The sequence below is a fragment of the Acinetobacter sp. ANC 4173 genome (assembly GCF_004331255.1).
Classification (GTDB): Bacteria; Pseudomonadota; Gammaproteobacteria; order Pseudomonadales; family Moraxellaceae; genus Acinetobacter.
Map to the genome: position 1 here is coordinate 115,343 of NZ_SJOF01000002.1, position 57,671 is coordinate 173,013.

Below are 57,671 nucleotides of genomic sequence, written 5' to 3' on the forward strand. Positions count from 1 at the left end.
AAACTTGGCGCAGTACAAGACGGACTGCAAATCATTAACAGTGGTTTACAAGCCGGCGATCGTGTGGTCGTCAATGGTTTACAGCGGATTCGACCAGGGGATCCTGTTACCCCGCATCGTGTACCAATGCCGAACAGCCAAGTTTCAACCGTTCTACAACCTCAGCCAACTGACAATACTCCAAATTCGGCAAAAGGTTAATCGTGTATGAATATCTCTAAATTTTTCATTGATCGCCCCATATTTGCAGGCGTACTGTCCGTGCTCATCGTGTTGGCAGGTGTATTGTCCGTCTTTAAACTGCCTATTTCTGAATATCCTGAAGTCGTACCGCCCTCTGTGGTCGTTCGTGCTCAATACCCAGGCGCTAACCCGAAAGTCATTGCCGAAACTGTCGCTTCACCACTTGAAGAATCAATCAATGGTGTAGAAGACATGTTGTATATGCAGTCTCAAGCCAACAGTGACGGTAATCTAACGGTCACTGTGAACTTTAAACTTGGGGTTGATCCAGATAAAGCTCAACAACTGGTACAAAACCGAGTCTCACAAGCCTTACCGCGTTTACCTGAAGATGTACAGCGTTTAGGGGTGACAACACTTAAAAGCTCTTCGAACTTGACTATGGTGGTGCATTTAACATCACCAGATAGTCGTTATGACATGACCTACTTACGTAACTATGCGGTGCTCAATGTCAAAGACCGTTTAGCACGTTTGCAAGGTGTCGGTGAAGTTGGTCTATTTGGCTCAGGTGATTATTCCATGCGGATTTGGCTAGATCCGCAGAAAATCTCCGCAAGAAATTTAACAGCTAGTGAAATTGTCAGTGCAATCCGCGAGCAGAATATTCAAGTAGCTGCAGGGACGATTGGTGCATCTCCAAGTAATGCACCTATACAACTTTCAGTTAATGCCCAAGGTCGTTTAAGTACCGAACAAGAATTTGCCGATATTATTCTAAAAACAGATTCAAATGGTGCAGTCACTCGCTTAGGAGATGTTGCTCGTGTAGAACTTGCTGCTTCAGAATATGGTTTACGCTCGTTATTGGACAATAAACAAGCTGTTGCCATTCCTATTTTCCAAGCTCCGGGTGCAAATGCTTTGCAAGTGTCTGAGCAAGTGCGTGACACCATGCAGGAACTGTCAAAAGATTTTCCGTCTTCAATTCAGTATGAAATTGTTTACGATCCGACGCAGTTTGTTCGTGCCAGTATTGAAGCTGTAGTCCATACCTTACTTGAAGCAATTGCACTGGTCGTTGTAGTGGTGATTTTATTCCTGCAAACATGGCGTGCATCTATTATTCCTTTACTTGCTGTACCTGTATCTATTATTGGTACATTTGCATTGATGCTAGCATTTGGCTATTCCATCAATGCGCTATCCCTATTTGGAATGGTCCTTGCCATCGGCATTGTCGTCGATGATGCAATTGTCGTCGTGGAAAATGTCGAACGGAATATTGAAGCAGGATTAAACCCGAGAGATGCAACTTATCGTGCCATGCGTGAAGTCAGTGGTCCGATTATTGCCATTGCCCTGACGCTATGTGCCGTGTTTGTACCGCTTGCTTTTATGACAGGTTTAACGGGGCAATTTTATAAACAATTTGCCATGACCATCGCGATTTCAACGGTGATTTCTGCGTTTAATTCACTCACCCTCTCCCCTGCTTTAGCCGCGATTTTACTCAAAGGTCATGATGCCAAACCTGATGCGTTGACGCGTGGTATGAACCGCGTATTTGGACGATTTTTCAAAGCATTTAACCGTATATTCTCACGTGCATCTGATCGTTATAGTCAAGGCGTGAGTCGTGTTATTTCACACAAAACTTCAGCTATGGGTGTTTATGCAGTATTGCTTGGTTTAACTATTGGTATTTCTTATATTGTGCCTGGTGGATTCGTTCCAGCTCAGGACAAACAGTATCTGATTAGTTTTGCACAATTACCCAATGGTGCTTCTTTAAATCGAACAGAAGACGTTATTCGTAAAATGAGTGATGCAGCACTGAAACAGCCGGGTGTCGAAAGTGCGATTGCCTTCCCTGGTTTATCTATTAATGGTTTTACCAACAGCTCAAGTGCGGGCATTGTTTTTGTAACCCTGAAACCGTTTGATGAACGCAAAAGCAATGAGCTTTCATCTAGTGCCATTGCAAGTGCGCTCAACCAAAAATATGCAGCCATTCAAGAAGCCTATATTGCGGTTTTCCCTCCTCCGCCAGTTATGGGTTTAGGAACTGTCGGTGGTTTCAAAATGCAGCTTGAAGACCGTGGTGCATTGGGTTATTCCGCTTTAAATGATGCGACACAAAACTTTATCAAAGCGGCTCAATCAGCGCCAGAACTTGGTCCAATGTTTTCAAGCTATCAAATTAATGTACCTCAACTCAATGTCGATTTGGATCGTGTAAAAGCCAAGCAACAAGGTGTGGCTGTTACAGATGTGTTTAGCACGATGCAAATTTACTTGGGCTCTCAGTATGTCAATGACTTTAACCGTTTTGGCCGTGTTTATCAGGTACGAGCGCAAGCTGATGCACCCTATCGAGCCAATCCTGAAGATATTTTGCAACTGAAAACCCGCAATAGCGCTGGGCAGATGGTGCCATTGTCTTCATTGGTCAATGTGACACAAACCTATGGTCCCGAAATGGCCGTGCGTTATAACGGATATAGTGCAGCCGATATTAATGGTGGCCCTGCACCAGGCTATTCATCGAGTCAAGCTGAGGCTGCTGCGGAACGTATTGCTGCACAAACCTTACCACGTGGCATCAAATTTGAATGGACCGATTTAACCTATCAAAAAATTCTGGCAGGAAATGCTGGACTGTGGGTATTTCCGATTAGCGTCTTGTTGGTCTTTCTCGTCTTAGCGGCGCAATATGAAAGTTTAACCCTACCCTTAGCCGTAATTTTAATTGTACCGATGGGAATTTTAGCTGCACTCACAGGAGTATGGCTGACCAATGGTGACAACAATATTTTCACTCAAATTGGTTTAATGGTACTGGTTGGGCTGGCCTGTAAGAATGCGATTTTGATTGTTGAGTTTGCTCGTGAGCTTGAAATGCAAGGGATGACCGCCTTTAAAGCGGCCGTTGAAGCCAGCCGTCTACGTTTACGTCCAATTTTAATGACTTCATTCGCTTTCATTATGGGGGTTGTACCGTTAGTTCTTTCTACAGGTGCTGGCTCAGAAATGCGTCATGCAATGGGCGTTGCCGTCTTCTCTGGCATGTTGGGTGTAACTTTCTTCGGTTTATTCCTTACACCTGCTTTCTATGTGCTCATTCGAACCTTGAATCGTGGACATAAACTGCATTCAGCTAGCCCACACGAAGCTCCTATCAATCCACATCACTAAAATGGACGGTATGATCATGCCTAAAAAACAGATCTGGTTATTGTCCTCGCTTATGGGAAGCCTGCTACTTGCAGGCTGCTCATTGGCGCCACAATATGAACCAGCAAACGTAGCGACTCCACTTAAATTTAAAGAAGCAACATCCCTTCCAGAAGATGAAAACTGGAAGGTTGCCCAACCCAACGATATACAATCTAGAGGCGAATGGTGGCATGTTTTCAATAATGCTGAGTTGAATGAGCTAGAACAACAAGCCATTGCAGGCAATCAAAACCTAAAATCTGTTGCTGCCAATATTCAAGCATCTCGTGCTTTAAAGTCAGCAGCACAAGCCGAACGTATGCCAAGTATTGGCGTGGGTTTCGGCCCTACACGACAAAGGCTTTCTCCTGCTTCTCAAGGATTAGATACGAATGCGCAGACTTCAACACAAACTTTGTGGCGTGCACAAACAAATGTGGCGTATGAGCTAGACTTATTTGGTCGTATAGCCAGTAGTGTGAATGCAGCAACAGCCGATGTACAGCAACAAGAAATTTTATATCAATCTGCACTTTTGGCATTACAAGCCGATGTTGCACAAAGTTATTTTCAAATTAGGCAGTTAGACACAGAACAAGTCATTTATGAGCGAATGATTAAACTGCTGACTGAATCACATCATTTAATGCAAGCTCGCTTTAAAAATGGAGCAGTCAGTGAACTTGATGTGTTTCGTGCACAAACTGAATTGTCCACAGCGCAAACCAATTTACTCAGTATTGAACGTAGTCGAGCAAATGCTGAACATGCTCTTGCGGTGCTACTGGGTAAACCTCCAGCTGATTTCGGTCTGCCTAAGCAAGTACTAACTAAAACTACTATTCGAATACCTGCGGGTTTACCATCAAGTCTACTTGAAAGACGCCCTGATATTGCTGCTGCCGAACGTGCTATGGCCGCAGATAATGCACGAATAGGGATTGCTCGTGCGGCATTTTTCCCACGGCTGAGCCTTACGGGGGCTTTGGGTTATGAGTCATCAACACTTGGGGATTTAACACAATGGTCTAGCCGAACATTCTTATTGGGTCCTGTCGCAGGTACAATTTTGTCTTTACCTTTATTTGACGGTGGACAGCGTAAAGCTGGTGTTGCACAAGCAAGAGCGGCTTATGAAGAAAGTATTGCCAATTATCGACAAACCGTGCTGAATGCATTCCGTGAAGTTGAAAATGGGTTGTCTGATCAACGCATTCTAGAGCAACAAATAAATGCACAAGCTCAAGCACTTTCATCTTCTCAGCATGCAAACAAACTTTCACATTTGCGCTATCGTGAAGGCGTTATCAGTTATCTAGATGTGATTGATTCTGATCGTAATATACTTCAACAAGAGCAATTAGCTGCACAGCTTCATGGCAGTCGTATGATAGCCAGTGTGGACTTAATTCGTGCTTTAGGTGGTGGATGGACGATGAATCAGACACAAGCTTTCGCTCAATAAAAGATCAAACCTTTTAGTATGAATTGGCTACATGTCAATTCATACTCAATGCTGAAAATCTTTCTGAATAACTTATACGTGGGTCATGGTTTAGTTGATATTACTCTGATTTCACCTCAGAACTGGAATATCATAACCCTGTCGTATCACATGATCTAAATTTTTTAATAGCACTAAAAATCAAATTCTTAACGTATCTATCACCAGCTTCAAAGCAGAAGACTGTTGTCTGCGATGGGGGTAATAAAGGTGATACCCTGAAAACTGGATACTAAATTCTTCCAAGACCTGAATTAAATCACCCTGCTCGATTTCCTTTTCCACCATATCTTTGGGAATGTAAGCTAGTCCCATACCCAACTTAACAGCTCGGGCAATATCAAAACTTTCATTAAACACCCATTGCGGGTTAATCTTAACTTTAAATTCCTGTCTTTCTTTTTCAAACTCCCATGCATAGATTCCTCCTTGAGTCATTAACCTAAAACCAATACATTGATGCTGATCTAAGTCATTGGGAGTTTGAGGAATACTATAACGCTGGAAATAATCAGGCGTTGCAACCACAGCCATTCTGACATCCTCTCCAATTCTCACGGCAACCATACCATCAGCCACCCGACTGCCAAACCTAACACCTGCATCAAAATGCTCAGCAACAATATCCACCATGCCACTATTGGCACTAAACTCTACTTCAACATCAGGATAAAGATGAGCAATTTTTACCAGTTTGGGAATCAGGATATGTTGTATGGCATGGCTGCTGGCATTTATTCTAACTCTACCTGCTGGTGTATCCCGAAAGGTATTCAATAATGTCAGTTCATTATCAATCTGGTCAAAACTAGCACTAATGGTTTGTCTTAAACGCTCACCCGCTTCGGTGGGCGATACGCTACGAGTAGTTCGATTTAACAATAAAATACCTAACCGCTCTTCAAGACCACGAATGCTATGGCTGAGCGCTGATTGTGAAACACCAAGTTTACCTGCTGCCTTGGTAAAACTGCCCTCTCGTGTCACCATCAGAAAAGCATGTAGGTCGTTATAGTTCTCTCTACTAATCAAGGCGTAAACTCCTGTTGCTCAATATCAGCCATTATCTTTATTACACGTTGGGCATTGTATCGTGTCTACTATTAATGAAATAAAGTGTATTCATAATTCTATTTTAGATCCTTATTTATAATGAATTACCGAAAGCATTTAATGAATGGAACAAACGGATGATAGATACACCTTAGGTGGTTAATCGTGAAACCCAAATTGTTAAAGCGGCAGAAATAATTAAAAGAATTGCACTGACAGCAAAGGTCATCTGATAGCCACTATGGTCAAACAACAAACCGCCAACCGTTGAGCCCAATGCGATACATAGCTGAACAATTGCGACAAATAAGCCCCCACCTGCTTCAGCATTGTTCGGAAAAGTCTGAGTAATCCAGCTCCACCATCCTACAGGTGCAGCTGTTCCGATTAAGCCCCAAAAACCCAGCATCACAATTACTAAAACAGACCATGTCCCAAAGCCAATCAGTGTGATGGCAATTGCTGCCATGAGAAGCGGAATAGCAATTAAAGTCCCGTAAAAATGACGTTTGAATATGAAGCCAACAGATAGTGTTCCCACAAAGCCCATAATGCCAATCACGAATAAAGTGAAAGATAATGTTGATATATTGACCTTTGCCACTGTTTCAAGAAATGGACGAATATAAGTATAAAGAGAGAACTGTCCCATAAATAGTAGACCCGTTGCCAACATACCAATCAGCACAATCCGATGATTTAATAATTTAAATATCCCATCTGATGAGTTAGATGCAGATGTTTGATTTTTTAAAGAAGGTAGACTAATCCATTGCCAAATAAAGGCTAAAATTGCAATCGGCACCAAACAAAAAGATGCTCCACGCCAACCAATCATTGTGCCTAAATAGCTCCCTAGAGGTGGTGCAACCACAGTCGCTAAAGCATTGCCACTATTAAAAATAGCTAAGGCTTTAGGAACAGATGTTGTAGGTACAAGACGAATTGCGATTGCTGCGGACATTGACCAAAAACCACCGACAACTACACCAATTAAAGCCCGACCAAACATATAAACCCAGTAATTTTGGGCAAGCGCCACCACCGTTCCTGAAACCACCATTAATGCGGTCAAGGAAAGCAGCAAAGTTTTACGGTTGATGCTGCCTGCCAGACGTGAAATCGATAGACTGGTAATAACCGCAAATGCACCTGAAATAGCAATACCATATCCAGCCAAACCTTCCGTGACACTTAAATCTTTGGCAATCGGTGTTAGTAAACTGACAGGCATAAATTCGGAGGCGATCAATGCAAATACACACAAGGTCATGGCAAATACGCCACTCCAGTATGCCGGCTGCTGTTCTATCTCGGAAGATTGCTGTGCAGGTGTCATAGACTTTCTCTATAAAAATGAGAAAACCATGATAAAGATACCCCACATCATGAATAAGTACCTTTTCATGAATAGAGTTATGAGACTGATTCATTAATCAGGATTCAATAAAGCAATTCCCTCAAAATAAAAATTATTTTAGCTCTAAATTCATGAATTAAATTCATATGATCATACCGTTTTTAGGGGCTAATCCTTAGCCACCTTCACCTTTATACTGATTATCAAATCATCTCAGCAGACGAGTGTGGTTCATGCTGACGTTTAAAACGTTAACTGCCCACCTAATCGGGGAGAACAACATGATGCAAGAAATTAAACCTGACTTTTCGGTTGTCGGTGGCATTGCTCTACTTGTCCTGATACTTGGGATCAGTGCTTGTACAGAAGCAAAGACCAATGCAGAACAACCTGCTGCAAAAAAAAAGGTTTCCAGTATGAATATTCGTTTTGATATTGAGGGTTCAGTCGAACCTGTGTTTGTTCGTTTAAAAGATTCACCTACTACACAGGATTTTATCAAGCAGCTTCCTCTTACTTTAGAACTGACCGATTATGCGGTAACAGAAAAAATTGCCTATCTGCCTAAAAAACTGACTTCACAGGGAGCACCAAATGGGCACTCAGCCAAAGCGGGTGATATTGCCTACTATGCGCCTTGGGGAAATCTCGCCATCTTTTACAAAGACTTTGATGGTATTGCCAACAGCCTCATTTATCTAGGCAAATTCGATACTTTACCAAAAGCATTTTCAGGCAATAAGCCCTTTAAGGTCACGATCTCAATCGATTCAAAATAACAGGAATGAACTCTATGTCTCATTACACACCAGCAACATCACACCGTTTTCTTAAAAAAACTTTTGCTATTCTTAGCCTGAGTATTGGAGCATTAGGTATGAACCAAGTCACATTGGCTAATCAGGATTTAAAACTCATCACTAAATGGGACAAGACCTTTGTGCAAAGTAACAAAGTCGAGCATCAAAAAGTGACGTTTAAAAACCGATATGGCATTACCCTAGCTGCCGATTTGTATATCCCTAAAAATGCTAAAGGCAAACTTCCAGCTATCGTGGTTGGCGGACCGTTTGGTGCAGTAAAAGAGCAATCATCTGGACTCTATGCGCAAACTATGGCAGAACGAGGTTTTGTCACTTTAGCATTTGATCCATCTTATACAGGTGAAAGTGGTGGTGAACCCCGTAATATTGCTTCGCCAGATATTAATACCGAAGATTTTAGTGCTGCTGTAGACTTTATCGGACTGCAACCCAACATTGATCAAACCCGTATTGGAATGATCGGAATCTGTGGTTGGGGCGGTATGGCACTCAATGCGACGGCCGTAGATAAGCGAGTAAAAGCTGTTGTCACAAGCACGATGTACGATATGACCCGAGTAATGTCTAAAGGGTATAATGATAGTGTTACACCAGAACAGCGTAACAAAACGCTGGAACAGCTCAGTGCTCAACGTTGGATCGATGCAAAAAATGGAAAGCCTGCCTATCAACCAGCTTACAATAAATTAAGTGGCGGTGAAGCACAGTTCTTAGTTGACTATCATGACTACTACATGACGCCTCGTGGCTATCATCCTCGTGCAGTCAACTCAGGCAATGCTTGGTCAATGACGACACCAATTTCATTTATGAATATGCCAATTTTGACGTACATTAAAGAAATTTCACCTCGCCCTATTCTTTTTATTCATGGTGAAAAAGCACATTCACGCTATTTTAGTGAAACAGCTTATGAGGCGGCAGCCCAACCAAAAGAACTCTATATTGTTCCTAATGCCAATCATGTTGATCTGTATGACCGTGTTGACATCATTCCGTTTGATAAGATGACCAACTTCTTTAATCAATACTTAAAGTAAAGCTTATTTTAACTAAGTTGAGCGAACTCACTCAACTTGGTTTTTTAGCAATGTATTTAGGTGATTCCCTAGTCATGATGAAAACACGATATAAAGTTATCCTTATTCTGATTGTAGTAGGTATAACCACATTGAAGAACATAAAGATTTGATGGCTGACTGGGCGCAGTTGTGTCATGAATGAAGTATTTTATAATTTAAAAGGGCTTTGTTGCACAAACCTATCTCTAAAGGCTTATTCAGCAATATAATTTTCAAATGAATAAGCCTTCCCATAAAATTTATCGTACTCTCAATTGGTCTTCATACAACCGAGCTCTCATTAATCGTGGAAATATTGCCATTTGGTTTGACCCTAAAACACAGTGGTATGCTCAACCAAAAGGCAGACAAGGTCGAAATCAAACTTACTCAGACATAGCAATCCAATGTTGCTTAATGATTAAATCTCTATTTCGACTTTCTTTACGCATGGTTTGAATAGTTACCAATTTTATAGACACCTTTAAGTTAGATAATATGGCTAATAAACTCAGTGCGCGAAACTTTCACAGCCAAGTCAATCAGATTGATGCACGTGTGGCCGTATTAAATAAATTTATGGATTTAGGCAGACCTCATACCCGAGTTGTATCTTAAATTTAGATAACTTAGGTGAACTTTAATTTTAAATCTTTGTGCAACAAAGCCCATCTTAAATATTATCTTAATAAAACTCTCCTGCTTGATAAGCATATTAGCTATTCAGTTTCGATTTGAGTCGTTTTACTACTCGAATAGATAAAATAAAGTGCAATCGCTAAACAGATGAGTGCGCCTAATCGATATGTTGAAAAAGGCAGAATTTCATTGCCAAACCAACCAAAATTATCAATCAACATACTCATTAAGAGTTGCCCAAAAATCACCGCAACCGTAGCAACAGCTGCCCCTATTCTTTGTACAGCTAAGACCATAATCACAATATAGGGAACGCCACACATTGCTCCAAGCAGTTGCCATTTAGGTACATCTAGCAGGGTTAATGTTTGTTTTGGTTCAAAATAAAAAATAAGCAATGCCGTAATTAAAGCGCCTACCGAAAACGTTAAAAATGCACTACGGAATACGCCAACTTTACTGCCAAGCTGTCCATTAATAGCGGCTTGAACACTTAAAAGAGCACCGCCGATGACAGCCAATAAAATCATGAATATTGTCATATTACCCTCCTATGCTTTTGCAACTAATGAAAGTGCAACCACAATAAAAACAAGCGCAAGCACACGTTTACGATCTACTTTTCTATGCGGAGTTCCGAGTAGTCCATAGTGATCAATAATAAGACTTTTAAAAACTTGACCCGCCAAAATCCCAATCATGGTCATGGCAATACCAATAATCGGCGCGGTAATGGTGAGAATAATAACGTAGATCGGACCAATAACGCCTCCCAACAACTGCCAAGATGGAAGGGTAAAAAATGAAGGGCTGTTCCGTGGGCTAAAGAACAACATTAATAAAAAAGTAAGGGCTGCCCCTACGCCAAAAATACTAAAAGTAGCCCACAACTCCCCAACTTCTGTACCTAATGGGCCTAAAAGCCCTGCTTCTACGGATAACCCCATTCCACCCAAAATGGTGAGGAGCAGTAATAGAATTTGCATAAAAAATTGCCTCATCTGTATCTAGGCAACGAATACTAAAGTAGCTAATTCATCAGAAAAACAGCATAATTCATGAATCACTTTTGCATAAATTTCACAGATGAATTTAACTAATTCGATTGATATTCGTACTCTTCGTTTTTTTATCAGTGTATATAATGCTCAAAACTTCTCTGTGGTGGCGAGAAAAGAAGATGTGTCGGCATCGATGATTTCTCGGACCATTCAACAGTTAGAAAATGCGTTGGGGCAACAACTTTTCTATCGAAATACACGAGCCATCACTCCGACCGAATCGGGCAAATTATTTTTTGAATATGCCAAAAGAATTACAGAGCAATTTGATGAAGCTCAAAAGGCATTGCAAGATAAAACAATAGAACCCTCTGGACTGGTCCGAATTAATGCACCCGTATTTTTTGGTCAACGGCATATTGCGCCTTGGTTAGCGGGTTTATCAGAACGTTATCCAAGGCTTTTAATAGAGCTCATTCAGACAGACGAATTTATAGATCCGCTTAGGGATAGTACCGATTTAATTTTTCGTATTGGAACCCTGACAGATTCATCGTTTCATGCACGTATTTTCGGCACACAAAAATATCATTTAGCAGCCTCGCCTAGCTACATTGCTAAATACGGTGCGCTTGATCACCCCAAAGAACTTAATGACCATAAATGCTTAGTCTATAAAGGATTTGAAGGTCCTAATCGTTGGTTGGTTAGAAAACCCAATGAGGAATGGATACATTATCCAATTGTGCCGCTACTTGCTTCAAATAATGCTGAGAGCTTAATGACGGCTGCACTCCATGGGATGGGAATTGTTTTGTTCCCTGACTGGTTAATTGGTGAGGCTTTAAAGGTTGGCAAATTAATAAAACTTTTACCGCAATATCAAGCCTCAATTAAATCGCAGCCTCAGCACATCGCCGCAATTTATCCGAATGTGCGTCATCCGCCTTTAAATATTCGGGTAATTATTGATTATTTTGCTGAAGTCTACGGTGAAACGCCTTACTGGCAGAATTAAATCTATATTGAAGTACACAGTTTTTTTAACTAAAACCTATCCATCGGCATTACGAGTGTAATAGCTTATTTAGTGGAATTGTGTTAGTATTTTTTTAGTAGTTACTATTGGGTTTATTAATTCGATATGAGTAAAAATAGCAATCTTGAAGTCTGCCCAATCGCTAGAAGTCTTTCTGTTCTCGGTGATGCGTGGAGTATGTTGATTTTACGTGATGCTCATGCGGGTTTTACACGTTTTGATCAGTTCCGTAAAAGTTTGGGTATTGCACCAACCATGCTAACTAAACGTTTGTCTGTTTTAGTAGAGGAAGGCTTACTCGAAAAAAGACAATATTCTGAACATCCGCCACGTGAAGAGTACCTATTAACTGAAGCGGGTAAAGATTTTTTACCAGCTTTATTTGTGATTGGTGCATGGGGTAGAAAACATAAACCCTTTGAACAACCCGAAAAAATGGTGACTTTTCTTGATGCAGAACAAGGCACTGAAATTAAGCCAATTGTGATTGATCAAATCACTGGTGCCGAAATTGGTACTCGCCCTATTCGCCAAAAAACCGAATAAGATTTTAATTAAAAAGCACTCAATTGGAGTGCTTTTTATTGGGCTCATATAAATTAAATCGGTTATTTTGCCCGTACTCGTTGGGTGGCATACGTTCCCCAACCACTGCTTAAAACCAATTTAATAAATGCCCATAAACCACTTTCATGAGGTTTTGGCTCTTGACCTTTACCTATGCGTTTTAATTGTTGGGTGTACCAAAATACTTCCATAATACCTAGACTATCGACCTTCTTAATGCCTGTTTTAATTGGATGCACTGACTGAAGACCATTTTTTCCAGCTAGTAAAAGTTTGGGTACATCAGGTTCAATCGCCATAATTCTCGCAATCCCAATAACATCACACGCTTGAGACTGCAAAGCTTGATTCATGCCTTCTACGGTCCGAAAACCACCTGTAACCATGAGTGGAGTTTTTACAAGTTTTCTTACCTTTTCTGCGAAATCAATAAAGAAAGCTTCACGTGCAATGGTCGATGCTTTTTGTGGTGCTTTGGCTACGCCAGATTCATAAGTACCGCCTGATATTTCTATAAGGTCAATGCCCGCATTGGCTAAAGCCTGAATAGTTTCTAACGAGTCTTGTTCGGTAAAGCCGCCTTTTTGAAAGTCTGCCGAGTTAAGCTTAATCGCAATAGGAAACTCTTTACCGACCTGTTTACGGATCTCTGCATAAACTTCCATTAAAAAACGACGGCGTTTTTCAGGTGTACCGCCCCACTCATCATTTCTTAAATTATGCAAAGGCGATAAGAACTGATTAATCAGATAACCATGTGCAGCATGAATCTCAACGCCACTAAATCCTGCTTTTTTACAAATTGCTGCGCTACGACCAAAACGCTGAATAATATCGATAATCTCTGCATGTGTGGCTTCATCAGGCGTCGCAAATAAAGATTGCATTTCTGGCCTAAACGGCACTGCCGATGCAGAAATATTACGTACATTTAGTCCTTTCGGTGATTGTTTCCCAGGATGATTCAACTGTGCCCACAATTGAGAACCTTGTTCAGTCACGGATTTTGCCCATTTCTGTAAAATTGTAAAATCACGTTCATCCTCAACTACTACATTACCCGCCTCACCCAAGGCACGTCGGTCAATCATGATGTTGCCAGTTATGATCATTCCAATACCTGAGGCAGCCCAGCGCTCATATAGCCGAACATGCTTTTCGTTTGGGTTATTTGAATAGGTGGCTAAGGTTTCACTGGTTGAAGCCTTTGCTAAACGGTTTGGAACGATAATGCCATTCGGCAAAGTTAAAGGCTGATTCAAAAGATTGGTTTTTAATTGCAAATGAGTCATGGCCTTATCTCACACAGTTAAAGTGGGTTTTGAATGAGGTTGAATAAAGTCCACTAAACTTTGAAACCACATCACATCTACAAAATTTCCGCTAATGACAAGGTCTTGTGTTTTAAGCGCAGTTAAAAAAGTATTCACACTGTCTTTAGCAGACAATACAGCGAATCCTTTACTCGCAGTCTTAAATGTAAAGATAAAACTAGGTGACTTGGTTAGCCCAGAGTAAGAGTTAATCTTGCCATTCTTGACTTCAAAATAGCGCCCTTCACCACTTGCCGTCTGAATCTGAAAGGTGACATTTTTGTCATTCACATAGGCCGCACATTTCGGATTCTTTTTTACCGCACGCTGCATGAGCTTGGTGAGCATCCACAGCAATAATTTAAATTTCATCATTTTTTGTCTTCTTGATTCATCAAATTAACTGGACAGAACTCACAAGCATTTATTCATCTAAAAACTGTATTGCATGTTTTACAAAGCGTTCAGGGTATTGAAATTGGGCGCCATGTCCTGCATCTGGATAGATAAATAACTGAGCGTTTGGAATGTTAAGTGCCATGTGATATGCGTTGATAGTCGGAATCATCACATCATCAACACCATTTAAAATGAAAGTAGGTTGTTTAATCTCACGTAAATGTGCAAATGGATCTTGTTCATCAAGTTTAGGTAAGAAATGCATATTGGCTTCTATCTGTGCCTGCATTGCCTCAACTGAGCTTGGTGTATCTTGATTTTTACGCTCATGTCGACGTTGCCAAAATTCACGGCCCGCTTGAATAGCAGCTTCAGATCGGCCAAAAAATAAAAAGAGAAAGTCTTCTTCAGATGGCACAGCAGTTGTTGCATGTTTCAATACCAACGTAGCTACTTCTGGGTCATCACCGCGTGGTTTACCGCCTCTTGATCCTGTACCTAAAAGCATCAGCTTTCTTACAAGTTCCGAATGACGGCGTACTAAATCTTGTGCCTGAAAGCCGCCGAGTGAAAAGCCTAATACATCAACTTGTTTTAAGCCCAATGTACGAATGACTGCGGCTGCATCATCTGCCATATCTTCAATACGGGTACGAGGCTGACCTGTAGATGAAGCAATGCCTCGACCATTAAATAAAATGACTTCACGCCCTTGTGCCAAACCATTGGTAATGATTGGGTCCCAGTTGTCTAAACCGCCTCGAAAGTGTTGAAGAAAAAATAGCGGTGGTTGCCCTGTGTTTGAGTTACCCCATCGACGATAGGCAAATTTTGCTCCATCTACTTCAATGAATTGAGTCTCGGCTGTTTGGTGTATAATTGTTGTCATCGTCATTGTCCTAAATTTAAGTTCTTATTTCGCTAAGAATGTAAGTGATTGTTTTACAAAATCTTCATGAAACTGAAAAATTCCGCCATGGCCAGCATCGGGGTAAATAACAACAGAGCTATTCGGCAAACGTTTTGCCAAATCATAGGTGTTCACGGTTGGGACCATTCGGTCATGATCACCATTAGCAACTAAGACAGGTTGTTGAATCACAGAAAGGTCGGAAGGTTTCTTACTGCCCCATTTTTTGAGTGCTTTAAGCTGAGCACGATAGGCAGAAATGGTGATTTCTTTATCGCGGTTTTTGGTACGTTCGTTAATACGTTGAATAAACTGTTTTGCAGCAGCTTTACCATTTTCTGTACGTGTGAAGAAAAGATAAACCTTAGGATCTTGACCGGTAGCCATTCCACGGACTAAATCCCAATTAGAAATTCGCCCTACGGTACTAATGCCTGTACCTCCCGCAGGGCCAGTTCCCGACAAAATCATTTTTCGAACTAAATTCGGCTGCTTCAAAGCAATCTCTTGTGAAATCATGCCGCCCATCGAGAAGCCAAATAAATCAACTTGCTTAAAGCCTTTTGCTTGAATGAAAGCAATCGCATCGCCTGCCATTTGCTCAATTGACTGGGCTGGTTTACCTGTAGAAGCACCGACCCCACGATTATCAAACACCACCACATGATGTTTAGCGGCAATTCCATCAATAATTCGTGGGTCCCAATTATCTAGAACAGCCGCCAAGTGATTTAAGAAAATGACAGGCGTTCCACCATTTTGTTGACCATATTCTCGGTAAGCGAAGTTAACGCCGCCTGCACGAATAAATTGAGTGGGTACATTCTTCCAATTTGTATCTTGCTCGGCGTGTTGCCCTGCTTGCAGATTGCTAACGGCACTTGATAACACTTTATGTGCCTGAATTGATGGTTCATTAAAAGAAACCGATGGCACAACCTCTGCCTGAGTTAAAGGAACACTAAAAATAGATATCGCCGTCAAACTCATAGCCACTGTATTTAATAAAAACTTCATTTCTCTGATCCTAAAATTTAATTCATTGATCTGATTCATCTGTTTTTTATGAGTGATCTTTCAAAAGGAGAAAAGATAAAAAACAGAGTAAGTATCGATTTAATACCAACTATACACAGGCAAAAACATATTGTAACTATCTTTTTAGTAGTAACTATTTTATTTTTAGATTATGATGAAAAAATCAAGCCGGAATTGATTGGTTCAGGCGACAAAGTTTAAGTAAGGAACATGATATGACCAGCAAAGTAGTTCTCATTACAGGTGCATCTTCGGGTATTGGGTTAGCAACCGCAGACCTTTTACATGAGGCTGGATTTATTGTTTATGGCACAAGCAGACAAGCAAAAAATTCATCAAACTATAAATTTCATCTGATTGAGTTAGATGTAAATCAAGATGACTCGGCCACTCAAGCTATTGAAAAAGTAATAGCAAATGAAGGCCGAATTGATGTCTTAATTAACAATGCTGGATTTGCAATATCACCCGCTGGTGCTGAAGAAAGCTCAATGCAGCAAGCACAGGCTATTTTTGATACTAACTTTTTCGGTGCCGTTCGAATGACTCGTGCAGTTATTCCGCACATGCGTCAGAAAAACTCAGGACTTATTTTAAATATCAGTTCAATTCTTGGACTTGTGCCGATGCCTTTTGGCGCTCTTTATTCTGCGTCTAAACATGCACTTGAAGGTTATTCTGAATCTTTAGATCACGAGTTAAGATCACAAGGCATTCGTGTGTCTTTGATTGAACCTGCTTATACCAATACTTCTTTAGGATTAAACTTACTTGAAGCAGACAATAAAGTTTCTTTTTACGATCAAATGCGTAAAAAGTTACATCGACAAATGATTAGCTCTATAAACAAGTCAGATGACCCAAGTGTGGTTGCCCATACCATTTTAAATGTCATTGAGAGTCAAAACATATTGCCCCGCTATACCTCAGGCAAGGCAGCAAAACATTTGAAGAATTTACGAAAATTTACCCCAGTGAAGATCTTCGATAAATTAATTCAACGCAGCTTGAAAGTTTAATGATGCTTATAAAACGTTAAAACAAAATTCAAAAAATAGAGGTCTTAATATGAAAGCAGCCTACATTAACCGCTACGGCAATATCAATGATGTACTACTGGATGAACAATCCACACCAGTTCTAACAGAAAATGATGTACTCATTAAAGTTCATGCAGCAAGTATTAACCCACTCGACTTAAGAGTTTTAGAAGGTGAATTCAAGGCAATTCTGCCCGTTCAATTTCCTTTTATTTTAGGCAATGATTTCGCTGGTACAGTTGTTCAAATTGGATCAAATGTTACTCAGTTCAAAATTGATGATGAAGTGTATGCCAAGACAGATTCGAATGGTGCCTTTGCAGAATATACAGTGGCTCAGCAATCTTCACTTGCACTAAAACCTCAAAATATCTCTATGGAACTGGCTGCGTCTCTACCGCTTGTATCCTTAACTGCATGGCAAGCCTTAGTCGAAATTGCGAAAGTTCAAGCAGGACAAAAAGTATTGATTCATGCCGGTTCAGGCGGTGTTGGATCAATTGCTATTCAGCTTGCCAAACATTTAGGCGCAACCGTCGCGACCACGACAAGTGGAAAAAATATTCTCTGGGTCAAAGAGTTAGGTGCAGACACGATCATTGACTACAAAACGACAGATTTTGGGCAAGTGCTTAAAGACTATGACGTGGTTTTAGATACACAAGGTGGAAAAACTTTAGAGAAGTCTATGAATATTCTTAAACGTGGTGGTCGTATTATCAGTATTTCTGGTCCGCCTGATCGTGCTTTTGCTGAGGCAATCAAAGCCAACTGGTTATTGAGAGGTATTATCCCTCTTTTAAGTTGGTCGATTCGTCATAAAGCAAAAAAACGGGACATTACATATTCATTTTTGTTTATGCAGCCGAATGGTCAACAGTTATCTGAAATTTCCAAATTAGTCGAGTCCGGGAAAATAAATCCAGTAGTCGATAAGACTTATGAGTTTAGTGAGATTAAAAATGCTTTCCAATATGTAAATACTGGACGAGCAAAAGGTAAAGTCGTCTTAAAAGTTTCTGAATAAGATCGGAGATAAATATGAATTATCAATTGTTTGGTCAAACAGGTTTAAATGTTTCACAAATTGCTTTAGGTACTGGCAACTTCGGTACAGGCTGGGGTTATGGTTCCTCACCTGAAGAAGCTAAATTAATACTGGATGCATATCTGAATGCAGGTGGCAATTTCATAGACACAGCCGATGTTTATCAATTTGGACAATCTGAGCAAATTCTTGGTGACTTATTACAAGGCATTCGTAATGAGGTTATCTTAGCCACTAAATTTTCTAATGGTGCTTCACCTGATGCAAACCAACTACATAAAGGAAATAGTCGCAAAGCAATGCTTTATTCTATTGAGCAAAGTTTGCGCAGATTAAAAACGGATTATATTGATCTTTACTGGGTTCACCATCCTGACGATGTTACTCCAAGTGAAGAGCTCTTAAGAGGTTTAGAAGATTTGGCACGTGCAGGAAAAATTCTCTATGCAGGACTATCAAACTTTCCAGCATGGCGACTATCTCGTGCAGCAACTATCGCAGAACTTAAAAATACAGTCCCTATTGCAGCAGCGCAATTCCAGCATAGTTTGGTCAATCGGGAACCTGAAGCAGATTTAATTCCCGCTTCTCAAGCACTAGGGTTAGGGATGGTGACATGGTCACCTTTAGGTGGTGGAATGCTCACAGGTAAATATCGTAAGGGTGAAAAAGGACGTGAAGAGGGTTTTGGCGGTAAGGTTTTTCAGCAAGAAAACTCGATTCAACGTACAGCAATTTTAGATGCGGTGCTTTCAATTGCTAGTGAATTAAGTGTATCTGCTGATCAGGTGGCAATTGCTTGGGCAGGTACACATGGACCTATTCCTATTATCGGACCAAAATCTTTACAGCAAGCAGAAAGTAATCTACATGCAATCGATGTTGTTTTGTCACCTGATCAAATCCAACTGTTAGATTCTGTTAGTCGAATTACAACTTCAGATCAAAACCGAATACCGATATTAAGCAGTGGTGTAAAGCATCAAACCATTATTGCTTAGATCACAAATAGTTAACATTCTCAGACAAACTCAGATTTAAGTAATTAAAAATAGGATCTTAGACATGGACATAACGGATGTTATCAAGCAATGGGAAGAAACTGAACAAGAAATTCGTCTGCGCTTAGGTGTACCTGATGCTGTACATTTATCTGAGTTAACAAAACGCTCAGGATTAGAGGTTTTTGATGCTATTTTTTCTGGTGAGCTTCCTTCACCTCCAATCGGAGAAACGCTCGACTATATTCCTGTGCATATGGAGTATGGAGTTGCTGTCTTTCAAGGCCGACCTCAACGCAAACATTACAATCCGTTAGGGAGTGTGCATGGGGGCTGGTTTTGTACTTTACTTGATTCTGCTGTTGCTTGCGCTATTCATACCACGCTCCCTGCTGGGAAGGCTTATACCACTCTCGAACTCAAAGTGAATATAGTACGGGCACTGACAGATGCAACACCTCTTGTACGAGCAGAGGGGAAAATCGTCCATGTCGGACGCCAAACAGCGACTGCTGAAGGACGAATAATAGGCCCTGATGGAAAATTATATGCACATGCGACAACGACATGCCTTATTTTCGATGCTCCTGAAAAAACATCATAGCAAATTTTAAAAATGTAGATTTTTTGATTCAACATCATTATTAAATTTAGAGGTGTAACATGACAAGTAAAACTCTTTTTAGTTCTTATCAATTAGGCAACATTGAACTCAACAATCGTATTGTAATGGCTCCACTCACACGTAACCGCGCAGGGAAAGGACTTGTGCCAAGTGAGTTTGCTGCTGATTATTATGCTCAGCGTGCTAGCGCAGGTCTTATTATTACGGAAGCGACTCAAATTTCTCCACAGGCTCAAGGATATCAAGATACACCGGGGTTATATACGTCTGAACAAATTGACACTTGGCGAAAAGTAACAAATGCTATACATGCAAAGGGTGGAAAAATCTTTGTTCAATTATGGCATGTTGGCCGAATTTCTCATGTTGATTTGCAACCTAATGGGGCAAGTCCTGTCGCCCCTTCAGCGATTCGGGCAGATACAAAGACTTTTGTAAATAATACATTTACTGAAGTATCTGAACCCCGAGCATTAGAATTATATGAAATTCCCGCCATTATTTCAGATTTCCGCCAAGCGGCAGCAAATGCCATTACTGCTGGATTTGATGGAGTTGAGATTCATGCTGCGAATGGATATTTACTAGAACAATTTATAAAAGATGGTGCCAACCAACGTACTGATATATATGGTGGATCTATCGAAAATCGAGCACGATTATTACTTGAAGTGGTTGAAGCTATAGTCAGTGAAATTGGTGCTAATCGAACAGGTGTTCGTATATCTCCTGTATCTCCTGCCAATGGTATAAGCTGTAGTGACCCTCAACCTCAGTACAATTACATTACTGAACAACTCAATCAACTCGGTATCGTCTATTTGCATGTCGTTGAAGGTGCTACAGGCGGACCACGTAACATAGCACCTTTCGATTACTCTGCTATACGCAACCGTTTTGAGCAGACCTATTTAGCCAATAATGGTTATGATTTAGAACTTGCGAATGCTCACCTTGAATCTGACGAAGCTGACCTATTTGCTTTCGGAAAATTATTTATTAGTAATCCAGATTTAGTTGAACGTTTAAAACACGGCCTTCCATTGGCTGAGTTAAATCCGGCAACATTGTACGGTGGAGGGGCTGAAGGTTATACCGACTATTCCAGCTATATAGGTTAATGCATATAACGACTAACAGTGAATATTGTCTCGATGTAGTTATTCATTATTAATAAATGACTTGTATTGAGGTTTTCTTAGCATTTGTATAAATAATTGATATGATCTTTGGCAAAAAATAAAGGAGGTAAATTACCTCCTTTTGCTAATTCAAAGCTTGAACCGACTGTTGCTAAATATCCTCAATAAAAACATTATATTGTTTAAATCCATCGATTTTTAGCCTCTAACTGACTTAGAATTTAAATAAAAATCATCGACTGTATCCAATCCCTCCTCAGAGTTTAGCTCAAACCCCTGATTGCCATAACCCTGTAAGGCCACTTGATCTAAAGCAGATTGGTTAAAACCACACAGTTTACTCTTCTGATAGATCTGATTTATTGAAATAATAAATTAAAATTTAACTCAAACCAAAAGTCTTTCTAATGCTTTTATCAACTGGGCCACTCGGCATAAATCAACGCAACTTACTTAACAAAGATGCTTGCCCAAATGGTGTACGGCGCATTTGCCAATCACTGAGTGCCGCGGTAACAATTGTATCAGCCACACTATCTGGCTGAGGTGCTTGATCAATCTGCTTTAATACGGCTTGAGTAGCGAGATCACGCTCATTGTCATATTCAGGAATTTTAGAACTTGCTACAGGTGCATTCTTATCTAAATTGGTTTTAGTAAATGAAGGTTGAACAATCGATACACGAATTCCAAATTGGCGAAGCTCATGATCTAAAGACTCAGACAACCCTTCAACCGCATGTTTAGTAGCCGAATATAACCCCATATACGGTGAAGGTAAGAAACCCAATACTGAACTAACATTTATAATTCTTCCATAATGCTGTATTCGCATATAAGGCAATACTGCTTGTGTGGTACGAAGTATGCTAAACACATTGGTGTTAAATAAAAATTCTGCTTCTTTTATCGTGGTCTCCTCTACTGCACCAATTAAGCTTGCTCCAGCATTATTAACCAAAATATCAATATGCCCAGCTTTATCAATAATAGAATGAATCCCGAGCTGGACAGAATCTTCATCTGACACATCCATCTCAATAAGCTCAACACCTTCTATAGCTTGAGCTTTGACTTTATTTCTGACTGTACCGAAAACTTTATGGCCGAGTTTAGCAAATTTTTCTGCCGTAACTTGCCCAATGCCGGATGAAACACCTGTAATTACAACCACTTTTGAGTTTAACATATGAACTCCAATAACTTTTAATTTTGAAAATTTGATCATTAAACCGCTGGTTTAGTCCCGATCTTGAACCAGATCGAATACATTGCTGGCAGGAAAACCAAAGTCAAAATGGTTCCCGCAAGCGTTCCGCCAATGAGTGTGTAAGCAAGCGTTCCCCAAAACACAGAGTGAGTCAGAGGAATGAAAGCTAAAATAGCTGCTAAAGCTGTCAAAATTACAGGTCTGGCACGTTGTACTGTGGCCTCAACCACTGCATTCAACGGATCAAGCCCAGCTTCTTTGTTTTGCTGAATCTGTCCAATTAAGATGAGCGTGTTACGCATCAAGATTCCAGACAATGCAATCAACCCAACTAATGCATTAATACCAAAGGGCTGCTGAAATAACAGAAGCGTTGGTACCACACCTATTAATCCCAACGGGCTGGTTAAAAACACCATAATCATTGCAGCAATAGACCTCACTTGAAGAATGATAATGAGTAGAGTCATGGCTAACATGATCGGAAAAATAGGAAGCATGGCTTTAGTGGCTTTACCAGACTCTTCAATGGAACCCGCCTCTACAATCTGATAACCCTTTGGTAAATCTTTAATGACTGGTTGAAGCTGTTTGCTAATTGCAGTTGATACATCTGGTGGTTGTAATCCTTCAGCAATATCTCCACGAACGGTCATTGTTGGCACCCGATCTCGACGGCGGATAACGGGTTCTTCCATCCGTACTTCAATTTTGCCAATTTGTGCTAAAGGAATACGTTGCCCATTTGCACCAGTCAGTGTGAAATCACCAATTTTTGCAGGGTCTAGTCTTATATCGCCTGCTGAACGAGCAATCACTTGTACGGTACGAATATCTTCACGTACAGATGTAATTGGAATACCCGTTAACAAAAACTGTAATTGCTGTGCAACTGAACTTGATGTAAGACCAACTGCTTGTAGACGGTCTTGTTCCAATGTGAAATGTAGAGCTGGCACACGAGTTCCCCAGTCCGTATTTACAGTTCTCATCATTGGGCTAGCGTTCATAACTTGCTGAACCTGAGCTGCAATCGCACGTAATTTTTCTGGATCTGGGCCTGAAACTCGGTAAGCTACTGGATATGGCGAATAGGGTCCAAACACAAGTTGTGTTACACGTAGCTGTGCCTCCGTCGCAAGTCCATTTGAAATAGCTTGTCTTAAGCGGTGTTTTAACGCTTCACGTTCTTCTTGATTGTCAGTTCGTACCACAATCTTGGCAAAGGCTGGATCTGGTAACTCAGGCCCCATCGAAAAATAAAAACGAGGTGCGCCTTGACCAATATACGATGTCACAATCTTTGCTTCATGTTGCTTAGATAACCAAGCTTCAACCTTTACTGTCGCGGCACTTGTTTGTGTAATCGATGTACCATAAGGCATCTGTACTTCAACAAGCACTTCAGGTCGGTCCGAGATTGGGAAAAATTGTTTTTTCACCAATGCCATTCCGCCTACGGCTAAAACAAATAACCCGATAACACTGCCTGCAACAAGCCATTTACGTGCAATCACACGTTCAAGAATTTGACGGAAACGGTTATATCGTGGTGTGTCATAAATTGCAGTATGGCCGCCTTTGATCTTTTTAAAATCAGGCAACATTTTCACACCCAAGTAAGGAGTGAAAACTACAGCCACAATCCATGAAGCAATAAGCGCAATACCAACAATCCAAAACATATTGCTGGTATATTCACCCGCTGAAGAGCGAGCAAAACCATTTGGCATAAACCCAACAGCGGTGACTAATGTTCCAGAAAGCATTGGTGCTGCTGTATGACTCCATGCGTAGGCGGAGGCTGCAACACGACTAAATCCCTCTTCCATTTTTACGACCATCATTTCAATCGCAATAATGGCATCGTCAACTAAAAGACCTAAAGCAAGAATAAGAGAGCCAAGTGTAATTCGGTCAAAGTTTTTACCCGTTGCTAACATCACTACAAAAACAATGGCTAATGTAAGCGGCACAGCCATAGCAACCACAACACCAACGCGCCATCCCATACTAATAAAGCTTACAAACATAACCACAAGTAATGCTGCAAAGAACTTAATCATGAACTCATCTACCGATGAGCTAATATTGACCGCTTGATCAGTTACTTTGTTTAAACTGATGCCCAAAGGTAAATCTTCGTTGATGGAACTGACTTCTTTCTCTAATGATTTACCTAGATCTAATCCATTCCATCCTTCGCGCATCACCACGCCCAACAGTAAGGTCGGCTCCCCACCATTACGAATCATGAATGTTGCAGGATCTTCAGTTCCACGTTTAACCGTCGCAATATCTGACAATTTCAAGGTGCGACCTTGAGCCGTTATCGGGGTGTCACGAATTTTTTGTAACTTGTCAAAAGCGCCATCTAATCTGACAAAAACTTGAGGGCCTTTGGTTTCAATAGAACCCGCTGGAGTAAGCACATTCTGATTATTCAGTGCAGCAAATACATCTTGTGGATTTACACCTAATGTTGCCAAACGCTCATGCGAAAATTCAATATAGATACGTTCAGATTGCTCACCAATAATGTTGACTTTTTTTACGCCCGGCACATGAAGTAACTGCTGTCGAATTGTTTCTGCATCACGGACTAATAATCTTTGCGCTTCATTTTTTGCCTTTAATGAATATAAAGCAAAAGTTACATCTGCATATTCATCATTAACGAGTGGTCCAATTACACCAGCAGGTAAGTTACCCATCTCATCATTTACTTTTTTCCTCGCCTGATAAAATTCCTCCTGAACCTGTGATGGTGGCGTACTATCAAGCAAAGTCAGTGTCGTAAAAGCCAAGCCGGGTCTGGTATAGGTTTCTGTTCGATCGTACCAACGTAGCTCCTGCATCCGTTTTTCGATTTTTTCAGCAACTTGATCTTGCATCTCTTGAGCAGTTGCCCCTGGCCAAGCCGTCACAATGGTCATCACCTTCACTGTAAAAGCTGGATCTTCGGCTCGACCTAATTTAAAAAAAGCAACGATGCCTGCAATTGAAATCAAAAAAATTAGAAATAGCGTGATACCGCGCTCCCGCACAGCAAGGGCCGATAAGTTAAAACCTTTCTCACTCATGAATGGTCCCCTTCATTTCCAACTGAAGGATGACTTGCTTGTGATGCAATACGTACCAATTCACCCTCTCGAAGCAAATGCGCACCTAAAGCAACAATTCGATCTCCACTTTGAATATTGCCAGTGACATACGCATATTCATCATCAAGCTGTTTAACAACAACGGGACGCCACGTTACTTTCTGAGTTTTTCCATTAATTACCCAGACTCCAGCGCCCTTACCCTTATCAAGTAAGGAACCAACTGGCACTTGTAAAAAATGTTGTGAACTCTCATTTTGATTGGCAATACGTACAGTAACCGTTGAACCTAAAGGAGCGTTTGCTAAATCGCCATCTAAGACGAAACGAGCCTCAAAAGTACGCGTGAGTTGATCTGCTGTATTAGATAACTGTCTAAGTTTAGCTGGGACACTTATATTTTCTTTACCAAAGAGTGTGGCTTGACCAATAGTCCCTATTGCGGGACGTAATGTCTCTGGAAGCTGAATGATTGCTTCTCTTTGACCAGAATGAGCTAAGCGAATGACTGTTTGACCCGCACTGACAACCTGACCTGGTTCGACCAGTGTTTCCATAATCGTACCATCACCATCCGCAATTAAATCGGCATAGTGACTCGCGTTTATTGCCACCCTAGCTTGAGCTTGAGTTGAATTTAGCTGCGCTCTTGCCGCATCCGCTGCCGCTTTAATTTGGTCATAGGCAGAAGCAGATATAGCCCCGCTTCCTCGTAAATCACGATATCGGGCTTCATCTTTCTCTGCTTGTTCTGCACGGGCTCTGGCTGCACCCACAGCTTCTTGTTGGGCTTTGGCTGCAAGTTCTAAATCGACCGGATCAATACGCATCAGTAACTGACCACGCTTTACTGCCTGGCCTGCTTCAACAAATCGTTTGATGACTTTGCCAGAGACACGAAAGCCAAGATCACTTTCTACCCGCGCCCCTATCGTGCCTGTGAATGCTCTTGAATCAGAAGTAATTTCATTTTGTACAGTTGCGACTCGTACTAACGGCGCCGAAGTACGGGGGTCAGATTGCGTATTTTCAGCACAACCGAGCAAGAAAAAAGGAAATATACATATTGCTGTAAACGGAATAAGGCGACGATAAAGCATATTTGAGCCCCCCTTAAGAAATTAATCAGGAGACTCATTTTTAATCAAGTGACCAATTTAGTCAATAGTCACAAATCTATTATGGCGATAAACTTCTCAGTACAAGACTAGAAAGCAAGACTGGAGCATCCGTGTTATATGAAATACTATGTTGTAAAAGTAGTGGGTGTAGATAAGGTCTCATGACTAAATAAATAGCCTTAACTGCTTCATCAATTGGAGTTTTTCTTTCAAAATCACCTGATTGGCGACCTTCTTGAATAATGTTTTGTACTACTTTAAGAATTCGATTTTCATAAGCGATTGTAGCGTCCCATTTCTCAGAAGCAGCAGAAACAGCAATTTCATAAAGCTTACGTTCTTGAGAAAATAAACGAAGGCTTGCTTCAACAATTACTTTAAATAACACTCTTAATTTTTCAGCTGGATATTCAGCTTCATTAATAGCTGTATTAACTTCATCTTCGATTTCACGTAAACAATTGGCACATATCATTTCGCCAATTGCCTGTTTAGATTCAAAAAATTTATAAATATAAGCTTTAGAGAAACCTATAGATTTTGCAAGATCAGAAACTGTAGTTTTCTCATAACCATAGCGGCTGAAATGCTCTGTAGCGGCACTCAGGATTTGATCTCTTACATCATGATCTTCTGGTCCTCGCTTCGAAACAGGATAACTACTTTTTTCTTTACTCATATTTTTCAATTTAAACCTTTATCTGGAAGTGGCAGTTTAACTCTTGCGAAATGATATTGACAACTAGTGACCAATTTGTATTATAGTCACAATTAAATTATTGTTCAAAATCTCGTCTCGGGGGAAATATGTTATCTAGATCTATCGTTCTCCTACCCATCATCGTAAGTGCTCTTACTGCGTGTACCGTAGGTCCTAATTATAAACGCCCGAATATATCTCTACCCGAGCAATACCTTGGCACACCCTTAAACTCATCAAATGACCATAGCAAAGCAGATATTGCCGTATGGTGGCAAAGTTTTAACGATCCTCAACTTACTCGATATGTCACATTAGCATTAAAACAAAATCTTGATCTGACCCAAGCATATACTCGAGTGACTCAAGCTCAGGCCGGATTATCGGCAGCTAATGCCTCTTTACGCCCAATAGGTACTGTTGGTGCACAAGCAGCAAAAGTTTACCAATCTGTTGAAACACCGTTGGGGCAAGTTTTAAATTCAATGCCAGATTTTGACCGACATGGTAATTCTTATGACGCAAATTTAAGTGCAACTTGGGAGTTAGATATTTTTGGAGGCCTTCGCAGAGATCGTGAAACTGCTCTTGCAAATTACCAATCTTCAAACGCAGGAGCCTCAGCCGTCCGTTTAATGGTCGCAGCTCAAACTGCCAATATCTACATTAATATTCGCGGCTTGCAATCTCGATTAGACATTGCCCATCAACAATTACAAACCCAACAGCAACTCCTTTCAACGATTAATCTTTTATACAGCAAAGGATTAGCTTCCGAATTTCAGGTCAAACAAGCTAAAGCGAATGTCGCCCAAGTTCAAGCTGTTGTTCCTGCTCTTGGAATGAATCTAGACATTGCCATGAATGCTCTCGATGTCATGCTTGGAACCGTACCAGGAACTCACCGAGCAGAACTAGCAGAAGTAAAACCAATTCCGGTTATTCCTCAGATTACAGAAACTGGAACACCTCGTGATCTTTTACGTAGACGACCAGATCTCATCATGGCTGAAAGACAACTGGTAGCTTCAAATGCACGCATTGGCAGTGCGATTGCAGAATATTACCCAAAGGTGTCTTTAGGCGGTTTGATAGGTAGTGCAACCACAGCAAGTGGAAACTTATTTTCAAGTGGTGCAAATCAGGCTGCTGGCTTATTAGGCTTGCGTTGGCGCTTATTTGATTTTGGTCGAATTAATGCAGAAATTCGCTTAGCTAAGGGACAAGAAGCTGAAAAGCTCGCAGCCTACCAATTAGCCGTCTTACATGCAGCTGAAGATGTAGAAAACTCATTATCAACTTTGTCCAAACGACAAGAACAGTTAATGGCTCTCCAAGATGGAGAAAATGCATTAAAGCATGCACAGAAAATCGCTTTAATTGCCTACCAGAAAGGCATTAACAGTCGAATAGAAGTATTAGAAGCAGATTCAAGTGCTTTGCAATTTTCAGATAGAAAACTTCAAGCACAAACCGATTCAGCCCTTGCTGCTGTAGCAGTTTACAAATCACTAGGTGGCGGCTGGCAACCTCAAAAGTTTTAAGACAACCCTATTGCAGTGGTAGGCACGTAATTCATAAAACGAGAATCTGTTATGCGAGAACAATCCGTACGCCAGTCATTAAGTACACGCGATTTAAATCATGCCATCTTAAACGGCCCAATTACCCAAGTAATGCTGAAACTAGCGTTACCAACCATAGCTGTTCTACTCGTACAAACATTAATTGGATTACTAGAGACATATTTTGTCAGTTCTCTTGGAACTGATGTAATGGCGGGTGTAGCCGTTGTGTTCCCCATTCTTATGCTCATGCAAATGCTAGCAAATGGCGGGTTTGGTGGAGGTTTAGCCTCAGCAATTGCTCGAGCTTCTGGAGCAGGTCAATCAGAAGATGTCCACTCCCTTGTCTGGCATGGTGTCATTCTTGCTGGCCTTTTGGGAGGAATTTTTAGTATTGTTATGCTCAGCGCTGCACCCATGATCTACCACTTAATGGGGGTTACGGGCTTAGCTTTGAATGCTGCTCTAACATATTCCAATATTATTTTTATTGGTTCACCTCTCATATGGGCTGTAGCCTTACTCTCAGCAGCTTTACGCGGTGCAGGTGATACAAAAACCCCAGCTCGCATAACACTTCTAGGTGGCGTACTACTTTTACCTCTATCACCTATTTTCATTTTTGGCTGGGGATTCATTCCTTCATTTGGCGTGGCTGGAGCTGGACTCGCTGTATTAAGTTATTATATTTTTGCCATCATATGCCTAATTAAGCACATGCGAACAACGCATAGTATTATCAAATTATCGATCAAACCCATCAATTTTAAGTTCTTCAAAGATATTCTTGGTATTGGTTCACTATCCGCTATTGGAATAATTCAACTCAATTTAACTGTTGTCCTCATAACTACCTTAGTTGGTCAATTTGGGTCGGATGCAATTGCCGGGTACGGTATTGCGTCCCGATTAGACTACATACAAGTTCCACTTATGTTCGGTATCGGTTCAGCAATTATGACCATGGTTGGTATTAATTATGGAGCTGGACAATTTCAAAGAGCACGCCGCATAACATGGATCGGGGTTTTCATTACGTTTCTTATTACTGGTTCAATAGGACTTGTCTTTAGTATTTTTCCTTCCATTTGGCTTGGTTTTTTTAGTCATGATCCATCTGTTCTTCAGACTGGAACAAATTACTTGCAGCATGTTGCACCTTTTTATGGTGCGATAGGTATTGGTATGGCACTTTATTTTGCAGGCCAAGGTTCAAAACGATTATTAGGTCCTCTTTTAGCAGGTACGATCAGAATGATCATTGCTGCTGTTATTGGAAGTATCTCTGTCTTATATTTTAATGCAAGTTTATCAACCTTCTTTCAAATTATTGGAGTCAGTGCTTTGATATTTGGTTTAGTATCCTGCTTGGCAAATTTTATACCTAGATGAAGTCGCATTCAGTTTTAAAGAGGATTATTAGACCTTCTAAAGATTTTGCACAAATCTTCTAGAACTGTACTTAGCTCTTTTGTACCGTTCTAAGGGCTAAACTTAAAAATTTCTGGTTGGATTCTTATGGGTAATTGGGTGGATATTTCAAAAGATACCAACACAGGTATTGAAACTATCCGTGCCCATTTTACTGGCCATGCCTATGACCCACACTGGCATTCAAGTTATTTAATTGGTGTAACCGAATCTGGCATTCAACAATTTCACTGTCGTAAAAAACAAATCAATAGTCATGCTGGGCAAGTGTTTATGCTTGAACCTGAAGAAATTCATGATGGACATGCTCCTGCATCTGATGGGTTTACCTATCAAATGCTATACCTACATCCAGACTGGTTAAAACAACGCATCCAAGGTTTATTTCATAATAGTCCTGATCACTACGAGTTAGTGATTGATGCACCATTAAAATCAGATGACCAGCTCGCTATTATTACGTCTCAAGCGTTTCAACATTTGCACTATAAAGAAATGAATATTGTGAAAGATAATAGTCTAGACCTACTTATTCAGTATATCTCACAAGGAAAATGGTTAAAAAAAGCTCACCAATCATCTGTTGCTCATACGCCTCGAATTGCATATCAAATTCGAGATATTTTGCATGATCATCTATTTGAAGATATCGGACTCCAAGATATCTCTCAGATGACTGGTTTAGACCGATACCATATTCATCGCATTTTTAAAGCAACATTTCATTTGGCCCCTCATCAATATCTGATTCAACTCAGACTTACTCGAGCACGTGATTTACTCGCCAGAAGCATTACTCCCGCACAAGTTGCTTCAGATTTATGTTTTGCAGACCAAAGTCATTTAAGTCGCTGGTTCAAACGTTGCTATGGTTTAACACCCGCAGCCTATAGAAAAATCTGCACAAATCTTCAAGATTAAAAATCTTAATTCTTTCATCTTGTATACCCCCAATTAACTCAAGTAGACAAGATGGAAAACCTCACTGCATTTTCATTATTTGCTATTGTTGCCTCAATTACTCCCGGCCCAACCAATTTTATAATTTTAAGTTTAAACAGCCGTCATAAACTTTCTAAAACACTTCCTGTCATTTTAGGTTCTTGCATCGGAGCTGCCTTACTTGTGCTCATCATTGGCATTGGACTGGGTTCAACTCTTCTGGCTTACCCAATTATTCAAAAAATAATGACATTGATTGGTTTAATCTGGCTCACCTCGTTGGCTTGGAAATTATATAACTACAACCCTATAATCCCTTCCGAACAAGACAACAGAAAAGATCCGATTGGTTTCCTTGCTGGATTTTTTATGCAGGCAGTTAATCCTAAAACATGGATGATGGCTTTTGCTGTAATTAGTGTTTACACAAAGCAAGGGCAAGATATTTGGGTAAATGTCTCCATTTTATCCTTCATTTTTTTTATTATCGCTATTCCTTGTCTTTACATCTGGGCCTTAGCTGGCAGGTTAAGCAACCGATTATTTTCAAAACCAAAGCATATGAATATTTCTAATAAAATGATGTCCATACTTCTCCTAATTTCAGTATGGGGAAATATTTAAAACTCTTAAATTACATTATTGTATAAGGCTGTTTGAAAGTTATTATTCAGCTATGTAATTTACTGTTATTCAAACTATTGGTCGTCTTGCTCATCTTCGGACAGCTCCATGGTCGAGAGTGAGATATGTTCTGGATTGAGTAATGGCAAAGCTTTAGTTTCGAATTCACTCAGCACACGCTGTCGCTTATTAGCGGTTAATTTAATTCTGGTTTGCTTCAAACTAGACTTTGCAAGTAAGCCAGGATTCGCAAAAGTATCTGGGAAATAATCCAAACCAATACAATACTCATAAGCAGCTGTGAGTTCAGATAGTACTTTTCCAGCTTGAACTTGGGCTCCACGATCAATAATTCCCTTAATCAGACTCACTACATCTTTACGTGTGATTTCTACCGCAGCTTTTTCACCAATAGAACTTACCACATCAACATATAAGGTATGTCTAGCTTCAATTTGTCCTTTGATTGCTCTACTGCCTTTAACTATTTTCTTTTTCTTACTTTTTTCATCAAAAAGATGCTTATCTTCAATTACATTCTCTAAATATAAATCAACAACATTTTTGACAGACAACACCTCCGATGTAACCACTTGTCGTATCTTTTCTTTAACTTTAGAGTTTTTTCGTTGCGTAATTGGACATACACCCTGCGCACGCAATAATTTTAACTTTTGAAGCTCTACCCTAGCCTCAGCCAAAGATAGTGCTGGATAATGACCAAGAGTGATCGTTTTAAGCGAATTATCTATAGGGTACGATATTTATATTTAAAACTTTTAACCCCCTGTCTTACCACAGCTTACCCTCAAACCTGAATGTTCACCCACATCGGTTTTATCTTTATCACCCACTTTCATGTTGTCAATTGCGCGCGCAGATAAAGCAACTTTTTTAGTTTCAACCTTTTCCAACATTTCATTTATCTTTTGTTCATTGACCTGAATTTGCTACCATAGCCACTTGAGTCGGTAGAGAAATCACTCGCTCACTCCTCCAAGATCTTTTACATGTTTATAGATGGTCTTTTTTCTACTTATAATAGAATCTACAAAGCATCATTTTTGTAGATTCTAAAATTTAACCTATATTTTATACTATTGAAACTTAAGGATTTCATATACATGAGCTTGCAAGACATCATAGCCAATATTGATTCACATACCCCTATGATGCAACAGTACTTAAAAGTCAAAATGCAGCATCCTCATGCCTTAATGTTTTATCGTATGGGCGATTTCTACGAACTTTTTTTTGATGATGCACATAAAGCAGCCAAACTGCTCGGCATTACGCTTACCCACCGTGGTAAAACCAATGGCAATCCAATCCCAATGGCTGGCGTGCCCTTTCATGCCGCAGAAGGTTATCTCGCACGTCTAGTCAAAAAAGGCGAAACTGTCGTAATTTGCGAGCAAATTGGTGAAGTTACAGGTAAAGCCCCTGTTGAACGTGGTGTTGTGCGTATTCTCACCCCTGGTACGCTTACAGATGATGCCTTACTCAATAGTCATCAATCTTCTAATTTAGTCGCACTGTGCTTACAACAAAACCAAATTGGTATTGCCCTACTTGACTTAAGTGCAGGCATTTTCAAAGTTCAACAACAAGATTTCAAGCTAGAACAATTGAGCATCGAACTGGCACGTCTTATGCCAAGTGAAATTCTGGTCGATGAAGATATTGTGGACCCCAATATTTTAGAACACGTTAAAAAACAACTCGACTGTCCTGTAACTAAGCGTCCCAATGTTGACTTTAATTTAAATAATGCACAAAAAACCTTATGTGATCAGCTTGGCGTTTCAACACTTTCTGGTTTTGGGATTGATCATCTACCTTTGGCAAAAGCTGCTGCTGCCGCGCTGATTCATTATGCCAAAGACACGCAAAAAACCGCATTACCGCATATCCGCAGTATTCAGCTAGAACAAAGCAGCGACTTTATAGCGCTCGACCCTGTAACACGCCGCAACTTAGAAATTGTGGATCCGTTATTCGAACATGGGACGTCATTATTTCAACTCATCAATGACTGCCAGACCGCTATGGGAAGTCGGTTATTAAGCCGTACCCTCATGCAACCGCTGCGGGATACTGCTCTACTTGATGCACGTCTTGACGCCATTCAGGCTTTTATTGATGGCTATCATGAATCTCCTATTCGCTTAGTCCTGAAAGAAATTGGTGATATTGAACGCGTGCTAAGCCGTGTGGCTCTTGGCAGTGCTCGTCCACGTGACCTAGTACAATTACGCCAAGCGAGCGCTCAACTTCCATTTTTACGCCATGCCTTAAACCCAATTGTTGTCAGCCAACAATCTAAACTGGTTCAACAATTAAATGAGGAATTAGGTGATTTTAATGGTTTATACCAGCGCCTCCTTGCCGCAATCGTAGAAAATCCACCTGTACTGTTACGTGATGGCAATGTTATAGCGGAAGGTTTTGACAGTGAACTGGATGAATTACGCAAAATTCGTGACCATGCTGGGCAGTTCCTGATCGATCTAGAAATTAAAGAACGTGAACAATCTGGGATTCCTACCCTAAAAATTGGCTATAATCGTGTCAGTGGCTATTACATCGAACTGACGCGTGCTCAGGCCGAACAGGCACCCGAACACTATATTCGTCGTCAAACCCTCAAAAATGCCGAACGCTATATCACACCAGAATTGAAAAGTTTTGAAGATAAAGTGTTATCCAGTGAATCTCGTGCATTAGCACGCGAGAAAATGCTGTTCGAAATGCTATTGGAAGAGCTACGTCAAGATATTGCAAATTTACAAGTCATGAGTGCCGCCATCGCTCAAATTGATTTACTCAGTAACTTTGCACATCAAGCCCGTTTAAGAAACTGGTCTCGACCCGAATTTAGCCCAGAAACTGGCATCAAGATTATGGCAGGTCGTCATCCCGTGGTAGAGGCATTAAATAAAACTGCATTTACCCCAAATGACACACATTTGGATTATGCACATCGCATGGCGATTATTACGGGTCCAAATATGGGCGGTAAATCGACCTTTATGCGTCAAACCGCGCTCATTAGTTTACTGGCTTATTGTGGTAGTTTTGTCCCTGCACAATCAGCCATATTAGGTCCAATTGACCGTATTTTTACCCGTATTGGTTCTGCCGATGATTTATCAACAGGCAAATCGACCTTTATGGTGGAGATGACCGAAACTTCGCAAATTCTGCATCATGCCACCAACCAATCCTTGGTGCTCATGGATGAAGTGGGTCGTGGAACCAGTACCTATGACGGTTTATCACTGGCTTGGGCTTGTGTTTTAGACCTGAGTAAACGCGTGAAATGTCTATGTCTGTTTGCCACCCATTATTTTGAACTGACTGAACTGAGTAAAGAATCGGGTATTTACAATTATCATGTCAGTGCCAAAGAACTGAATGGCAATTTGATTTTGCTGCATAAAGTACAACAAGGTCCTGCCAGTCAGAGTCATGGTCTACAAGTCGCAAAATTAGCGGGTATTCCTGCCAATGTGATTAAAGAAGCACAAAACCGTTTAAAAATTTTAGAACGCCAACAGCAACAGCATGTCAATACGGCGGTGCAACGTGATTTATTTGCACCTGCCGTGCAAGCGGAGCCTAATATTATTGAACGTGTGGTTGAAGTGGAAAAAGTATCTCCTGCTCTGGAAATTTTAAAAGCGTTAGATGTCGACAACCTAACCCCACGTGAAGCTTTACAGCATTTGTATCAACTGAAAGAACAATTAGAAAGTTAAGCTTTAAAAAAAGGTCGGTTGAATATCACCGACCTTTTCATTTTGAGCATCACTTCACTCATCGAGATTGATCAAGTTTCCATGCTAAATTTTGCTGTACAGCGGGCCATTCATTTTTCAAAATACTGTATACATAGGTATCACGTAAAATATCATCCTGTACTATTTGATGGCTTCTTAACACGCCATCTAATTTCGCCCCTAAGCGTTCAATTGCAGCACGACTTTTCAAATTAAAGGACGATGTTCTAAACTCAACAGCAATACAGTTTAATACGTCAAATGCATGCGTAAGCAGTAATTGCTTCGCCTCTGTATTCACAGCACTCCGCTGCACAGACTGTCGATACCAAGTTGAACCAATTTCCACACGACGATGTTCAGCAACCACGTTCATATAACTGGTCATGCCAAGGATCTGACCACTAGACTGTTCAATCACCACAAAGGGCAACATACTTCCCTTGTACTGCAATTCAAGTCGTCTTTGTATTTCATTATGCATAAGTTCAGGCTGAGGAATAAAGGTATACCAAAGCTTCCAGAGTTCACCATCACACACAGCGTCTCTCAGTGCTAACTCATGCTCTAAACTTAAGGGTTCCAATTTAATGTTTTTACCCACTAGGGTGACTGGCTTTAACCACGGCATGTTTCATCTACCTCTAAAGCTAATTTCTTAGATGCTGCCATCTTATGCATTGCTTCACTTATCTCCTGCTTGCCTGTATCAGATAATGCATTTGCGACGCCAACTATATCTCGATGCTCTTTGTTCTGCCCCAATTTGGATTTGCCCTGAATTTTGGTAATTTCAATCTCTATCCCCACAATGGCTTTTAACATTGGCTCGATATAACTTTTTGGCGCATCCGACATTTTCCATGGTTCAGCTTGCTTGGCTTCATGGGTACGGGTTAAACGTGCCACCACTCCACGTACATAACGCTCATCATCACGTATTTTGACCTTGCCATGCGCATGAATCACTCGATAATTCCAAGTCGGTACTTGCTGGTGATGCTCTTGTTTACTCGGATACCATTGTGGCGAAATATAGGCATCACCTGCTCGAAACACCACCAACACTTCATCACCATCTTGAACATCTTGCCAAACTGGATTTTTCCTTGCTACATGTGCATGCAGTACACCCAATTCAGTCACCTCAGTATCAAGTTCAAAAGGCAGATGATTCGCATCTAAACCACATTGCCCATGCGTCAGCAAAATTCCTAAAGGATATTGTTGTATAAGTTCATGCATGATTTCTATGTCGGTTTCTTCAAATTCTGCGGGGACGTACATGGTCGATGGCTCCTATTATGTTCCTAATCTCAGTCTGTATTTCCTGTTGTAAATTGTCAGTTTTAATTGGATTATAAAAAAGAACCAGTTTATCTAAATTTTAGTAGACCAGAATTATGGCAAGAATGACAAAAGTCATAGACCTTCCCTCTATGACAAAACTAAACAAGGCCAATGGGCAAATCAGTACTCAACTCATTCATATTTTTAGAGCAGCCGTTCAACAGGGTGATTTACAATCTGGTGATGCTTTACCCTCTTCTCGTGAGCTAGCACAAACATTAAATGTTGCACGAGGTACCGTGATTGAAGCTTATGAGCAACTTATCGCAGAAGGTGTATTTGAATCTCATGCCCGAAAAGGGACTTTTATTTCACAAACTTTAAATCATTCGACTACAGAGACGTTAAAAAGAGAAAAACAAGAAACCGACATCGCGCTTACATCAGCCGCACAAGCATTTGCAGAAATACTTAAAGAATTTAAACCTTTACCCCATCGACCTTTTGCCGTTTCTGTGCCCACAGGTCGTACTCAACCGAATGACATGTGGCGAAAGTATGGCAATCAATACCGTGCTCGAGGCATTGCAGCACCCTCAGGTTATGATGATCCGCAAGGTATATTGTCTTTACGCCTTGCTATTGCCGATTATGTTCGGCGCTCGCGTTCTGTGCATTGTGATCCTGAACAAGTTGTAATTACTAGCGGAATCCAACAAGCACTTTATATTTGCAGTCAAATTTTATTCGATGCCAATGATACCGTTTGGGTTGAAGATCCTGCTTATCGCGGAACGACAGCCATACTTGAGCATTCATTACATCATTTAAAAATCATACGTGTACCTGTAGATGAAGAAGGCATTCAGGTCAATACAGGTCGTACACTTGCGGAAAATGCCCGTGCTGCATTTGTCACTCCTTCGCATCAATACCCGATCGGTATGCCCATGAGCTTAGCGAGACGAACTGCATTACTCGCATGGGCAAAACAACAGAATGCTTGGATAATCGAAGATGATTACGACAGCGAACTTCGCTACAGCGGTCTACCATTTCCTGCACTACAAGGCCTGGCATCGGATCAGGTTATATATTTAGGTACGTTCAGCAAAGTCCTGTTTCCATCATTACGTTTAGGTTATGCCATTCTGCCAAAAAAACTGGTTGCCCCGTTTTGTGGGCTAAGAGCATTGATTGACCGCCATCCACCTTCAGCCGATCAACACGTATTGGCAGCCTTTATTCAAGAAGGTCATTTAGAGCAACATATTCGACGGATACGGAAAGTTTATGCTGAAAATCGTCTGCAATTAATCAATATGGTAGAACACCACATTCCCAAACACCTTGGTTTTTTACAATCGGGCGATCAAGGTATGCATATGTTGCTATGGTTAGCGGATCATTTAGATGACCGCGCTATTGCCCAATCAGCACTTGAGGCAGGGATATCCATTAAAGCCGTTTCACCTACTTATTCAAATCAAACGAAACGTTCTGGACTTATTCTCGGATTGGGAGACTTTGATATTCAACAAATGGAGCAAGCCATAACTAAGCTTGCAAAAATCATTCACCACCATAACACCTTAAGAAACTGAAATTGACTCCATTAAATCAGATCACAGGTTGAGCACTATAGACATTCTTAAATTAAATAAGAGGTTTTATTAGAATGAATTACTATTTTTCATGACATATCGAGGCATTTCTAAACAACAAATAAAAGATTCACTCATTCAGAAATGAAATCATGGCTCTATTTACACCTCGAAGATGTACTTAAATTTGACGAATCTTTTTATAGCGAACCATGTTAGTCAGTGGTTTTGGATACAATACAAAGTTGAAGCTCTACGGAGTATCTAGTGAAATACAATCATTCATAAATACTCCGTAACGCCATAATTATTAGAAGTTATAATTTCTATCATTACCTAGTTTTGAAAATTGTGCTTCCATATCGTTAAATGCATCAGTAAAGCCATCCAGTGAAATTTTATTCTCAATCAGTTGTTTTTTATTATTCTGGAATCGTGTGAAAGCATAATTCCCACCTTTAAATTGTTTAATCAGTTCGGAACCATTTCTAAATAATCCTTCACGCTCTTGGAGGATGTCTTGGTTATCTATATGAATAAAAGCTGGATTATCTTTTAAATGCTTTTCACCAATATTAACAATATATTGATGATTAACATGCAAAATAGAAATAGGTCCTTTACTCATAACACAGGCTTTCGTGTCTTCAAATACTTTGTATTGACATTTTATTTTCCAGCTAGCGCGGCCGAGCAATTTATTCTCTATTAAGTCAATGTCGGCATTATTGTTTAATTTAGCATTAACTTTTAAAATTAAAGAAGAAATTTGATCTTCAGATGCATAGGTATTGTTAGTAATAACTGAAGTTAGGATAAAAAAGGATAAAAAAAAAATTTACGCATAATGAAATCCCCAATATTTTAAAAAAGCTATAATAATCAACATTTTTTTGATATCTATTGCTGAATGTATCATTTTTATGAAATAAGTGTGTTTTTTTACAAATTAATTGAAATATGTTGGCTGTTACTCGTTTTTTTACTCAAACTGCCCTCAAGTTATAGAGGAATGAGATTCTACTCACTCATCCGTATAGCCATGAAAATCTTAGTGGATACCGAATTACAAAAAATTTTAGACCAATACAAACATCATATTTTAAGTCGGTTCATGATTCACCGAGCACCACAAAGTGAAGGACAAACTTTAACAATTAAGAAGCAACATTGAACCCAAATGGATAGTCAAAATTTATCACAGCAGTTTCTAACTGCTGTCAAAAAGTCGAATGCTGAGCCAGATTTAAAGAGCCTATAAATTCCTACTTTCCATGAGGTTCGAGCGCTTTCGATATTTATATAAAAGAAAGCTGGCAAGTCTGCATCGCAATTTAGGGGTCATACCACAGGAAAATGCCTGAAGTTTATGCATCTAGGCACAAAATTTCCTGAAATGATGTTCATATCGGAATTATACTTCCGCTTACAGATGTGATGTAAGTTACACCTGCAAAATTCTATTTTAAATCATTGTCTTATATGATTTCTTAATGCTGTATTTTTTCTATAAATTGGGTGTAAAAATAGGGTTAAAAGTTAATAAATTTCATCAATATAGCCTTATGTCACGCATTTAAATAACAAATATCAATAAAAGCAATTGTTAGTTATCCTCATTTTTGCCTAAAATACTGCATGAGTAATTAAAACCATATTTTTAGGTAGCTGTCGCCATGACCTTTGTTGTCACTGAAAACTGTATTAAATGTAAATATCAAGACTGTGTAGAAGTTTGCCCTGTTGACTGTTTCTACGAAGGTCCTAACTTCTTGGTGATTAACCCAGACGAATGTATTGACTGTGCACTGTGCGAACCAGAATGCCCTGCAAATGCAATTTTCTCTGAGGATGAACTGCCAGAGGGTCAAGAAGTATTTATCGAACTGAATGCAGAACTTGCGCAAAAATGGCCAAACATTACTCAAATTGGTGACCAACCTGCTGACCGTGAAGAATGGAATGGTAAAGCAGACAAGTTACAATATCTTGAAAAATAAGCCATTAAAAAAAGATCAGCAGTTGCTGATCTTTTTTTTATACCAAAAACACACATTTGATTGCAAAATTTCCAAATTTATATAACCCTTTTCGATTAAAATAAGCAGCTATATTTCTAAGCATTTGATTTTCATACATGAAGCATTTTTTCAAGGGTGTGCTCAGCTTGAGTATAATCCCTTTGGTTATGATCGGATGTAGTTCATCTCCTTATAAATCCGGGCAAGGCACACCTCATGGAAAACGTATTTTTATTCCGCAAGAACGTGTAATTATTGAACGCCCAATTCCCCCTAAAATTATTCCGTATACCTACAACAGTTGGGTCGCTGCCAGTGATAACTTACGACGCGTACGTGAATATGAAGTTTTCCTAGAAAAAAATAACGTTGGTAATATTATTCCAACTTTTGAGTTATTACGTACTGCCCGCGACTGGCAAAAATGTGGACGCTCTCAATACATGATTCCGACACGTGAATTATGGGCCAATCAGGTGCCGACATTAAAAGTTTTTAAATATCTTGTAGCATCGAAAGTATTAACTGACTTTGAAGTCACGTCCGTTTACCGCGACTTAACGCTAAACCAATGTGCGGGTGGTGCAAGCTCTTCACGCCACTTGTTTAATTCAGCCATCGACTTTCGTATTGGCCCTGAATATCCACAACCAGAAGATTACGCTTTTATTGAAAATACCAAATTTAAGCTGTGTCAGTTCTGGGAACAATACGGTCAAAGTCTGAATATGGGCTTAGGCTTGTATGCTTCTGGACAAATTCATATTGATACTCAAGGCTACCGTACTTGGGGTCCAGATTTAAGTCGTTCCTCATCTATGTGTAATTACTAACCCCCAATCCCACTACAGAGGTCTACGTACCTCTGTTTTTTTATTTTCAGTGATTAATATTCAGAGAGAATTGAACTCTGTCTAGAAATGTTTAAAATGCACTGATTCGATATTTAGGCGCTAAGATTATGCAAGAAATGTGGTCAGAGATTGATAATTTTATCGATACACATTTAATTCCTGAAGACCCAATTCTGTTACAAACACTTGAAAATACGGCTCAAAAAGGTTTTCCGGATCATCTAGCTGTCGCTCCGAATCAAGGCATGCTGTTACAAATGCTCATTCAAATGAATCAATGTAAACGTGTCCTTGAACTCGGCACTTTTGCTGCATACAGCACCATGTGGTTAGCCCGCGCACTGCCTGAAGATGGTTATATTCTTACCATTGAAGGACGTGATACACATGCCGCACTGGGTCAAGAAAACATTGACTGCGCCAATTTACCACAAACCATTGAACTGAAAGTCGGACGTGCAGCAGACGTACTTAAAGCCCTGCCCGCTGATTTTGAACCTTTTGATTTTATTTTTATTGATGCCGACAAACAAAGCTATCCAGAATACTTGGAACTCAGTTTAGACTTGTCTCACTCAGGAACCATTATTGTGTTAGATAATGTGATTCGTGCTGGTGATATCGTGAATCCTGACAATCACAAGCCAAGTATTGAAGGTATTCGTGAAACTTTTGCACGCTTGCAAAACCACCCAAGATTATTATCTTGTACAGCACTACAGACGGTCGGTAGCAAAGGGCATGATGGTTTTGCAATTGCGATTGTAAAATAGCGAACAAAGCACAAAAAACACTCTATTGCATTTTTATTTTAAAATACAAGTATTTATAAACATTGTCCATATAGTTATCCACATATAATGCGGATAACTATAAATCTGCGTCATCCATTCTAAATTCTTTATTTTGCAACCAAGAGTGGAACTGTTGAATTTCTAAATATTGTGGTGGTAATACTTCCTAAAAAGAATTGGTGAATTTTACTGTGGCTAAATGCCCCCATGACCACTAATTTAATATCATGTTCTCGCTGATATTCCAAGATGTTTTCGGAAACATCACCATAACGGTATTCGACCACGACATCTAAACCCGCATCTCTTAAGAACTGTGATGGTTCATTTAAAATTTCAGGATGATCTCCGACGTAAAGCAAATGACATTGCAATAGACGCAGTAAATCACTTTGCGCAATTCGGTGCATCATCTTGATACAGGTCGGTGAATATTCATAGGCAAAAATAAACCGTGTAGGTGGAACAAATTTTTCACCCACTGTCAGTACCGTACTGTTGACGCCACGAATAAAGTTTTCAACATTGCCACCAATCGGTTTGTTACGCTCAGCAGAGCGCTCACCCACCCGACCAATGACTGCAATATCATCTTCTTTGAGCACATGAAAACTTTGTTCTAGAAAGTCACCTTTCTCCTGAATATGCGTTGCATCTAGGCCATATTTTTCTTTCACCATCTCAGAAATATGATTGAGTAGGTTATTACTATAATCTAGTGCTAATTGACTTTGTTTTTGTTCAAGTTCTGCCAGCTCTTTCAGTAACATTGCATTACTTTCAAAACCGATTACCCCGCTAATTTCACCTAAATGGTAACTGGCGGGGTAGTAATCTAGCACTTGTAATAACACGAGTTCGCGTTGTGTTTGCTTTGCAATCCAAGCCGCTGCTTCTGCGACAGCATTGATGCAGGGAGAAGAATCTATACACGCTATTACCCGTTTCATTGTTCGCCTCTCAATTAGTCTCTGGGGACTATAGGTCTAGTTGTTGTCTCTAAACTTAGCACATCTATTCATGAGTTGGCATCTTTTGTGTAACCGAGAGTGATGAAAAATATACAATTATTCTATTCACGGTAACGAATAAAGCGTGCTGGGTTACCTGCCACAATTTCTTTTTCACTCACATCTTTGGTGACCACACTTTGCATACCAACAATAGCATGATCTCCTATTTTCACCCCGTCCTTGACGCCCACATGTGCACCTAACCAGACATCACGCCCAATTTCAATTCCTTGTGAACGCACAGGTTGCTGGTAAATAGGTTGGTCTAGCTGCATCCCATGATCAAAAGCATATAAATGACTATAAGCAGCTATGCGTACTTGATCATGTAATTTAATCCCAACTCGCCCACCATCCAAAATACAATGGTGATTGATTGCGACTTCATTGCCAATGTCAAGTGGTCCATGCAAAGTACAATCCGCTGCAATAAAGCAATTGTCTCCAATTTTGATGGTCCGTCCACGCTCCGCAAAAATATGCGCCAAGGGCGAAATAAAGCAGTTCTCTCCAATCTCAACCGTTTCCATTTCTCTTAAATATTGTTGATATTCATTTTGCCATTGCTCCGCCCATGCGCGATGCTTCGGCTTTAAAGTCCAGTAAAGCCAAGGCATATAATTGAGTCGGTGTTTATGCTGTTCACGATATTTAAGTAAAGGATCTTGTTCAGTCATGTTGCTCTTCCACTAACTTGAGTTGTTCACGACCACGTGTAACATCACGAATCTTATCGGCTAATTCTGGAATTTGATGGACTTGCAACTGTAACTCGACAACAACACCATCTGCTGTGTATTGCTCTTGAAAGTCAATTCCCTGATGTTGCATTTCATATTGAAAGATCGACCACTCCGAAAACTGACAACTAAAATGTGCCATTTTCTTTTCAATTAATTCAATTTTCTCTGCTAAAAGTAAACATTGTCCTGCACTGCCACCATAAGCACGTACCAAACCGCCTGTACCCAACTTTACCCCGCCATACCAACGGTTCACGAGCACCAGTACATTAGTAAGCTCATTCCCTTCTATGGTTGCCAGTATAGGGCGCCCAGCCGTGCCAGAGGGCTCACCATCATCATTAAACCGAACCTGATGTCCAATCTTCCATGCCCAACATTGATGGGTCGTGGTGATATCTTTGTTTTCTTCGAGAAAACTTTTTACCGCAGCCTCATTTTCTACTGGAACTGCAATGGCTTGAAAACGACTTTTCTTTATTTCTTCTTCATAACTGACTTGGGCTGCAATAGTGAAAGACATATTCAAAAATAACTAACAGGAATAGAATAATTGTAACGTGTTTCCATCAGCAACTTAAACCAAAGGGAATAAAAAACCCCCATAGTTCTGGAGGTTAGTTTTGAAATACATCTATCTCTGGTATTTTAGACAGTAAAATCTTCGCCCAAATATACCTGACGCACTGTTTCATTTTCTAAAATTTCTTGTGGTGTCCCTTCAGCGATGACTGCACCCTCACTGACAATATACGCACGCTCACAAATCGCCAATGTTTCACGCACGTTATGATCCGTAATTAATACTCCAATGCCACGATCTTTGAGGGTACGGATAATGTCTTTAATGTCATTTACAGAAATTGGATCGACCCCTGCAAATGGTTCATCTAACAACATAAATTTAGGATCTGCGGCTAAAGCACGTGCGATTTCAGCACGACGGCGCTCACCACCCGAAACGCTCATACCCAATGAATCTTTAATATGGGTAATTTTAAAATCTGCCAATAGCTCAGTCAAACGCTGTTGACGCTGCTGTTTACTCAGATCTTTGCGAGTTTCTAAAATTGCCATAATATTTTCAGAAATCGTCAATTTTCTAAAAATAGAGGCTTCTTGTGGTAAATAACCAATTCCTTTACGCGCACGTTCATGCATAGCAAGGTCGGACATATCCAAATCATCCAGATGGATCTCGCCTTTGTCCATACGCACCAGTCCAACCACCATATAGAAACTGGTTGTTTTACCGGCGCCATTCGGACCTAGTAAACCGACAATCTGTCCACTGTGCATACTAAAGGAAACATCTTTTACCACCCAACGCTTACTATAGTTCTTTGCAAGATGTTTAATACAAAGTTTTTGTGTCGCAGTCTCAACCTGATCCATTAATCACGCGCTCCTGGGAAGGATTTAGCACTTGAAGGTGGAATAACAATTTGCACACGACCAGACGATGAACCCGTGCTGTTTGGTGTTCCCGTCGCTTCAATATCGCCTTTGTTCATACTATATTTTAAAGTATTACCACGGATACTTGCACCATTTTGCTCCAGCATTGCACCGCCTGACATGGTAATAATACCTGTGTCAGCGTTATAAACAATTTTCTGCGCTTGACCTTTTGCTAGGCCTTTATTGGCATCTAATTGCTGCTGAAAACGTGCAGGTCCACCGGTTGCTGTGATTGTACTGATCTCTTTTTTCTGATTCAGATTGGCAACAATCGAGTTAGCCTGTAAACGCATGGTGCCTTGTTCAATGATGACATTACCAGAGTACGTTGTTACCCCTGTTTTTTCATTAAAGGTCGCACGGTCTGCCACCAAAGAAATTGGCTGATTACGATCCGAAGGAATTGCAAAAGCAGAAGATGCTGCAATAATTCCGATACTGAGTACAACTGCTTTTTTAAGGAAAGCTTTATAAGCTTGAAACTTAAGATTTTGGTTCATACTTTCCTCGAATATTAAAAAATTCGTATTGACCATCATTTAAATTGGCTTTCAATCCCTGACTAACAAACTCTGCTTGTGGAGATTGCACAGTCACTTGACGGTTTGTTTCTATTACACGGGTTTGCGGGAATGCCGTAAGCTCATCAGTTAAAAACTGCATTTTCCCCTGCCCTCGATCTAACAACTTGATAGCAACAACCTGTTGAGACAAAACAACTTTTTTGTTGTCTTCATAACCGTTGGCTTGCTTAGCAAAAAAAGTCGCATTTACAGCGCCATCTTTATACATTGAAGCATTCAAGTTCTCGAGTTTAGTGGTTTGCTTTTGCATATCCTGTTCAAGTCGATCAATTTGAGCACGAATATATAAATTCCCAGCATCATCGGTTTGGGTTAGATTAATTTTTTCTGCTGAATAGGTCATACTCCGTGCAGATTCAGTTTCTAATTTATTCCCTTTACCACTGTAATAGTAATAACCACCACTTACAGCAGCAATTGCAATCGCCGTGATATATAAAACTTTGGTATCCATAAGTGTGGTTCTTCACTAAAAACAATTATGTACGTATATAAGCATTAATGCGGGATTGTAATAAATTTTTCAAGTAGCTCTTGGTAAGTCCCTTTCGCCATCAGCAGCATGTCGCAAACTTCACGTACTGCACCACGACCACCCATCGCTTGTGTGACTAAATCAGCACGACGACGTACTTCAACATGACCATTCGGCACCGTCACTTTCATCCCTGCGATAGCAAAGGCTGAAAGATCAGGCCAGTCATCACCCATATATAAACAATCATCTGGTGAAAGATTAAGCTGAGCACACGCTTCACGCAAAGCTACGCCTTTATCTTCACGCCCTTGAAAAACCAAGTCGACGCCTAAATCTGACATGCGTTTTTCAACAATATTACTTTTACGACCTGTAATAATAATGACTTTAATACCTGATTTTTGCACCAGCTTCATGCCTAAACCATCACGAATATCAAAGGATTTAATTTCATCCCCTGTATTGGTTAATGTCACAAAACCATCACTTAAAATACCATCGACATCTAATACGAGCGCTTGAATATGACGTGCTTGTTCTAATAAAACATAAGATGCCATGGATTAATTTACCCCTGCTTGAATTAAGTCATGCATGCTAATCACACCAATGACTTTATTGGCATCATCAACAACTACAAATTGATTGATTTTTTTGTCACGTAATTTTTCTAAAGCCTTTACCGCACGTGCTTCTTGAGAAATGGTTGCAGGGTTTTGAATCATCACTTCTGAAACTGGCAAGTTCACATCAAAACCTTGCTGCTTATCGATTAAACGGCGCAAATCACCATCGGTGAAAATTCCCAATAAACGATCTTCGCTATCTACAACCGTGGTTAAACCCAAACGCTTATTTGAAATTTCATACAGAACTTTATTCATTGGGGTTTCAGGTGCAACTTTCGGCAGGTCTGCACCAGTATGCATTAGGTTTTTTACATGTAATAACAAACGCTTACCTAAAGCTCCAGCGGGGTGCGAACGTGCAAAATCATCCGCAGTAAAACCACGTGCATCTAATAAAGCCACTGCCAATGCATCACCCAAAGCCAATGTCGCAGTGGTACTTGAGGTTGGAGCAAGACCTAATGGGCAAGCCTCTTGAATATTGCCTAAAGTAAGGGCGACATCGGCATTTTGTGGCATTGGGCCTGTATCATCAGCACTGATGGTAATTAAAGGGACTTCCAAGTGCTTAATTAACGGCATCAACATCATAATTTCATCACTCTTACCCGAGTTTGAAATTGCAATGAGTACATCACCACGAACTAACATGCCTAAATCGCCATGTCCTGCTTCGCCAGGATGCATGAAGAATGAAGGTGTGCCTGTAGAAGCAAATGTAGCCGCCATTTTACGACCAATATGCCCTGATTTACCCATGCCTGTTACCACTAAGCGCCCTTTGCACTGCAAGATAATTTCGCAGGCATAACTGAAACGCTCATCTATTTGCGTTGCTAATACACCTAAAGCTTGTTCTTCAATGCGCAAAGTTTCTAGTGCGGCTTTCTGAAAATCGATTGGATTCGGCATGGCTTGTAAATTCAACGTTGGCAACCTTAAACTCGATAAGAGTTGATTTCAGGGCAATTCATCATTATTTAAATAATGATCAACCCCAGTCTCAAGTAAAAAATAATTTTCGCAATTTTATCATATCTATGCAAATGCAACGTTTCTAAATGTATAACTTTTCACTTGCTTATAAAAATAACGTATAAAACTTTGTGAATCATGGACCTTACGTTATCATGAGAAATCTTTTTGTTATCGCAATATGTAAGCCCTATGCAGCCTTTTGTTCTTTACAATTCAGAGCAACGTAAAAAAGTAGAATTTGTACCACGTAAAGAAGGTCATATCGATATGTATGTCTGCGGCATGACCGTGTACGACTACTGTCATATCGGACACGCACGTGTGATGGTTGCATTCGACTATATTATTCGTTTTTTACGTAGTCAGGGCTGGAACGTCAAATACGTTCGTAACATTACGGATATTGATGACAAAATTATTAAACGCGCCAATGAAAATGGCGAAACGATTACTGCACTCACCGATCGCTTTATTCAAGCCATGAATGAAGATGCGGAAAATTTAGGCTGCTTACACCCTGATGAAGCACCACGCGCGACAGAATATATTGACCAAATGCAAAGCATGATTGGCAATTTGGTCGACAAAGGTACTGCCTACCCTGCAAACAATGGCGATGTATATTTCCAAGTAGAAAAATTTGCCAAATATGGTCGCCTTTCAGGTCGTAAACTGGAAGATATGCAAGCAGGTGCATCGGACCGTGTTGATGTGGAAGTTGAGAAAAAACATCCTTTTGACTTCGTACTTTGGAAACATGCCAAAGAAAATGAGCCTGCTTGGGCTTCGCCTTGGGGCAATGGCCGTCCAGGTTGGCATATTGAATGTTCTGCGATGTCGACCTGCTGCCTAGGCAACCATTTTGACATTCATGGTGGTGGTTCAGACCTCATGTTCCCACATCATGAAAATGAAATTGCCCAAAGTGAAGCATCTACAGATGAACAATATGTGAATTATTGGATGCATGTGGGCTTTATTAATGTTGATGGCGAAAAAATGTCTAAATCATTAGGCAATTTCTTTACCATTCGCGATGTAATGGACAAATTCCATCCTGAAGTGATTCGTTACTTTATTGTGTCTTCACATTATCGTAGCCCAGTGAACTTCTCGGATGTTGCGTTAAAAGAAGCCAAAACTACATTAAGCCGCTTCTATCATTCATTTAAAGCCTATCAACAAGTCTATGGCACCAATGTGGTTGAACACTTAGATGACAACCTAGTTGAACGTTTTAATGCTGCAATGCGTGATGACTTTAATACCGCCGAAGCAATTGCTGTGTTGTTTGAAATTAACAAAGAGCTCAATCGTTCGGTTAAAGAAGAAAATGCTGAACAAGCTGCTGTTTACTATTCCACTTTACGCCATTTGACCAATATTCTTGGCATCGTACAGCATGATGTTGAAGACTTTTTAAAATCTGATATTGGACAAGAAGTTCTGGGTTTATCTGAAGCGGACATTGAAGACCTTATTCAACAACGTCAAGATGCAAAGAAAGCTAAGGACTTCGCAAAAGCCGATAGCATTCGTCAATCACTATTGGATCAGGGTGTGGTTTTAGAAGATACACGCCAAGGTACGGTTTGGCGACGTGCTGATTAATTCAGCAATTGCATTATAGAGAGTTGACAGTCAAATTAAACTCTCTATAATGCACATCCATATTGCGGGAATAGCTCAGTTGGTAGAGCACAACCTTGCCAAGGTTGGGGTCGCGAGTTCGAGTCTCGTTTCCCGCTCCAAAATTTAAAAGGCGCTTATCAAAAGATAAGCGCCTTTTTCTATTGATTGTGTATAAGCTTATTTTTATAAAAATGTCTTAAACTTTAAATATAACATCACAAAGTACGAATAGTTGTAACGCACAACGCCCAAATCAAATGACCATTTCAAATTAAACGTTTTTAAGCACTATTCAATCCCATTGACATCGCACCCTTTTCTCAACGGACAAGGTTTACCACCCAGCAAATTTTCAAGCATGTTTTGCATATGTTGCAATTGCATTATCTTCTCCTGAATCATCGCTAATTTTTCTTGCAAAATTAGCTGAAATTGCTCAGCGGGAATCTCATTTTCCCCCACAATATTAATAATTTGTTTTATTTCAGCAAGTGTAAAACCAAGGTTTTTAGCGGTCAGGATTAGTTTTAATTGTTGTAGTGTCTGTTCAGGATAATCCTTGTAGCCATTATTGCGTACCAAAGGCTGAATCAATGCCATCTTTTCATAGAAACGAATCGTATCGCGACTTAGATTCATCTGTTGTGATAGCTCTCCGATTAACATATAAAACTTCCTTTTATATTTTTAAAAATTCTTGACCATTGACTATACTCCACAGTTTAGCTTAAGCAATAACAATTAAACGAGTTTAATTTTATGCTTACGCCATCTCAAACTGCACTTGTGGTCGGTGCAACCGGATTTATCGGAAAATTCCTTATCGCACAATTACTTCGCGATAATACAAGAGTATTTGCTATCTGCCGCAATATCGATGAACAAGAACCTCAATTGCGTCGTTGGCTGACACAGCAAAACATCAATCATCAACAGCTGCGTTTTATTCAGGGCGATATTACTCAGCCCGATTTAGGGTTATCGCCTGAAGATTGGAAAATGTTGAAAGAAGTGAATTACCTATACAATACGAGTGCATTATTCAAATGGCATCTGTCTATGCAGCAGGCTCAAGCTGTCAATGTCGATGGACTGACCAATCTGCTACACAGTGTGAATAAGCATTGTCATTTGCAACGTGCGGTACACTTGTCGGGCTATATGTTGACGCTAGATCAGCATTTACAGGCAGCAGGCATATACCGAGATCATATCGAACAAACTGACTGGTCCAAAATCTATGACACATTAGGCGCTTATGAAGCCTCAAAGATTGAAGGGCATTTTAACTGGATTAAACAAGCAGACCGATTAAATATACCATGGACAATCATCCACCCAGCCACCGTGATTGGTGATGAAATAACCGGTGAAATTCCAGCATCTCAACCCATTACTGCTCTAATTCAGCAGCTTCAACAGAAAAAAATGAATGCCCTTCCTGGCACATCACAGCATTCACTCCCTTTGGTATCGGTCACCATGTTAGTGAATGCTCTGGTACATGCAAGTAAAGACCCTCTCACACTTAAACAAGAAATTCTAGTCGCCAATCCTCAGCAAATATCATTTCAGACGCTAGTCAAAATCATTGGTCAATCGTTACAGATTAATCCTCCGCGCCATTTTATTTCTATCTCTTTTCTAAAATGGCTTTTAAAATGGCGATGGTTAGCAAACAAGCTAGATATGTCCCCAGAAATGCTCAATTTTATCAGAACAGAGCAGCTTGATCTGGGAGCATTCAATCGGCTAAATCAACAATGGAAAATCCCCCCAACAGAGCTGAAAAAAACCATGCAAAAGACTGTGGAATGGGTTACTCACTGAAATGCATGTTATCGTTTAACATTAAACACTCGCTATCTTTTAACTGTGGCATAACCTGTATAAAAATCTAATCCACCGTGCATTCTTAAAATAAAATGCACGGTAATAATCAGCTAAATATCCATTGGTACCATGTCGACCATTTGCCCTACTCATTCATGATCAACATCTGAGAAGAAATGAATAGACCTCTTTCATAAGTCATTTTTCACTCAGTTTTAAATTGTAAATTCCAGCGATTAGATTGAGCCTTAAACTGGATCTTTTACCTCGGTTTCGATAATGCTCTGCAAGAATTTTGAAGGTTTTAAAGCAACTGAATAGATGTGCAATGCCTATGCTTCTTTTGCTAATTTTAGCGCGGAATCTAATTTACACCGTCTTTTGGCTTTTAAAGGTAATAAACTATTCGCATACACCTGATGAATCTATTGATAACCTTTATCTGCAAGGATAAAAGCCCTGCATGGAAAAGGTTGACTTTGAGATGCAAGTGTAGCGTTTGGAGTGCGAATCAGAGAACTTTTATAAACCGATATATTTTATCCGTAGATTATGCACGAACAATAAAAACATGGAGTGCAAAGATTAACCAAAAACTCATTTTTTGATTTATAAAAGAGATTTAATATCGTCAACCATATACCATTGATTTAAATATCAATTTAGTTAATTTTTGTAGAAAGTATCCTCAACCTTAATTAAGGATACTTTCATCAACATAATTAATAAGGAACTTAATAATTAATGGTATAACTCAAGGCAAAAGTACGACCTTCCGCAGGAATTGCCAGAAGTGAATTGGCATTTGTCACCGCAGCTTGTTGAGCAAATACGGTTTTATATTGCTTACCCCATACATTATAAACCCCAAAATCGACACGACCTTTTGCCATAGGGAAATGCGCCAACACATCCATAGTGGTATAACCTTTAATCTCTGCTGCACTGTTACTATCCGTGATTCCCGCAGCTTTTAACTCAAGGTCATCTTTATAAGCTTTGTCTGTCCCTTTAATGGCTAACATTTGAGCGCGTACACCATAGCCATCGGCATTGCTCCATTCCGCAAATAAAGTGCCTTTCATAGGCGAAACAGCAAAGGCATTTAACTCGTGCCAATTATCCGCAGCATCTTTGTACTGGCCACGTGTATAACCCAAAGTGCCCCCCACTTTATAGTTGTCCATAAATGGATAACTCACAGTGGCTTCTGCACCATAAATGCGTTGATCGGTATCTACTATATTGACGGATCGGTCTGAGTTAAATTGAACAACTTTATCCGAGGTATTGTAAAAGCCTGTTAAACCTAAATTTAGACCTGAATCTTGGTTTAAACGCCAACCCAATTCATAGCTATTTACCGTAATTGGCTCAATACCCGAAGTCGTTAAGGTATATGCCGCGACATCACGTAAAACGCGTTGTACATCTGGATAGCTATAGCCTTGAGAGAAGTTGGCATAAAGTTGTTGTGCATCTGTAAGTTTGTAAACAGTGCCTAAGTTGAACAAGAATTTATCTGAATCAGTCGAATCTGCTGCCATTAAGGTATAAGGCTTACGTGCTGTTAAATAACTGTCGGTATCCGCCTGAACATATTGATAACGTACACCTGCCTGAATATTGAGGCGATCAGTTAAAGCATAATCTCCTTGTAAAAAAGTCCCGATATTCTGAATTTGAGTATCTGGTCCTGAACCTTGTGTTTCGCCTGTTGGGGTATAAACCAAACCTGTGTTGCTAGGCAGATAAAAGTCAGCCCACTGATGATCTTTTTCCCAGTCATAGTCCAAACCATAAGTTAGTTTTAACTCACGATCTGCCACTTTCAAATCGGATTGTAAGGTCGATCGAATCCCCGCATAGTCCACATTGGACTGACTTTGTTTAACACTTACGCCATCTTTCGAGTAGCCATAAGGGACAAATCTAGATTTTTCATTTCGATAGTAGGCTTCTACATTCAGAATCTGCCCTAAAAAATCCTGATTTTGATATTGGGTATTAAAAGCATAGCGTTCTGTGAATGGCTGTTTGTCTAAGCTCCATCCTTTAATCGCTTTTAAAGAAGGTTCAGTATTTGTCAATAGATAAGAATAATCGGGACCATATTCGGTATCTTGTTCATCTTTATAATATTGCGCACCAAAACTTAAACTTTGGCTATCCGTCAGCTTAAAATTCAGTCGTCCATTTACATCAATAGTATCGGTATCCATCGTGCTGCCCTGCCACGGGCTTAATGAAATACGATCTCCATTGCCATCGAACTGTGAACCACGGCTGGTATAGTCTACGCCCAGAAAACCATCTACTTTGTCATGGGCAAAAGAAGCCGTCTGCCCAACTTGATAAGCCAGACTATCACTGCGGAAATTATCGGCGCTGGTTACACCCAATTTGGTCTGAAAACTGACAGGTTCAGATTTGTCCGCGCGTTTAGTAATAATGTTAATAATCCCACCTGTTGCGCCAGAACCGTAAATGCTGGTTGCGCCCGAAACCACTTCAATATGATCAATCATATTCGGGCTAATACTGTTCAGTTGACGCGCGACATCACGTGATCCTGTTTGTGATACCCCATCAATCATCACCAATACATTACGGCCACGCATGGTCTGACCATAGTTACTGCTGGTTCCGCTGCTTGGCGCAAGCGAAGGTACCAGTTGCGCTAAAATATCAGCAACTTTACGACCTGTACCTGCCTGCTGTGCAATTTCATCTGCTGAAATGGTTTGAACCGTCCCCGCAATTTCTGCAATACTTTTTGGTGTTCGTGTTGCCGTCATCACCAAAGTGGGAAGCTTCGCTTCGACATTTTGTGTTTCAGCCCCTATCGCAACGGAATCATTTGCATAAAGTTGGGTGCAAATTGCTGTTGTAAGCAAGCAAAGACTAAAGTGTGACAAGCGCATTTTTATTTCCAAATAGTAAGTATTAATATTGGTGCAAATAGTAATCATTATTATTACGATTGTAAAAACTTTTATTTCAATTTTTTATTTGTGATGGATTTTAATCAGCTATTATTTATCAATAGAGTTGTAGGACTAAGTTTTGTTTAAAATATAAGCGAAACAATGTCTCCCTAATGGAAGACATTTCTAAAATTCCTATTATTTTTTTCTATGAACGAGCTAATGCTCCACACCTTTCATAAAATTTGTCTCTAAAACAATGATATAAAATGGCTGTTTTTTCTAACATATGAATCTTTTTCTGGGCTTCAAAAGCAATCTCATGGGCGACATATTCATAAGATTTCACACTCTCATCAGGCTCCCCTACAATTTTCTCTGCTGGAGAATGCTCAAAAATAAAATAACTCATCATGCGCATTACAGCTTTAAAATGCCCTTTTCCCACCACACTTTCTTCGCCCAATAAAATATGCCAGCCCAAATCATGCTCTAATGCAGGATAATATAAGGATAACCGATCCCGTTGAGCCTCATAAATTTCTAAATAGCCCACATCCTGCCCTTCAATTTGAATAATATACAAACGTTGATGGTCATCAATCAGCATCTTCTCAAAATAGACAGCCAGCTCTAGTTCGGGTTTGTTCAGTTGCCACTGCGGTATGACGTGAGGTGTATGCATCCATTTATAAAGCAATGGAAAATCTTCAGGTAAAACCACTGCGCGCAGCGCATAGGAAATCCCTTTTTCTGCATAAGAAAAATAATGAGGAAGACTTGAGGATAATGTTTGCATGGAAGTCCTTTCTTTTTTGTCTTAGACCGATATTTAAATGCTGTGATAATACTGTTCAGTTGGATGCTGGCTAAAAAACTGATCTCTTTTTTGTTGTTCCAAAAGTTCCATATGTTGGAATTTTTCTGAATAGAATGCAGCCACCTCAGGCTTTAAAATGAAAACGCCATCTGCATCGGCCACGATTAAATCGCCTGTAGAAATCATTGAATCAAGATATTGAATATCCTGATCAAAGTCGACCAGACTTTCTCCTTCTGCTCGGGTTGTTAAACAACTCACCGCTTGAGCAAATACGGGAACTTTCATGGCACGTAAAGCACAAATATCAGTGACCGCACCAAGAACAATGATGGCGGCCAATTCATGGTAAATCGCTGCACGATGACGTTGTTCCCCCCAACAAGCACGGTAACCCAGTTTCCGCGCATCAATCACCAATACGTCACCTGCTTTGCTTTCTAACAGTGCATTGCGTAGCAGCATGGCATTTATGGAGTTTAAAGTGACCGTTCTCACCCGCCCTACAACATGTTGAACTGAATTAACTGCATAAATTTCAGGTAAATAACCCGTATCTAAAACATGCCCAATGGTTGAGCTAGCAATATTGGCATACTGTGTAAATAAACGATTTAATTGATCTGACATGGACTTTGATCTCTTTCTTGATCCTTTTTAGCTAAAGGGCAACTGCTGCAATATTCACGTTTGGATTCAGGAAGTTGAAAATAAAAACAGCACTTTTTCCTTAAGTAAGTTCCACTGTTTAACTTTCGCTTTTGTTCTAACAAAAGAAATGGATTTTGTTTTAAGCCAAAAGATTCAGCCGGTAAATCTGATAAAAATTGGCGTTGCTGCAAAATTTTTGTCAAAGTCTGTTGGGATGCATTTTGTTTCTGCATCAGGTCATAGAACTGTAAAATTCTGAGCGCTGTGTTTTCCCAAAGCAAAAACTTCTGCACCTTTGCAACTTGACTGATGACCTCAAATACTTGACTTAAATCATCAAAAATCCTCAGCATGGTTGCTTTATAAGTTTGCTGTTGTGTCCACCACGTATCCCTTTTTAAAAAAGTGGGTTTAATATTTAAATGACGGTCCCAATACCATGTCGATGTTATTTGCACTGAAAGCGCAGACAATTCCCAAGGCAAACTCACCTCATCCGTTAATAATGCGTATAAATAAGGGAACAACAGTGGAACTGCCCAATATTTCATAAACATTGAACCTGAACAGGTTAAGTTAACGGCCTGTATACGAGTTGAAAATTCAGTGAGCACCATTAAACACTGCTCAGGATCTAATAGATCGGCAAAACTACATGCATCGTGCATATACAAATTGATTTGAATATTGAGTCTTTCAGCCAAAATATGCTTGGCTTGAGAAAGACCCAATGATTCAAATTCAAGCTCTGAGACAACATTCACGACAGAGATATGGGAACGCACGTTATACTGACCTGTTCAATCATTCTTTTCAGAATTCTGCAACTTCTTGAAGAAATTACAGGTTTGACCCATACGGCTAGGCATGCTTCCAGTTCGATTATCTTGCTCGAGTAAAGGGCGAATAAGCTGTTTATATGGCCAGTGCTCTTTTTCAAATAAAATATGCTGTAAGGCTGAACGGGCTTCATCACTAAATGGCACAGTATTTAGAGCCTCCTGCAACGCTTGAGCCAAAATCTGCCATAACTCGAATGCATTGAGCTGATAATATTCAGCAACTGACTCCAATATGCTGGCTAAATTCACCTGTATCCCTAAGGTCTGTAGGTACAAAATAAGATCTTCTATCGAATCATGATAAAGCGTGATTCTGAAATCATGTGGGCTTAAATACTGCGGATCTTCCAGCCCCTGTTGTTGTAGCCAAGGTAAATAAATGCGTAATGAGTCATGATCACGCAACATAAACCCAGCAAACTGACCCTGTTTGAGAACAATACAAATATTCTGACCATGAATTTCCCCCATTAAACCCAGACGAAAGAGTCTTAAATTCACGTCAAAAAAATCTCGACACAACGTCTTGAAAGTCGCAACGATATTTTCTTTAGTCGACTGAAGCTTTTGCGCCTTTAAAATAAACTCAAATGGATATATTTCTCCCGCTAAACATTGTCCTAAACTGGCCATCGGAATAATTTGGTAAGGCTGTTGTAAGAGTTCAGCAGGAATACGGCGCCGTTGTACCGCTAAATGCATGGGCTGCTCATCAAATAAGGTCAAATTATCTGGAGTTAAATTTTCAGGCTGATGGGGTAAATATGCCCACCACTGATTTTCATCACACAACAACAAACGCGTGTTTAAAACCTCATCCAGTTTCTTCGCATCTTGCAACAGCCTTTGGTTTTTTTGCCCATTGATCATTTTCACAATCGGCAAAAAACGCAGTGACCCCAAAGACTTCACGGCCAAAGGCAGCTTTAGACTGTCCTGTGGTTTTAAGACTGATAATAAACTTCTTAAAGACGAACTCGCATACATTTCGGTAGATTGAAATTCCAATGGAATCATCACGCCATCTAGCAATTCTTGAGCAAATTTTTCCGACAAAATATGCTTAAACTGC

At 40.1% G+C, this 57,671-nt stretch carries 55 protein-coding genes, 1 tRNA gene and 3 pseudogenes (2 of these 59 running past the window's edge); 26 read left to right on the plus strand and 33 right to left on the minus strand.

Features of this window, described 5'->3' with window-relative positions:
* The 3 genes in view from E0H94_RS02965 to E0H94_RS02975 are tightly spaced (at most 16 nt apart) and all read left to right on the plus strand, a layout consistent with a single transcriptional unit that may run on beyond the window.
* On the plus strand, window positions 1–201 hold the end of the coding sequence (locus E0H94_RS02965) for an efflux RND transporter periplasmic adaptor subunit (RefSeq protein WP_131325065.1). It extends 1,014 nt beyond the left edge of the window; the window shows 201 of its 1,215 coding nt (coding positions 1,015–1,215); its start codon lies beyond the left edge, outside the window; it ends in the stop codon at window positions 199–201.
* A gap of 6 nt (window positions 202–207) precedes the next feature.
* Window positions 208–3,381: an efflux RND transporter permease subunit gene (locus E0H94_RS02970; RefSeq protein ID WP_131325066.1), complete on the plus strand. Its 3,174-nt coding sequence runs from the start codon at window positions 208–210 to the stop codon at window positions 3,379–3,381.
* A 16-nt stretch (window positions 3,382–3,397) separates the two neighbouring features.
* Window positions 3,398–4,867 carry an efflux transporter outer membrane subunit gene (locus tag E0H94_RS02975; RefSeq protein WP_413773002.1) on the plus strand — a complete coding sequence of 490 codons (1,470 nt, stop codon included), beginning with the start codon at window positions 3,398–3,400 and terminating at the stop codon, window positions 4,865–4,867.
* Between the two features lie 180 nt (window positions 4,868–5,047).
* Here E0H94_RS02975 and E0H94_RS02980 read toward each other — a convergent pair whose 3' ends face one another.
* Together E0H94_RS02980 and E0H94_RS02985 are read right to left on the minus strand one after the other, a co-directional pair.
* Window positions 5,048–5,938 (minus strand): LysR family transcriptional regulator, encoded by an 891-nt coding sequence (locus tag E0H94_RS02980; protein WP_131325068.1) that lies wholly within the window; start codon window positions 5,936–5,938, stop codon window positions 5,048–5,050.
* Window positions 5,939–6,110: 172 nt separating this feature from the next.
* Window positions 6,111–7,298, minus strand: a complete 1,188-nt coding sequence (locus E0H94_RS02985) for an MFS transporter (protein ID WP_131325069.1) — start codon at window positions 7,296–7,298, stop codon at window positions 6,111–6,113.
* Between the two features lie 302 nt (window positions 7,299–7,600).
* Here E0H94_RS02985 and E0H94_RS02990 point away from each other — a divergent pair, with 302 nt between their 5' ends.
* The 3 genes and pseudogenes from E0H94_RS02990 to E0H94_RS03000 all read left to right on the plus strand — a co-directional run.
* Window positions 7,601–8,098 carry a cyclophilin-like fold protein gene (locus E0H94_RS02990; RefSeq protein WP_131325070.1) on the plus strand — a complete coding sequence of 166 codons (498 nt, stop codon included), beginning with the start codon at window positions 7,601–7,603 and terminating at the stop codon, window positions 8,096–8,098.
* 14 nt (window positions 8,099–8,112) lie between these two features.
* Window positions 8,113–9,183: an alpha/beta hydrolase gene (locus E0H94_RS02995; RefSeq protein WP_131325071.1), complete on the plus strand. Its 1,071-nt coding sequence runs from the start codon at window positions 8,113–8,115 to the stop codon at window positions 9,181–9,183.
* A 258-nt stretch (window positions 9,184–9,441) separates the two neighbouring features.
* A pseudogene (locus E0H94_RS03000) lies at window positions 9,442–9,660 on the plus strand (transposase); the annotation flags it as partial.
* A 263-nt stretch (window positions 9,661–9,923) separates the two neighbouring features.
* Here E0H94_RS03000 and E0H94_RS03005 read toward each other — a convergent pair.
* The gene (locus E0H94_RS03005) at window positions 9,924–10,385 is read right to left on the minus strand and encodes a DMT family transporter (RefSeq protein WP_131325072.1); all 462 of its coding nucleotides are present in this window, start codon (window positions 10,383–10,385) and stop codon (window positions 9,924–9,926) included.
* 9 nt (window positions 10,386–10,394) lie between these two features.
* Window positions 10,395–10,829: a DMT family transporter gene (locus E0H94_RS03010; protein WP_131325073.1), complete on the minus strand. Its 435-nt coding sequence runs from the start codon at window positions 10,827–10,829 to the stop codon at window positions 10,395–10,397.
* Window positions 10,830–10,929: 100 nt separating this feature from the next.
* Here E0H94_RS03010 and E0H94_RS03015 point away from each other — a divergent pair, with 100 nt between their 5' ends.
* Both E0H94_RS03015 and E0H94_RS03020 read left to right on the plus strand, forming a co-directional pair.
* Entirely contained in the window at window positions 10,930–11,862 is a 933-nt protein-coding gene (locus E0H94_RS03015; protein WP_131325074.1) for a LysR family transcriptional regulator, read from the plus strand.
* Between the two features lie 126 nt (window positions 11,863–11,988).
* A complete protein-coding gene (locus E0H94_RS03020) occupies window positions 11,989–12,429 on the plus strand; it encodes a winged helix-turn-helix transcriptional regulator (protein WP_131325075.1) in 441 nt (146 codons plus the stop codon).
* 62 nt (window positions 12,430–12,491) lie between these two features.
* Here E0H94_RS03020 and E0H94_RS03025 read toward each other — a convergent pair whose 3' ends face one another.
* From E0H94_RS03025 to E0H94_RS03040, 4 genes are read right to left on the minus strand one after another with little or no spacing between them, the layout of a single operon-like run.
* Window positions 12,492–13,742, minus strand: a complete 1,251-nt coding sequence (locus tag E0H94_RS03025) for an NADH:flavin oxidoreductase/NADH oxidase family protein (RefSeq protein ID WP_131325076.1) — start codon at window positions 13,740–13,742, stop codon at window positions 12,492–12,494.
* Between the two features lie 9 nt (window positions 13,743–13,751).
* Window positions 13,752–14,138, minus strand: coding sequence for a helicase (locus tag E0H94_RS03030; protein ID WP_131325077.1), 387 nt, complete (start codon window positions 14,136–14,138; stop codon window positions 13,752–13,754).
* Between the two features lie 49 nt (window positions 14,139–14,187).
* On the minus strand, window positions 14,188–15,051 hold the full coding sequence (locus E0H94_RS03035; RefSeq protein WP_131325078.1) for an alpha/beta fold hydrolase: 864 nt from the start codon (window positions 15,049–15,051) through the stop codon (window positions 14,188–14,190).
* 24 nt (window positions 15,052–15,075) lie between these two features.
* On the minus strand, window positions 15,076–16,089 hold the full coding sequence (locus E0H94_RS03040; protein ID WP_131325079.1) for an alpha/beta fold hydrolase: 1,014 nt from the start codon (window positions 16,087–16,089) through the stop codon (window positions 15,076–15,078).
* A 48-nt stretch (window positions 16,090–16,137) separates the two neighbouring features.
* Here E0H94_RS03040 and E0H94_RS18440 point away from each other — a divergent pair, with 48 nt between their 5' ends.
* From E0H94_RS18440 to E0H94_RS03065, 6 genes are all read left to right on the plus strand, one after another.
* Window positions 16,138–16,311 carry a hypothetical protein gene (locus E0H94_RS18440; protein WP_165495576.1) on the plus strand — a complete coding sequence of 58 codons (174 nt, stop codon included), beginning with the start codon at window positions 16,138–16,140 and terminating at the stop codon, window positions 16,309–16,311.
* Between the two features lie 14 nt (window positions 16,312–16,325).
* Entirely contained in the window at window positions 16,326–17,129 is an 804-nt protein-coding gene (locus tag E0H94_RS03045; protein ID WP_131325080.1) for an oxidoreductase, read from the plus strand.
* Window positions 17,130–17,178: 49 nt separating this feature from the next.
* Window positions 17,179–18,177 (plus strand): NADP-dependent oxidoreductase, encoded by a 999-nt coding sequence (locus tag E0H94_RS03050; RefSeq protein ID WP_131325081.1) that lies wholly within the window; start codon window positions 17,179–17,181, stop codon window positions 18,175–18,177.
* A gap of 14 nt (window positions 18,178–18,191) precedes the next feature.
* A complete protein-coding gene (locus E0H94_RS03055) occupies window positions 18,192–19,199 on the plus strand; it encodes an aldo/keto reductase (RefSeq protein WP_131325082.1) in 1,008 nt (335 codons plus the stop codon).
* A 64-nt stretch (window positions 19,200–19,263) separates the two neighbouring features.
* Window positions 19,264–19,803: a PaaI family thioesterase gene (locus E0H94_RS03060; RefSeq protein ID WP_131325083.1), complete on the plus strand. Its 540-nt coding sequence runs from the start codon at window positions 19,264–19,266 to the stop codon at window positions 19,801–19,803.
* Between the two features lie 59 nt (window positions 19,804–19,862).
* Entirely contained in the window at window positions 19,863–20,945 is a 1,083-nt protein-coding gene (locus E0H94_RS03065) for an alkene reductase (protein ID WP_131325084.1), read from the plus strand.
* 246 nt (window positions 20,946–21,191) lie between these two features.
* Here the strand turns inward: E0H94_RS03065 and E0H94_RS18985 are convergent.
* The 5 genes and pseudogenes from E0H94_RS18985 to E0H94_RS03090 form a co-directional block, all read right to left on the minus strand.
* Window positions 21,192–21,320, minus strand: a pseudogene (locus E0H94_RS18985) (hydrolase or metal-binding protein); the annotation flags it as partial.
* An 85-nt stretch (window positions 21,321–21,405) separates the two neighbouring features.
* Window positions 21,406–22,155 (minus strand): oxidoreductase, encoded by a 750-nt coding sequence (locus tag E0H94_RS03075; protein WP_131325085.1) that lies wholly within the window; start codon window positions 22,153–22,155, stop codon window positions 21,406–21,408.
* 38 nt (window positions 22,156–22,193) lie between these two features.
* A complete protein-coding gene (locus E0H94_RS03080) occupies window positions 22,194–25,259 on the minus strand; it encodes an efflux RND transporter permease subunit (RefSeq protein WP_131325086.1) in 3,066 nt (1,021 codons plus the stop codon).
* Window positions 25,256–26,380: an efflux RND transporter periplasmic adaptor subunit gene (locus E0H94_RS03085; protein WP_131325087.1), complete on the minus strand. Its 1,125-nt coding sequence runs from the start codon at window positions 26,378–26,380 to the stop codon at window positions 25,256–25,258. Before E0H94_RS03085 ends, E0H94_RS03080 begins: the two co-directional genes overlap by 4 nt.
* A 79-nt stretch (window positions 26,381–26,459) precedes the next feature.
* On the minus strand, window positions 26,460–27,080 hold the full coding sequence (locus E0H94_RS03090; RefSeq protein WP_131325088.1) for a TetR/AcrR family transcriptional regulator: 621 nt from the start codon (window positions 27,078–27,080) through the stop codon (window positions 26,460–26,462).
* A gap of 128 nt (window positions 27,081–27,208) precedes the next feature.
* Here E0H94_RS03090 and E0H94_RS03095 point away from each other — a divergent pair, with 128 nt between their 5' ends.
* The 4 genes from E0H94_RS03095 (at window position 27,209) to E0H94_RS03110 (ending at window position 31,663) form a co-directional block, all read left to right on the plus strand.
* Window positions 27,209–28,645, plus strand: coding sequence for an efflux transporter outer membrane subunit (locus E0H94_RS03095; protein WP_131325089.1), 1,437 nt, complete (start codon window positions 27,209–27,211; stop codon window positions 28,643–28,645).
* Window positions 28,646–28,696: 51 nt separating this feature from the next.
* Window positions 28,697–30,058 (plus strand): MATE family efflux transporter, encoded by a 1,362-nt coding sequence (locus tag E0H94_RS03100; protein WP_131325090.1) that lies wholly within the window; start codon window positions 28,697–28,699, stop codon window positions 30,056–30,058.
* 126 nt (window positions 30,059–30,184) lie between these two features.
* Entirely contained in the window at window positions 30,185–31,018 is an 834-nt protein-coding gene (locus E0H94_RS03105; RefSeq protein ID WP_131325091.1) for an AraC family transcriptional regulator, read from the plus strand.
* A 51-nt stretch (window positions 31,019–31,069) separates the two neighbouring features.
* Window positions 31,070–31,663: a LysE family translocator gene (locus E0H94_RS03110; protein WP_131325092.1), complete on the plus strand. Its 594-nt coding sequence runs from the start codon at window positions 31,070–31,072 to the stop codon at window positions 31,661–31,663.
* A gap of 74 nt (window positions 31,664–31,737) precedes the next feature.
* Here E0H94_RS03110 and E0H94_RS03115 read toward each other — a convergent pair whose 3' ends face one another.
* Complete coding sequence (locus E0H94_RS03115; RefSeq protein WP_131325093.1) at window positions 31,738–32,364, minus strand: hypothetical protein; 627 nt, start codon at window positions 32,362–32,364, stop codon at window positions 31,738–31,740.
* Between the two features lie 78 nt (window positions 32,365–32,442).
* Window positions 32,443–32,580 carry a hypothetical protein gene (locus E0H94_RS18445; RefSeq protein WP_165495577.1) on the minus strand — a complete coding sequence of 46 codons (138 nt, stop codon included), beginning with the start codon at window positions 32,578–32,580 and terminating at the stop codon, window positions 32,443–32,445.
* A gap of 207 nt (window positions 32,581–32,787) precedes the next feature.
* Here E0H94_RS18445 and mutS point away from each other — a divergent pair, with 207 nt between their 5' ends.
* Window positions 32,788–35,424: a DNA mismatch repair protein MutS gene (gene mutS, locus E0H94_RS03120; protein ID WP_131325094.1), complete on the plus strand. Its 2,637-nt coding sequence runs from the start codon at window positions 32,788–32,790 to the stop codon at window positions 35,422–35,424.
* A gap of 58 nt (window positions 35,425–35,482) precedes the next feature.
* Here mutS and E0H94_RS03125 read toward each other — a convergent pair whose 3' ends face one another.
* The gene (locus tag E0H94_RS03125) at window positions 35,483–36,076 is read right to left on the minus strand and encodes a GNAT family N-acetyltransferase (protein WP_131325095.1); all 594 of its coding nucleotides are present in this window, start codon (window positions 36,074–36,076) and stop codon (window positions 35,483–35,485) included.
* Window positions 36,064–36,732, minus strand: coding sequence for an FMN-binding negative transcriptional regulator (locus E0H94_RS03130; RefSeq protein WP_131325096.1), 669 nt, complete (start codon window positions 36,730–36,732; stop codon window positions 36,064–36,066). Before E0H94_RS03130 ends, E0H94_RS03125 begins: the two co-directional genes overlap by 13 nt.
* A gap of 116 nt (window positions 36,733–36,848) precedes the next feature.
* Here E0H94_RS03130 and E0H94_RS03135 point away from each other — a divergent pair, with 116 nt between their 5' ends.
* Window positions 36,849–38,339, plus strand: coding sequence for a PLP-dependent aminotransferase family protein (locus E0H94_RS03135; RefSeq protein ID WP_131325097.1), 1,491 nt, complete (start codon window positions 36,849–36,851; stop codon window positions 38,337–38,339).
* Window positions 38,340–38,649: 310 nt separating this feature from the next.
* On the opposite strand, the gene E0H94_RS03140 is transcribed toward E0H94_RS03135, so the two are convergent.
* Window positions 38,650–38,967, minus strand: coding sequence for a hypothetical protein (locus E0H94_RS03140; protein ID WP_227548535.1), 318 nt, complete (start codon window positions 38,965–38,967; stop codon window positions 38,650–38,652).
* A 1,048-nt stretch (window positions 38,968–40,015) separates the two neighbouring features.
* Here E0H94_RS03140 and fdxA point away from each other — a divergent pair.
* The 3 genes from fdxA to E0H94_RS03155 all read left to right on the plus strand — a co-directional run bounded on the left by fdxA (window position 40,016) and on the right by E0H94_RS03155 (window position 41,987).
* A complete protein-coding gene (gene fdxA, locus E0H94_RS03145) occupies window positions 40,016–40,339 on the plus strand; it encodes a ferredoxin FdxA (RefSeq protein WP_004938070.1) in 324 nt (107 codons plus the stop codon).
* Window positions 40,340–40,476: 137 nt separating this feature from the next.
* The gene (locus E0H94_RS03150) at window positions 40,477–41,193 is read left to right on the plus strand and encodes a D-Ala-D-Ala carboxypeptidase family metallohydrolase (RefSeq protein WP_131325098.1); all 717 of its coding nucleotides are present in this window, start codon (window positions 40,477–40,479) and stop codon (window positions 41,191–41,193) included.
* A 128-nt stretch (window positions 41,194–41,321) separates the two neighbouring features.
* Window positions 41,322–41,987, plus strand: coding sequence for an O-methyltransferase (locus E0H94_RS03155; RefSeq protein ID WP_131325099.1), 666 nt, complete (start codon window positions 41,322–41,324; stop codon window positions 41,985–41,987).
* 128 nt (window positions 41,988–42,115) lie between these two features.
* On the opposite strand, the gene E0H94_RS03160 is transcribed toward E0H94_RS03155, so the two are convergent.
* From E0H94_RS03160 to E0H94_RS03195, 8 genes are all read right to left on the minus strand, one after another.
* Entirely contained in the window at window positions 42,116–42,958 is an 843-nt protein-coding gene (locus tag E0H94_RS03160; protein ID WP_131265181.1) for a universal stress protein, read from the minus strand.
* Between the two features lie 122 nt (window positions 42,959–43,080).
* Window positions 43,081–43,698 (minus strand): DapH/DapD/GlmU-related protein, encoded by a 618-nt coding sequence (locus tag E0H94_RS03165; RefSeq protein ID WP_131325100.1) that lies wholly within the window; start codon window positions 43,696–43,698, stop codon window positions 43,081–43,083.
* Window positions 43,691–44,287 (minus strand): IMPACT family protein, encoded by a 597-nt coding sequence (locus E0H94_RS03170; RefSeq protein ID WP_131325101.1) that lies wholly within the window; start codon window positions 44,285–44,287, stop codon window positions 43,691–43,693. The genes E0H94_RS03165 and E0H94_RS03170 overlap by 8 nt, the downstream gene beginning before the upstream one ends.
* A 125-nt stretch (window positions 44,288–44,412) precedes the next feature.
* On the minus strand, window positions 44,413–45,159 hold the full coding sequence (gene lptB / locus E0H94_RS03175; RefSeq protein ID WP_131265184.1) for an LPS export ABC transporter ATP-binding protein: 747 nt from the start codon (window positions 45,157–45,159) through the stop codon (window positions 44,413–44,415).
* Window positions 45,159–45,725, minus strand: coding sequence for a lipopolysaccharide transport periplasmic protein LptA (lptA, locus tag E0H94_RS03180; RefSeq protein WP_131265185.1), 567 nt, complete (start codon window positions 45,723–45,725; stop codon window positions 45,159–45,161). Before lptA ends, lptB begins: the two co-directional genes overlap by 1 nt.
* Entirely contained in the window at window positions 45,709–46,263 is a 555-nt protein-coding gene (lptC, locus tag E0H94_RS03185; protein WP_131325102.1) for an LPS export ABC transporter periplasmic protein LptC, read from the minus strand. Before lptC ends, lptA begins: the two co-directional genes overlap by 17 nt.
* A 44-nt stretch (window positions 46,264–46,307) precedes the next feature.
* Entirely contained in the window at window positions 46,308–46,847 is a 540-nt protein-coding gene (locus tag E0H94_RS03190; RefSeq protein WP_131325103.1) for a KdsC family phosphatase, read from the minus strand.
* Between the two features lie 3 nt (window positions 46,848–46,850).
* Window positions 46,851–47,828: a KpsF/GutQ family sugar-phosphate isomerase gene (locus E0H94_RS03195; protein WP_131325354.1), complete on the minus strand. Its 978-nt coding sequence runs from the start codon at window positions 47,826–47,828 to the stop codon at window positions 46,851–46,853.
* Window positions 47,829–48,083: 255 nt separating this feature from the next.
* On the opposite strand from E0H94_RS03195, the gene cysS reads away from it, so the two are divergent.
* Together cysS and E0H94_RS03205 are read left to right on the plus strand one after the other, a co-directional pair.
* The gene (gene cysS, locus E0H94_RS03200; protein ID WP_131325104.1) at window positions 48,084–49,505 is read left to right on the plus strand and encodes a cysteine--tRNA ligase; all 1,422 of its coding nucleotides are present in this window, start codon (window positions 48,084–48,086) and stop codon (window positions 49,503–49,505) included.
* A gap of 64 nt (window positions 49,506–49,569) precedes the next feature.
* Window positions 49,570–49,645, plus strand: a tRNA-Gly gene (locus tag E0H94_RS03205).
* 169 nt (window positions 49,646–49,814) lie between these two features.
* Here E0H94_RS03205 and E0H94_RS03210 read toward each other — a convergent pair.
* Complete coding sequence (locus tag E0H94_RS03210; RefSeq protein ID WP_131325105.1) at window positions 49,815–50,192, minus strand: MerR family transcriptional regulator; 378 nt, start codon at window positions 50,190–50,192, stop codon at window positions 49,815–49,817.
* A 93-nt stretch (window positions 50,193–50,285) separates the two neighbouring features.
* Between E0H94_RS03210 and E0H94_RS03215 the strand changes: the two genes are divergently transcribed.
* On the plus strand, window positions 50,286–51,356 hold the full coding sequence (locus E0H94_RS03215; protein WP_131325106.1) for an SDR family oxidoreductase: 1,071 nt from the start codon (window positions 50,286–50,288) through the stop codon (window positions 51,354–51,356).
* Between the two features lie 201 nt (window positions 51,357–51,557).
* Here the strand turns inward: E0H94_RS03215 and E0H94_RS18610 are convergent.
* The 6 genes and pseudogenes from E0H94_RS18610 to E0H94_RS03240 all read right to left on the minus strand — a co-directional run.
* Window positions 51,558–51,665, minus strand: a pseudogene (locus E0H94_RS18610) (IS5/IS1182 family transposase); the annotation flags it as partial.
* Between the two features lie 428 nt (window positions 51,666–52,093).
* Window positions 52,094–54,283: a TonB-dependent receptor gene (locus E0H94_RS03220; protein ID WP_131325107.1), complete on the minus strand. Its 2,190-nt coding sequence runs from the start codon at window positions 54,281–54,283 to the stop codon at window positions 52,094–52,096.
* A 211-nt stretch (window positions 54,284–54,494) separates the two neighbouring features.
* Window positions 54,495–55,085 (minus strand): GNAT family N-acetyltransferase, encoded by a 591-nt coding sequence (locus tag E0H94_RS03225; protein WP_131325108.1) that lies wholly within the window; start codon window positions 55,083–55,085, stop codon window positions 54,495–54,497.
* Window positions 55,086–55,118: 33 nt separating this feature from the next.
* Entirely contained in the window at window positions 55,119–55,736 is a 618-nt protein-coding gene (locus E0H94_RS03230) for an RraA family protein (protein WP_131325109.1), read from the minus strand.
* A complete protein-coding gene (locus tag E0H94_RS03235; RefSeq protein ID WP_227548536.1) occupies window positions 55,721–56,542 on the minus strand; it encodes a (2Fe-2S)-binding protein in 822 nt (273 codons plus the stop codon). Before E0H94_RS03235 ends, E0H94_RS03230 begins: the two co-directional genes overlap by 16 nt.
* A gap of 15 nt (window positions 56,543–56,557) precedes the next feature.
* Window positions 56,558–57,671 carry the 3' portion of an IucA/IucC family protein gene (locus E0H94_RS03240; RefSeq protein ID WP_131325110.1) on the minus strand. 815 nt of this gene lie beyond the right edge of the window, so the window shows 1,114 of its 1,929 coding nt (coding positions 816–1,929); the start codon falls outside the window, past its right edge — the gene reads right to left on this strand; the stop codon is at window positions 56,558–56,560.

What these genes read in the sequence shown, in the direction of transcription:
- E0H94_RS02970 (WP_131325066.1), top strand. Translation starts at nt 208, where the DNA reads ATGAATATCTCTAAATTTTTCATTGATCGCCCCATATTTGCAGGCGTA.
- E0H94_RS02975 (WP_413773002.1), top strand. Translation starts at nt 3,398, where the DNA reads ATGCCTAAAAAACAGATCTGGTTATTGTCCTCGCTTATGGGAAGCCTG.
- E0H94_RS02985 (WP_131325069.1), bottom strand. Translation starts at nt 7,298, where the DNA reads ATGACACCTGCACAGCAATCTTCCGAGATAGAACAGCAGCCGGCATAC.
- E0H94_RS02990 (WP_131325070.1), top strand. Translation starts at nt 7,601, where the DNA reads ATGATGCAAGAAATTAAACCTGACTTTTCGGTTGTCGGTGGCATTGCT.
- E0H94_RS02995 (WP_131325071.1), top strand. Translation starts at nt 8,113, where the DNA reads ATGTCTCATTACACACCAGCAACATCACACCGTTTTCTTAAAAAAACT.
- E0H94_RS03005 (WP_131325072.1), bottom strand. Translation starts at nt 10,385, where the DNA reads ATGACAATATTCATGATTTTATTGGCTGTCATCGGCGGTGCTCTTTTA.
- E0H94_RS03010 (WP_131325073.1), bottom strand. Translation starts at nt 10,829, where the DNA reads ATGCAAATTCTATTACTGCTCCTCACCATTTTGGGTGGAATGGGGTTA.
- E0H94_RS03015 (WP_131325074.1), top strand. Translation starts at nt 10,930, where the DNA reads ATGAATTTAACTAATTCGATTGATATTCGTACTCTTCGTTTTTTTATC.
- E0H94_RS03020 (WP_131325075.1), top strand. Translation starts at nt 11,989, where the DNA reads ATGAGTAAAAATAGCAATCTTGAAGTCTGCCCAATCGCTAGAAGTCTT.
- E0H94_RS03025 (WP_131325076.1), bottom strand. Translation starts at nt 13,742, where the DNA reads ATGACTCATTTGCAATTAAAAACCAATCTTTTGAATCAGCCTTTAACT.
- E0H94_RS03030 (WP_131325077.1), bottom strand. Translation starts at nt 14,138, where the DNA reads ATGATGAAATTTAAATTATTGCTGTGGATGCTCACCAAGCTCATGCAG.
- E0H94_RS03035 (WP_131325078.1), bottom strand. Translation starts at nt 15,051, where the DNA reads ATGACAACAATTATACACCAAACAGCCGAGACTCAATTCATTGAAGTA.
- E0H94_RS03040 (WP_131325079.1), bottom strand. Translation starts at nt 16,089, where the DNA reads ATGAAGTTTTTATTAAATACAGTGGCTATGAGTTTGACGGCGATATCT.
- E0H94_RS18440 (WP_165495576.1), top strand. Translation starts at nt 16,138, where the DNA reads ATGAGTGATCTTTCAAAAGGAGAAAAGATAAAAAACAGAGTAAGTATC.
- E0H94_RS03045 (WP_131325080.1), top strand. Translation starts at nt 16,326, where the DNA reads ATGACCAGCAAAGTAGTTCTCATTACAGGTGCATCTTCGGGTATTGGG.
- E0H94_RS03050 (WP_131325081.1), top strand. Translation starts at nt 17,179, where the DNA reads ATGAAAGCAGCCTACATTAACCGCTACGGCAATATCAATGATGTACTA.
- E0H94_RS03055 (WP_131325082.1), top strand. Translation starts at nt 18,192, where the DNA reads ATGAATTATCAATTGTTTGGTCAAACAGGTTTAAATGTTTCACAAATT.
- E0H94_RS03060 (WP_131325083.1), top strand. Translation starts at nt 19,264, where the DNA reads ATGGACATAACGGATGTTATCAAGCAATGGGAAGAAACTGAACAAGAA.
- E0H94_RS03065 (WP_131325084.1), top strand. Translation starts at nt 19,863, where the DNA reads ATGACAAGTAAAACTCTTTTTAGTTCTTATCAATTAGGCAACATTGAA.
- E0H94_RS03075 (WP_131325085.1), bottom strand. Translation starts at nt 22,155, where the DNA reads ATGTTAAACTCAAAAGTGGTTGTAATTACAGGTGTTTCATCCGGCATT.
- E0H94_RS03080 (WP_131325086.1), bottom strand. Translation starts at nt 25,259, where the DNA reads ATGAGTGAGAAAGGTTTTAACTTATCGGCCCTTGCTGTGCGGGAGCGC.
- E0H94_RS03085 (WP_131325087.1), bottom strand. Translation starts at nt 26,380, where the DNA reads ATGCTTTATCGTCGCCTTATTCCGTTTACAGCAATATGTATATTTCCT.
- E0H94_RS03090 (WP_131325088.1), bottom strand. Translation starts at nt 27,080, where the DNA reads ATGAGTAAAGAAAAAAGTAGTTATCCTGTTTCGAAGCGAGGACCAGAA.
- E0H94_RS03095 (WP_131325089.1), top strand. Translation starts at nt 27,209, where the DNA reads ATGTTATCTAGATCTATCGTTCTCCTACCCATCATCGTAAGTGCTCTT.
- E0H94_RS03100 (WP_131325090.1), top strand. Translation starts at nt 28,697, where the DNA reads ATGCGAGAACAATCCGTACGCCAGTCATTAAGTACACGCGATTTAAAT.
- E0H94_RS03105 (WP_131325091.1), top strand. Translation starts at nt 30,185, where the DNA reads ATGGGTAATTGGGTGGATATTTCAAAAGATACCAACACAGGTATTGAA.
- E0H94_RS03110 (WP_131325092.1), top strand. Translation starts at nt 31,070, where the DNA reads ATGGAAAACCTCACTGCATTTTCATTATTTGCTATTGTTGCCTCAATT.
- E0H94_RS18445 (WP_165495577.1), bottom strand. Translation starts at nt 32,580, where the DNA reads ATGTTGGAAAAGGTTGAAACTAAAAAAGTTGCTTTATCTGCGCGCGCA.
- mutS (WP_131325094.1), top strand. Translation starts at nt 32,788, where the DNA reads ATGAGCTTGCAAGACATCATAGCCAATATTGATTCACATACCCCTATG.
- E0H94_RS03125 (WP_131325095.1), bottom strand. Translation starts at nt 36,076, where the DNA reads ATGCCGTGGTTAAAGCCAGTCACCCTAGTGGGTAAAAACATTAAATTG.
- E0H94_RS03130 (WP_131325096.1), bottom strand. Translation starts at nt 36,732, where the DNA reads ATGTACGTCCCCGCAGAATTTGAAGAAACCGACATAGAAATCATGCAT.
- E0H94_RS03135 (WP_131325097.1), top strand. Translation starts at nt 36,849, where the DNA reads ATGGCAAGAATGACAAAAGTCATAGACCTTCCCTCTATGACAAAACTA.
- E0H94_RS03140 (WP_227548535.1), bottom strand. Translation starts at nt 38,967, where the DNA reads ATGAGTAAAGGACCTATTTCTATTTTGCATGTTAATCATCAATATATT.
- fdxA (WP_004938070.1), top strand. Translation starts at nt 40,016, where the DNA reads ATGACCTTTGTTGTCACTGAAAACTGTATTAAATGTAAATATCAAGAC.
- E0H94_RS03150 (WP_131325098.1), top strand. Translation starts at nt 40,477, where the DNA reads ATGAAGCATTTTTTCAAGGGTGTGCTCAGCTTGAGTATAATCCCTTTG.
- E0H94_RS03155 (WP_131325099.1), top strand. Translation starts at nt 41,322, where the DNA reads ATGCAAGAAATGTGGTCAGAGATTGATAATTTTATCGATACACATTTA.
- E0H94_RS03160 (WP_131265181.1), bottom strand. Translation starts at nt 42,958, where the DNA reads ATGAAACGGGTAATAGCGTGTATAGATTCTTCTCCCTGCATCAATGCT.
- E0H94_RS03165 (WP_131325100.1), bottom strand. Translation starts at nt 43,698, where the DNA reads ATGACTGAACAAGATCCTTTACTTAAATATCGTGAACAGCATAAACAC.
- E0H94_RS03170 (WP_131325101.1), bottom strand. Translation starts at nt 44,287, where the DNA reads ATGTCTTTCACTATTGCAGCCCAAGTCAGTTATGAAGAAGAAATAAAG.
- lptB (WP_131265184.1), bottom strand. Translation starts at nt 45,159, where the DNA reads ATGGATCAGGTTGAGACTGCGACACAAAAACTTTGTATTAAACATCTT.
- lptA (WP_131265185.1), bottom strand. Translation starts at nt 45,725, where the DNA reads ATGAACCAAAATCTTAAGTTTCAAGCTTATAAAGCTTTCCTTAAAAAA.
- lptC (WP_131325102.1), bottom strand. Translation starts at nt 46,263, where the DNA reads ATGGATACCAAAGTTTTATATATCACGGCGATTGCAATTGCTGCTGTA.
- E0H94_RS03190 (WP_131325103.1), bottom strand. Translation starts at nt 46,847, where the DNA reads ATGGCATCTTATGTTTTATTAGAACAAGCACGTCATATTCAAGCGCTC.
- E0H94_RS03195 (WP_131325354.1), bottom strand. Translation starts at nt 47,828, where the DNA reads ATGCCGAATCCAATCGATTTTCAGAAAGCCGCACTAGAAACTTTGCGC.
- cysS (WP_131325104.1), top strand. Translation starts at nt 48,084, where the DNA reads ATGCAGCCTTTTGTTCTTTACAATTCAGAGCAACGTAAAAAAGTAGAA.
- E0H94_RS03210 (WP_131325105.1), bottom strand. Translation starts at nt 50,192, where the DNA reads ATGTTAATCGGAGAGCTATCACAACAGATGAATCTAAGTCGCGATACG.
- E0H94_RS03215 (WP_131325106.1), top strand. Translation starts at nt 50,286, where the DNA reads ATGCTTACGCCATCTCAAACTGCACTTGTGGTCGGTGCAACCGGATTT.
- E0H94_RS03220 (WP_131325107.1), bottom strand. Translation starts at nt 54,283, where the DNA reads ATGCGCTTGTCACACTTTAGTCTTTGCTTGCTTACAACAGCAATTTGC.
- E0H94_RS03225 (WP_131325108.1), bottom strand. Translation starts at nt 55,085, where the DNA reads ATGCAAACATTATCCTCAAGTCTTCCTCATTATTTTTCTTATGCAGAA.
- E0H94_RS03230 (WP_131325109.1), bottom strand. Translation starts at nt 55,736, where the DNA reads ATGTCAGATCAATTAAATCGTTTATTTACACAGTATGCCAATATTGCT.